The sequence below is a fragment of the Streptomyces sp. NPDC099050 genome (assembly GCF_044759865.1).
Classification (GTDB): domain Bacteria; phylum Actinomycetota; class Actinomycetes; order Streptomycetales; family Streptomycetaceae; genus Streptomyces.
Map to the genome: position 1 here is coordinate 57448 of NZ_JBIWAE010000028.1, position 54246 is coordinate 111693.

Consider the following 54246-nt stretch of genomic DNA (forward strand, 5'->3'; position numbering starts at 1 on the left):
GCCTTCCGGCCATCTGGACCGAGGCGAAGAAGCGCGGGCGCACCCTCGAGGACGTGGTCCGCTGGATGTCCGCCGCCCCGGCCGCACTCGCCGGTCTGGCGAGCAAGGGCGCGATCGAGGCCGGCCGCGACGCCGACTTCGCCGTCCTGGCCCCCGAAGAGACCTTCACCGTGGACCCCGCGGAACTGCACCACCGCAACCAGGTCACGGCGTACGCGGGCAAGACCCTGCACGGTGTCGTGAAGTCCACCTGGCTGCGCGGCGCGCAGATCGCCGACCACGGCACCCCGTCCGAGCCCACCGGCCGACTCCTTGAAAGGCAGAACTGACAGTGGCGATTGAATCCTTCACCGGCAACGCGAACCCGTACGGAGGCGGCGACCCGTACGCGGACTACCGCAGCGCGGACTTCCCGTTCACCCAGTACGCGAACCTCGCCGCCCGTGAGCTCGGCGCCGGTGTCATCGAGGCCAACGACGAGTTCTTCGCCCAGCGCGAGAACCTGCTGATCTCCGAGGCCGCGCACTTCGACCCCGAGGACTTCGGCCACAAGGGCAAGGTCATGGACGGCTGGGAGACCCGCCGCCGCCGCGGCATCTCCGCCACCCAGCCCTGGCCGACCCCGGAGGACCACGACTGGGCGCTCGTCCGCCTGGGCGCCCCCGGCGTCATCCGCGGCATCGTCGTCGACACCGCCCACTTCCGCGGCAACATGCCGCAGGCCGTCTCCGTAGAGGCCACCAACTGGGAGGGCGCCCTCGCGCCGACCCCGGCGGAGCTCCAGGGCGACGACATCAAGTGGACGACCATCGTCGCCCGCACCCCGGTCGGCGGCCACGCGGCCAACGGCTTCGAGATCGACGTCGAGCAGCGCTTCACGCACCTGCGCGTCAACCAGCACCCCGACGGCGGCATCGCCCGCCTGCGCGTCTACGGCGAGGTCGTGCCCGACCCCAAGTGGCTCGCGGCGCTCGGCTCCTTCGACGTGGTGGCCCTGGAGAACGGCGGCTCCGTCCAGGACGCCTCCAACCGCTTCTACTCCCCGCCGACCAACACCATCAACCCGGGCCGCTCCCGCAAGATGGACGACGGCTGGGAGACCGCCCGTCGCCGTGACAACGGCAACGACTGGATCCGCTACCAGCTCGTCGCCGAGTCCGAGATCCGTGCCGTCGAGATCGACACCGCGTACCTCAAGGGCAACTCGGCCGGCTGGGCCTCGCTGTCGATCAAGACCGGCGAGGAGGGCGAGTGGACGGAGTTCCTGCCGCGCACCCGCCTGCAGCCCGACACCAACCACCGCTTCGTGCTCGACGCCCCGGCGGTCGGCACGCACGTGCGCATCGACATCTTCCCGGACGGCGGCTTCTCCCGTCTGCGCCTCTTCGGCGCGCTGACGGAGGCCGGCACCGCCGCGCACACCGCCCGCCACCAGGAGCTGGGCGGCTGACGCCAGCCTCGTCACCGCCCCGGGGGCCGACACCCCCGGGGCATGCGCGAACACCCCGCAGGGGCGCACCGTTTCGACGGCGCGCCCCTGCGGGGTTCGTGCCGCACCCGCGGTCCTCGCGCCCCAAGGTCCTTGTGCGCATGCGTTGTTGCCCCCGCGGGGCGTGCGGCCGCCGGGACCGCTAGCCTGCCGCTACAGCGGACGGCACACACCCGGGGGCCACGATGACGCAGAGCACGCCACGCACGACGGAGCAGCGCCGCGAGGACGCGCTGGCCCGGTTCGAGAGCGACGTCGACGTCTGGGTCGCCACCGCGGACGCCGCGGGCGTCGCCTGCCTCGTGCCCCTCTCCTTCCGGTGGGACGGAGCGAGCTTCCTGCTGTCCACCGGGCGCACCCTGCCCACGGGACGCAACCTCGCGGCGAGCGGCCGTGCGCGGCTGGCCTTCGGAGCGACCCGCGACGTGGTCCTCGTCGAGGGCGCTGTGACCAGGCTGGAGGCGGCTGAGCTCGCGCCCGGTGAGATCGAGGCCTTCGCGGCGCACTCCGGCTTCGACCCGAGCAGCCTGGAGACGCCCTACCCGTACTTCCGGGTCGAGCCCGTGTGGATCCAGGCCTGGCGCGAGGCCGACGAGATCGCGGGCCGCGACCTGATGAAGGACGGCCGCTGGCTGCCCTGACGGCCTCGCCGGGCCTGCACGGCCCACAGGCTCGCGACGGCCGGCGACGGCACGCGACGGCCGGACGGCGGCAGGCGACGGGCTGCAACGGCACGCGACGGCCGGCGACGGCACGCGACGGCCGGACGGCGGCCTACGCCGCGTGGCCGCCGTCCACCGAGAACTCGGCGCCCGTGACGTACGCGGAGTCCGGGCCCGCCAGGAAGGACACCATGGCGGCCACCTCCTCCGGCGCGGCGAAGCGGCCCAGGGCCGTCAAGGCCGACTGCGAGGCGGCGTAGGGGCCGTCCGCCGGGTTCATGTCGGTGTCCACGGGGCCCGGATGGACCAGGTTGGCGGTGATCCCGCGCTCGCCGAGCTCCCGCGAGAGGGCCTTGGTGAGGCCGGTCAGCGCCGCCTTGCTCATCGCGTACAGGGTGGCGCCCGGCCCCGGCACGCGCTGGGTCATGCAGCTGCCGATGGTGATGATCCGCCCGCCCCGGCCCATCCGGCCGGCCGCGGCGCGGGAGGTCAGGAAGGTGCCCCGGACGTTGACCGCGAGGACCCGGTCCACGTCCGCGGGCGTGAGCCCCTCCAGCGGTCCGAGCAGGCCCACGCCGGCGTTGTTCACCAGGACGTCGAGCCGGCCCAGGCCCCGTACCGTCTCCTCGACCGCTCCGGCGGCGCGCTCCGCGTCCCCCGCGTCGGCTTGCAGGGCCAGGCCGCGCCGGCCGAGCGCCTCGATCTTGCCGACTACCCCGGCCGCCGCGGCCCTGTCGTTGACGTAGGTGATCGCGACGTCGGCCCCGTCCTGCGCCAGCCGCAGCGCGGTCGCCGCGCCGATTCCCCTGCTGCCACCTGTCACCAGGGCCACTGCGTTGCCGTTCATGGTGTTCCTCCCGTGTCGGTTGGTTGCGAGTTCAATGAAATCGCCCCTGGATCAGCCGTGCTGGCGGGAAACGGACGTCGCGTTCGCGCGCGCCGGAGCGATGAGTCCGGGGCGGCCCGGGAGTCTGAACCCGTGACAGTGGACGTACCGGAGCCAAGGAGCGCAGTGCCATGGGAAAGCTGACCCTCACCACCTTCCTGACCCTCGACGGCGTGATGCAGGCACCGGGGGGCCCGCAGGAGGACCCCAGCGGCGGGTTCGCGTACGGCGGGTGGCTCGTGCCCTTCGCCGACGAGGGCATGGGGGAGTTCGTCACCGAGGTCTTCGACCGGGCCGGGGCCTTCCTCCTCGGGCGCCGGACCTACGAGATCTTCGCCTCGTACTGGCCCCAGCACGACGACCCCGCGGACCCGGTCGCGAGCAGGCTGAACCGGCTGCCCAAGTACGTGGCTTCGACCACGCTCAAGGAGCCCGCCTGGGGCCCCGCCACCGCGATCGACGGGGAGCAGCTGCAGAGCGAGGTCGTACGGATCAAGGACGCGACCGAGGGGGAGGTACAGGTGCACGGCAGCGGCGCGCTCGCCCAGTGGCTGCTGGCACGGGACCTGGTGGACGAGCTGAACCTGCTGGTCTTCCCCGTCTTCCTGGGCGGCGGACGCCGGCTGTTCCCGACGGGCGCGCTGCCGACGGCCTTCGAGCTGACGGGCTCCCGCACCACCGCGGCCGGCACGGCCATCCACAGCTACCGGCCGAAGGGGCGTGCCGTGTTCGGCACCTTCGAGTGACCCCGGGGATCAAAGGGCTCGACCGGCCGATCATGCTCGGGTAGCTTGGGCGCTTCCCCCGTGCGAGCCACCGAAGTCTCCACCTGCCTTCTGCCGTTGGAGAACCGGTGTCCACCCTCGCCGCCCCCGCCCCCGCCCCCGTCGCCGCCCCCCGCCGGGCCTGGCTCGCCGATCTGCCGGTCCTGCTGGTCGCCGTCGTCTGGGGCGGCAGCTACCTCGCCGCCAAGGGCGTCACCACCACGCACACCGTGATCGCGGTGCTCGTCCTGCGCTTCGCGCTGGTCCTGCCCGTCCTCGCCCTCGCCGGCCGGCGAAAGCTGCGCGCGCTGACTCCCGCGCAGCTGCGCGGCGCCGGAGTGCTGGGACTCGTACTCGGTGGGATCTTCCTGCTGGAGACCTACGGGGTCGTCCACACCTCCGCCACCAACGCCGGGCTCATCATCAGCCTGACCATGATCTTCACCCCGCTCGCCGAGTCGGCCGTCCGGCGCGAAGCCCCCTCGCCCGCCTTCCTCGGCGCCGCGGCCGTCTCCGTCTGCGGAGTCGTGCTCCTCACCCAGGGGGCGGGATTCACCACCCCGAGCCTCGGCGACCTCCTGATCCTCGGCGCCGCGCTCGCGCGGACGGTGCACGTCCTGCTCATGGCCCGGATCAAGGCCGTGCAGGAAGCCGACTCGCTCTCCCTGACCACCGTCCAGCTCGGGACGGCGGTCGCCGTGTTCGCCGTACTGGCCCTGATGCCCGGAACCGGCGCGAGCCCCTGGGCGGCCGCCGCCGACTTCGGCCCGGCCGAGTGGGCCGGGCTCGCCTTCCTCTCCGTCTTCTGCACCCTGTTCGCCTTCTTCGTGCAGATGTGGGCCGTCCGCCGCACCTCCCCCTCCCGCGTCAGCCTGCTCCTGGGAACCGAACCCCTCTGGGCCGCCGCGGCGGGCATCGCACTGGGCGGCGAGCGGCTCGGCGCGGCCGGGTTCGCCGGGGTCGCGCTCGTACTCGCGGGTACCGCCTGGGGACGGCGCGCGGCTGGCTGAACGAATGTCCGAAAGCCGCTCGGGAGAGGTCAACTCCCGGTCTAGGGTGGCGATATGCCGGTCCTGGACCTCAGTTCGATCGCTGAAGACTTCAACGAGAACCCGTACCCCCATTACGCGCGCCTGCGTGCGGAAGGGCCCCTCCACCGCGTGAAGGCGGCGGACGGCCAGGAGGTGTGGCTGATCGTCGGTCACCAGGAGGCCCGCCAGGCCCTCACGCACCCCGCGGTGTCCAAGAACTGGCTGACCTCCGGGCTCTACACCGACCGGGAGCGGACCGAGGCCAGCGCCAACATGATGCGCGCCGACCCGCCCGACCACACCCGGCTGCGCCGGCTGGTCTCCCGCTCCTTCGCCCCGGGCCGGATCGAGGGGCTGCGCCCGCGCATCCAGGAGATCGTCGACGGGCTGCTCGACGCGATGGAGGCCCTTCCCGAGCGCCGCGCCGACCTGATCGAGACCTTCGCGCAGCCGCTCCCCATGACCGTGATCTGCGAGCTCCTCGGGGTTCCCGAGGAGGACCGCGAAGCGTTCCACGGCTGGATCACCGAAATGGTCTCGCCCACCGGGGTCGCGTCGGAGAACGCGGCCGTGCGCGCCATGACCGCCTACACGGCCGAGCTCGTCGACGCCAGGATCGCCGATCCGGGCGAGGACCTGCTCAGCGACTGGGTGACCAGCCGGGGCGACGGGGGAGACCGGCTCTCGCGGCGGGAGCTGGTCGCCATGGCCGCCCTGATGATGGTCGGCGGGCACGAGACCACGGTGCACCTGGTCTCCAACGGGATGCGGGCGCTCCTGACCCACCCCGACGAGCTCGCCGCCCTGCGCGCCGACCCCGGCGGGCTGATCGACGGCGCCGTCGAAGAGATCCTGCGCTACGACGGCCCGGTCGAGACGGCCACGTTCCGCTTCGCCGGCACGGATCTGGAGATCGGCGGCACCTTCATCGAGGCGGGCTCCGCCATCCTGGTCTGCCTCGCCGCGGCGGACCGGGACCCCGCCCGCTTCGACCGCCCCGACACCTTCGACATCCGCCGCCCCGGCCGCGGCGGCCACATCGCCTTCGGGCACGGCATCCACCACTGCGTCGCCGCCCCGCTCGGCCGGCTGGAGGGCCGGATCGCGATCCGGTCCCTGGTGGAGCGCTTCCCGGACCTCCGGGAGGAGCCGGCCGTCCTCGAATGGGCGCCCGGGACCCTGGTCCGGGGCACGACCCGCCACCCGGTGCGCTGGTAGCCGCCGTGCACGGGACGGGCGGGAGCGGCGCCTCAGAGATCCGGGAGCTCCTCCAGCGCCACCCCGCGCCGCTCCCGACGCGAGAGCTCGCACGCCTCCGCCACCCGGAACGCGGCGAGCGCCTCGACCCCGTCGCACGGATTGGGTCCCTCGCCCCGCACCAGCCGGACGAAGGCCGCCAGCTCGGCCTCGTAGGCGGGAGCGAAGCGTTCCAGGAACCCGGGCCACGGCTTGGTGGCCGGGGGCGGGCCCTGGGGTTCGGTCGAGGCGATCGGCGTACGGTCGTCCAGCCCCGTGGAGACCTGGTCCAGCTCCCCGGCCAGCTCCATCCGCACGTCGTACCCGGCGCCGTTGCACCGCGTACCGGTACTGGAGACCAGCGTCCCGTCGTCCAGGGTCAGGACGGCGGCGGCGGTGTCGACGTCCCCGGCCTCCCGGAACCGCGCCGGCCCCGCGTCCGACCCGGTCGCGTACACCTCGCGCACCTCGTGCCCGGTCACCCAGCGGACCATGTCGAAGTCGTGCACCAGGCAGTCCCGGTACAGCCCGCCGGAGGTCCGCAGGTACGCGGCGTCCGGCGGCGAGGGATCCGCGGTCGTGGTCCGTACGGTGTGCAGCCGGCCCAGGGCTCCGGAGCGGACCAGCTCGCGCGCCGTCGTGTAGCCCGCGTCGAAGCGGCGCATGAACCCGAGCTGGAGCACCCCGCCGACCGCCGCCACCTCGCGCAGCAGCGCCAGGGTGCGGTCCAGGTCGGGGGCGAGCGGCTTCTCGCAGAACACCGGCAGCCCGCCGCGGACGGCCCGTACGACCAGGTCAGCGTGGCCTTCGGTGGCGCAGGAGATCACCACCGCGTCCACGCCCCAGGTGAAGATCTGCTCGACGGTGGGCGCGGCGGTGGCCCCGAGCCGGTCGGCGAGGCGCACCGCCCGCGCGGGGTCGGCGTCGGCGAGCAGCAGCGAACTCGCGTCCGCCTGCCGGGCCAGTGCCGCCGCGTGGAAGGAACCGATCCGGCCCGTTCCGATGAGCCCGATGCGCATGCACTCAACCTGACCCCGTCCGGGGGAGCTGTCAATCTGTCCCGCTGTGTCCGGCACGGTCCGCAATGGCCCCGATGACTGACCTTGCATGGTGCACTTTGAATCCTCCCCGCCTTAAAGGGCGGGGATTCCTGGCTCACGTTGGCTGGGGACCTGCGGTCCGTCAGCTCTTACACGATCGGCACCAGCCGGGTTGAGACCAGCCCGGACCAGCATGACGTGTGCGGAGTTCTTGTCCCTGGGGGACACGGTGCCGCACGCGGTGCAGGTGTAGGTACGTTCTGAGAGAGGTAGTGCGTGCTTGGTTCTCGCTCCGCACTGTGCGCAGTCCATGGTGGTGTGCGCGGGGTGGACAAGGTGGACGATGCGCCCGTGCTTGCGGGCCATGGCGATCAGCTCACGCTTGGTCGCGCCGATCGCCGCGTCGGCGGCCTTCCTCGCCATGGTGGACTTGGCGAGGAACTTCGGGCGGAAGTCCTCCACGGCCAGGGCGTCGTGGTCGCGGACCACGGCCTTGGCCCACTTGCGGGCGGTGTCCTGGCGTTGGCGGGCCACCTTCTTGTGGAGCTTCGCCGTCAGCCTTTTCGCGGCTCGGTAGCTCCTCGAACCGGTTTTGCCCTTCGCTGGTTTCCGGCGGGCCATCATCCGCTGGTAGCGGGCGAGCCTGGCGGCGGCCTTCCGCCCGTGCTCGGCGTGTGGGAGGTCGTGGGCGTCGCTGGTGGTGGTCGCGGTCTCCTTCACCCCCCAGTCGATCCCGATCACCGCCCCCGCCTCCGGAAGCGGCTCCACTGCGGCGGGAACGACGAAGGAGGCGTACCAGTGGCCGAGGCTGTCGCGGTAGATCCGCACCGAGGACGGGTCCGCCGGGAGGTCGCGGGACCAGACCACGGCCAGGTTGATGCCGCCCGCGAGGTGCAGGCGGCCGTTCTTGATCCGGAAACCGCGCCGGGTGTAGTTGAGGCTCGGGTCGGCCGCGTGCTTCTTCTTGTACTTGGGCATCCCAGCCCGCTGCCGCATCGGCAGCCGGGCCTTGATGTCCTTCACGGCTTTGGCGCGGGACTTCCCGAAGTCTCGAATCAGCTGCTGCTGCGGAACCGAGGAACCCTCCCGCAGCCACGCATTCGAGGTGCGCGCGCCGGTCAGCATGCTGTCCAGCCGGGCGGGCCCGCACTTCTCATCCTCGGCGTGGGCCTTCTTCGACCGGGCGCAGCATTCGTTCCAGATCCACCGGCACCGGCCCCACTCACCCATCAGTTTGGCGAGCGCGATGGACGACACACGCACGCGGTAGGTGAACCGGGCATGCCCGACCTCCCCCGTTTCCTGTGGTGTCATCACGAGATCAACCTAACCGAGCCCACTGACAACGCCAGAAAGCGCAGGTCACAACGAATGCGAAGAGAACTCCGGCGCTCCGCGCATACGACGGTGGGACCCATTCCTCCCCGGGCTGAAGCCCTGGGCGTCGTGGTGGAGATCCGGTGACGGATACTGGGCGGCTGCGGCTGAAACATATGACCGTTTCGGCGACCGGTTACCGCGGCGGGACAGCGCTCGCGGGACGGCCCGACAAGCGAAAGGCACGGGCAGACGTGGCTAGGGTTCGGACAGGGGTACGCCTCGTGGGCGCGGTGCTCGCGGCGGTACTGGGTGCCTCCCTCGTGGGCTGCAGCAGTACGGGCGGCAAGCGCGCCGAGGACCGCGCGAAGGCCGAGGCGGCGGGCCGGCCCGCCGTTTCCACCCCGCGCTGGACCTTCGCGATGGTCACCCACGCGGGCGACGGCGACACCTTCTGGGACATCGTGCAGAAGGGGGCCAAGGAGGCCGCGGCGAAGGACAACATCAACTTCGTCTACGCCCACGACGACCAGGCACAGCAGCAGGCCCAGTTCGTCCAGAACGCCATCGACCAGAAGGTCGACGGGCTGATCGTCTCCCTGGCCAAACCCGAGGCCCTCAAGGACGTCCTCGCCAAGGCCGTCAAGGCCGGCATCCCGGTGATCACGGTCAACTCCGGATCCGCCCAGTCCGCCGAGTACGGGGCGCTCACCCACATCGGCCAGGACGAGGAGATCGCCGGCGAGGCGGTCGGCACCGAGCTGGGCAAGCGCGGCCGCAAGAAGGCCGTCTGCGTCCTGCACGAGCAGGGCAACGTGGGCCACGAGCAGCGCTGCGCCGGAGCGAAGAAGACCTTCGGCGAGTCCGGCGGAACCCTGGAGAACCTGTACGTCGAGGGCACCAACATGCCCTCCGTCCAGGCGGCCCTGCAGGCCAAGCTCCAGGCCGACCCCTCCGTCGACGCGATCGTCACCCTCGGCGCGCCCTTCGCCCCCACGGCCGTCAAGGCCAAGGACGCGGCGGGCAGCAAGGCCGAGGTGGACACCTTCGACCTGAACGCCTCGGTGGCCCGCGACCTGAAGTCCGGCGCCCTCGGATTCGCCGTCGACCAGCAGCCCTACCTCCAGGGCTACGAGGCCGTCGACCTGCTCTGGCTCTACCGCTACAACGCCGACGTGCTCGGCGGCGGCAGGCCGGTGCTCACCGGGCCGCAGATCGTCACGGGGGCCGAGGCGGCCACTCTGGAGAAGTTCATCAACCGGGGCAGCCGATGAGCACCGCCACCAAGGCCCCCGCTCCCGCCCCCGCCCCGCGCGACGAGCGGCTCGCGCCCACCTCGCTGCTGCGCCGCCTGCTCGGCCGGCCCGAGCTCGGCGCGGTGGTCGGCGCGGTGGCCGTCTTCGTCTTCTTCTCCTTCGCGGCCGACAGCTTCCTGCGGGCCTCCAGCCTGAGCACGATCCTGTACTCGGCCTCCACCATCGGCATCATGGCCGTCCCGGTGGCCCTGCTCATGATCGGCGGAGAGTTCGACCTGTCCGCCGGGGTCATGGTCACCTCGTCGGCGCTGCTCAGCTCGATGTTCAGCTACCAGATGACCGCCAACGTCTGGGTGGGCGTCCTCGTATCGCTGCTCGTCACCCTGGGGATCGGGTTCTTCAACGGGTTCATGCTGACCCGCACGAAACTGCCCAGCTTCATCATCACGCTCGGCACCTTCCTGATGCTGACCGGCCTGAACCTCGGCTTCACCAAGCTGATCAGCGGCTCGGTCTCCACCAAGACCATCGCCGACATGGAGGGCTTCTCCTCCGCCCGCGCGCTCTTCGCCTCCCAGTGGACCTTCGGATCGGTCACCCTCAAGGTCACCATCCTGTGGTGGCTGGTCCTGGTCGCCGTGGCCACCTGGATCCTGCTGCGCACCCGCGCCGGGAACTGGATCTTCGCCGTCGGCGGCGGCGCGGACGCGGCCCGCGCGACCGGCGTACCCGTCGTGAAGACCCGCATCGGCCTGTACATGGGCGTCGCGCTGTGCGCCTGGATCTCCGGGCAGCACATCCTCTTCTCGTTCGACGTGGTCCAGTCGGGCGAGGGCGTCGGCAACGAGTTCCTCTACATCATCGCGGCCGTCATCGGCGGCTGTCTGATGACCGGCGGCTACGGCTCGGCCATCGGCTCCGCCGTGGGCGCCTTCATCTTCGGCATGACCAGCAACGGCATCGTGTACGCCCAGTGGAACCCGGACTGGTTCAAGTTCTTCCTCGGGGCGATGCTGCTGCTGGCCACGCTGCTCAACGCATGGGTCCGCAAGCGGGCGGAGGCGAAGTGACGATGACCGACATCGAGCTCGAAAACGAAGCGGCTTCCCCGGACCCGTCCGCGCCCGCCCTGGTGAAGCTGACCGACGTCAGCAAGTACTACGGCAACATCCGCGCCCTCCAGGGCGTCTCCCTGGAGGTCTCCGCCGGCGAGATCACCTGCGTCCTCGGCGACAACGGCGCCGGCAAGTCCACCCTCATCAAGATCATCGCGGGGCTGCACCGGCACGACGCCGGCACCTTCGAGATCGAGGGCGAGGAGACCGTGCTCGCCAACCCGCGCGCCGCCCTCGACCACGGCATCGCCACCGTTTACCAGGACCTCGCCGTGGTCCCGCTCATGCCCGTCTGGCGCAACTTCTTCCTCGGCTCCGAGCCCACCAAGGGCCGCGGCCCCTTCCGCCGCCTCGACGTGGAGCTCATGCGCGAGACCACCCGCGCCGAGCTGCTGCGCATGGGCATCGACCTGCGGGACGTGGACCAGCCCATCGGCACCCTGTCCGGCGGCGAGCGGCAGTGCGTGGCCATCGCCCGCGCGGTCCACTTCGGCGCCAAGGTCCTCGTGCTCGACGAGCCCACGGCCGCCCTCGGCGTGAAGCAGTCCGGGGTGGTCCTCAAGTACGTGGCCGCCGCCCGTGACGCGGGTCTCGGCGTGGTCCTGATCACCCACAATCCGCACCACGCCCACCTGGTCGGGAACCGCTTCGTGCTGCTCAAGCGCGGCACCATGGCGGGCAGCCACACCCGCGAGTCGATCACCCTGGACGAGCTCACCCGGCAGATGGCGGGCGGCTCCGAGCTCGACGAACTGAGCCACGAACTCGAGCGAGTGGCAGAATCAGGTCCTGACCGCACGCCCCGACCTGAAAACACGGCCGGCCCCACTCCGGGCACCACCGCACCCTGAGGGACGACACGACTCGATGAGCACGTACCGGGACTTCACGCTCGCCCACCGGGGGGCGGCGCGGGGCACCGTCCTGCGGACCATCGGTACCCGTGAGCGCAGGTCGCACCTGACCGCACCGCGCGTTCCGACCGTCGGCATCGACATCGGCGGCACCAAGGTGATGGCCGGGGTCGTCGACGCCGACGGGGTCATCCTGGAGAAGATCCGGACCGAGACCCCGGACAAGTCCAAGAGCCCCAAGGTGGTCGAGGACACCATCGTCGAGCTGGTCCTGGACCTCTCCGACCGGCACGACGTGCACGCGGTGGGCATCGGCGCCGCCGGCTGGGTCGACGCCGACCGCTCCCGCGTGCTGTTCGCCCCGCACCTGGCCTGGCGCGACGAACCGCTGCGCGACGCGCTCCAGTCCCGGCTCGCGGTCCCGGTCATGGTGGACAACGATGCCAACACCGCAGCCTGGGCCGAATGGCGCTTCGGCGCCGGCCGGGGCGAGGACCACCTGGTCATGATCACCCTGGGCACCGGGATCGGCGGGGCCATCCTCGAAGGCGGCCAGGTCAAGCGCGGCCGCTACGGGGTCGCCGGCGAGTTCGGCCACATGCAGGTGGTCCCCGGGGGCCACCGCTGCCCCTGCGGCAACCGCGGCTGCTGGGAGCAGTACAGCTCCGGGAACGCCCTGGTCCGCGAGGCCCGCGAGCTGGCCGCCGCCGACTCCCCGGTGGCGCACAACCTCATCGCCCGCGTCGGAGGCAACGTCTCGGAGATCACCGGGCCGCTCATCACCGAGCTGGCCCGCGAGGGCGACGCCATGTGCGTCGAGCTGCTCCAGGACATCGGCCAGTGGCTCGGCGTCGGCATCGCCAACCTCGCGGCCGCCCTCGACCCCTCCTGCTTCGTCATCGGCGGCGGCGTCAGCGCCGCCGACGACCTGCTGATCGGCCCGGCCCGCGAGGCCTTCCGCCGCCACCTCACCGGCCGCGGCTACCGCCCCGAGGCCCGCATCGCCAAGGCCCAGCTCGGCCCGGAGGCCGGCATGGTCGGTGCCGCCGACCTCTCCCGGCTCGTCGCCCGCCGCTTCCGCCGGGCCACGCGCCGGCGCGTCGAGCGGTACGAGCGCTACGCGCAGTTCGGCCGCCGCGACACCACCACCGGCCCCGAGGACCAGGAAAAGCAGTGACACCGCCCTCCCTGCCCCGCCAGGCCCCGTCCCCCGACGAGCGGTCCGGCGGGCCGATCCCCGCCGAGGACCGCAAGCACGTGGTGCGGCGCCGCTGGATCACGGCGATCATCATCCTGCTGCTGATCGGCGTCCCGGCGGGCTACCTCGCCGTCTCCGCCCAGCAGAGCCGCCAGAGCGGCCGCGACAAGGCCTCCAAGGTCGGCGCCGCCCAGGTCCGCACCGGCTGGCCCTCCAAGGTCCAGCGCAGCATCTACGAGGTCCCGATCCCGGCTACGGCCTCGCGGGTCGGCTACCTGGAGACCAACAACTGGCACACCAGCCGGCTGTACGTCCAGTTCGGGGTCACCCCGGAGGAGCTCGACACCTTCCTGGCCGGCGTCGGCACGAGCCGGGAGGCGCTGACCGCCGGGGTGTCGATCTCCCCCGCGCACACCGAGATCGCGGGCTGGCACTGGGGCCCGACCGGCAGCTGGTACGGGATCACCCTGGACGCCCCGGACCCCCGGCCGACCCGTGACATCACCGTCGACCTCAGCCACCCCGGGTACCCCAAGGTCTACGTGGTCTCCACGGCAGTGCCCTAGGGGGTGTCTGCCCCGCGGGTACAGTGCGTCCCGGGGCGGAGCCGTAGCGCAGAGGTCGTCGCGCGCGGTCTCCAACATCGCGAGGACGCCGGTTCGAATCCGGTCGGCTCCGCCTTCCCGGGGTGCACAGGCCCTAGCCTTGGATCATGAAGCTCACCAAGCGGCTGCACTCCTGCGTCCAGCTGGAGAAGGACGGGCTCGTGCTCGTCATCGACCCGGGCGCCTTCAGCGAACCGGACGCCGGCCTCGGCGCCGACGCCCTGCTCGTCACCCACGAGCACCCCGACCACTTCGAGGAGGGCAGGCTGCGCGCCGCCCTCGACGCGAACCCGGCGGCGCGGCTGTGGACCCTGCGCAGCGTCGCGGAGAAGCTCGCCCCCGCCTATCCGGGCCGCGTCCACACCGTGGGCCACGGGGACGCCTTCACCGCGGCCGGATTCGACGTCCAGGTGCACGGCGAGCTGCACGCCGTGATCCACCCGGACATCCCGCGGATCACCAACGTCGGCTACCTGGTGGACGGTTCCGTCTTCCATCCGGGGGACGCGCTGACCGTGCCCGCGACCCCCGTCGAGACCCTCATGCTCCCGGTGCACGCGCCCTGGAACAAGATCGCCGAGGTGATCGACTACGTCCGCGAGGTCAAGCCGCGCCAGACCCTCGCCATCCACGACGCCGGTCTGACCGACCTGGTGCTGCCGGTCTACGCCACCCAGATCGGCAACCTCGGCGGCGCCGAGTACGGCCGGCTCACCCCGGGGCACGCGGCCGAACTGTGACTGTCGGTGCCGGGCGGTAGGTTGGACGGCATGCGTATCGCCACGTTCAACGTCAACTCGATCACCGCCCGGCTGCCGCGCCTGCTGGCCTGGCTGGAGAGCTCCGGTACGGATGTCGTGTGCATCCAGGAGACCAAGTGCTCCGCCGAGCAGTTCCCGTACGAGGAGCTCCGCGCGCTGGGCTACGAGTCGGCCGTCAACGCCACCGGCCGGTGGAACGGCGTGGCCCTGCTCTCCAAGGTCGGCCTGGAGGACGTGGTCGTGGGGCTGCCCGACGGCCCCGACTACGAGGGCGTCCAGGAGCCCCGCGCCATCTCCGCGACCTGCGGCGGCGTGCGCGTCTGGTCGGTGTACGTGCCCAACGGGCGCGAGGTCGAGCACGACCACTACGGCTACAAGCTGGACTGGTTCCGGGCCCTGTCCACCGCCATCGCCGAGGACGCGGCGGGGGAGCGCCCCTTCGCGGTGCTCGGCGACTTCAACGTGGCCCCGACGGACGAGGACGTCTACGACCCGGCGGTCTTCGCGGGCCTGACCCACGTGACCCCGGCCGAACGGGCCGCCCTGGAGGCGCTGCGCGCCGCCGGACTCTCCGACGTCTTCCCGCGCGCGCTCAAGTACGACCGGCCGTACACCTTCTGGGACTACCGGATGCTGGCCTTCCCCAAGAACCGGGGCATGCGCATCGACCTGGTCTACGGCAACGCGCCCTTCGTCAAGGCCGTCACCGACTCCTACGTGGACCGCGAGGAGCGCAAGGGCAAGGGCGCCTCCGACCACGCGCCGGTCGTCGTCGACCTGGCGCTCTAGACCCGCTCCTGCGCCCGGCGCGAGCCCCGAACCGGGCGGGGCGGGGCGATCGCCGGACGACAGCCCGGCCCGTGATCCTCAGGCGCGCCCTATGGCCGGTCGCGGATCCTGGTGTCAGGCTGACCCCATGAAGATCCCTTTTCTGGCCAACTGGATCAACCGACATGAAACGGACCGGGGCGCGGGACTCGCCGCGGCCCTCGCGGACGACCCCGAGGGCATCAACGAGTTGTTCGCGGAATGCGAGATGCTGCGCGCCCACGCGCGCCAGGCCGGGCTCGAACTGGACGAGACCCCGGGCTCGTTGGAGGAGATCGACCAGCTGATGCCGCGCTGGCGCCGGGACCCGGAGATCACCCCCTGGCTCGGCAACGACGCGGGCTTCTACCTCGGGACCGTGATCATCCGCTCCGTTCCGGGGGCCGCGTGGCAGGTGTGGCCCAACGGGCAGCCGATGATCCGGCTGGCTTCGGGCCGCGAGCTGAACGTGGTCGAGTCGGGGGTGTCCTGGGCGATGACGGGATCCCCCGAGCTCAGCCAGGCGTACGCCGAGGCCTCGGAGGGCTGAGCCGCCTCCGGGAGCCGACCCGCCTCCGGGAGCCGACCCGCCTCCGGAAGGCCGATCTCCACGGAAGGCTGACCTCGCGGGCCTTTATGCGGCTTTTAGGCGTGTCGCGGTGAAGTGCCCTTCCGCAGCTGGATAGTTTGCGCTGACCTCGACACACCGACAAGTGGGCAGGGCAGCGTATGGCCGTCGATCCGTTGATCGAGCTGCGGGACGTCAACAAGCACTTCGGACAACTGCACGTCCTCCAGGACATCAACCTCACCGTCGGCCGCGGGGAGGTGGTGGTGGTCATCGGCCCCTCCGGCTCCGGGAAATCGACCCTGTGCCGGGCGATCAACCGACTGGAGACCATCGAGTCGGGCACGATCACGCTCGACGGGAAGCCGCTGCCGGCCGAGGGCAAGGAGCTCGCCGCCCTCCGGGCGGACGTGGGGATGGTCTTCCAGTCCTTCAACCTCTTCGCGCACAAGACGGTCCTCGCCAACGTCTCCCTCGCCCAGATCAAGGTCAGGAAGCGCAAGAAGGAGGAGGCGGACAAGCGCTCCCGCGAGCTGCTGGAGCGGGTCGGCCTCGCCAACCAGGCCGAGAAGTTCCCGGCCCAGCTCTCCGGAGGCCAGCAGCAGCGCGTGGCCATCGCCCGTGCGCTCGCCATGAACCCCAAGGCCCTCCTCTTCGACGAGCCCACCTCCGCGCTCGACCCGGAGATGATCAACGAGGTGCTGGAGGTCATGCAGCAGCTCGCCGCGGAGGGCATGACCATGGTCGTGGTCACCCACGAGATGGGCTTCGCCCGCTCCGCCGCCAACCGCGTCGTGTTCATGGCCGACGGGAAGATCGTCGAGGACCGGACCCCGGAGGCCTTCTTCACCGCCCCCGAGAGCGACCGGGCCAAGGACTTCCTCTCCAAGATCCTCAAGCACTGAGGGGCGGCCCGATGAGCCACCACCCCATGAGCCACCATCCGATGAGCCACCACCCCATGAGCCACCTGATCAGACGGAACCCGACGAGCCGCCGTCCGGCAGGGCGCCTGCGCGCCTGCGCCGCCGCCCTCGCCCTGACCCTCGTCCTCGCGGGAGCCCTCGCCGGCTGCGGAAAGTCCGGCAGTCCGCCGGTCAAGGGCCCGCAGCCCGAGGACCTGCCCGTCTACCAGGTGGCGACCGGCTTCCGGCTGCCGGACTCCCCGACCTGGACGAAGGCCAAGAAGCGCGGCCACCTCGTGGTCGGTGCCAAGGAGGACCAGCCGTACATGGGGGAGAAGGACCCAGCGAGCGGCCGCTACTCCGGCTTCGACATCGAGATCGCCAAGATGATGTCGGCCTCGCTCGGCTTCGACCCCAAGACGATCGAGTTCAAGACCATCGCCTCCGCCAACCGCGAGACGGCCCTGCAGAACGGCCAGATCGACTACTACGTGGGCACTTACACGATCAACGAAAACCGCAAGAAGCAGGTCGGCTTCGCGGGCCCCTACTTCCTCGCCGGGCAGTCCCTGCTCGTACGGAAGGGCGAGACGGAGATCGAGGGCCCCGAGGACCTCGACGGCAAGAAGGTCTGCTCGGCCGCCGGCTCCACCCCCTACCAGCGGCTCCAGAAGGAGTTCCCGCGGGCCGTCCTCGTCGCCTACGACACGTACTCGGTCTGCGTGGACAACCTGCTGACCTACCAGGTCGACGCCGTCTCCACCGACGACTCCATCCTCCTCGGCTACGCGGCCAAGGTCCCCGAGGAGCTGAAGGTGGTCGGCAAGCCCTTCTCCGAGGAGCCCTACGGCATCGGCGTCCCGCGCTCGGACAACGCGCTGCGGCTCGCCCTCGACGACGCCCTCGCCGCCAACGAGAAGAACGGCAACTGGAAGAAGGCCTACGAGGCCACCCTCGGCCTCTCCGGCCAGCCCGCGCCCGCGCCGCCCGCCATCGACCGCTACCCGGCGAGCTGAGGGGAGAGCGCACCGCCATGGACGTACTCACCGAAAACTTCTCGCTCTACGGGAAGGGATTCCTCGGCACCGTGGAACTCACGGTCTACGCCTCCCTCCTGGCCCTGGTCCTCGGTTTCCTGATGGCCTCCTTCCGCGTCGCCCCCGTCGGCTCCTTCCGGGTCTTCGGCACCGTCTGGGTGACCATCCTGCGCAACACCCCGCTCACCCTGCTCTTCTTCGCCGTCCTGCTGGGCCTGCCGCGCTTCGGCCTGGTCCTGCCCTTCGAACTCTTCGCGGTGCTGGCCCTGGGCTGCTACACCTCGGCCTTCATCTGCGAGGCCCTGCGCTCCGGCATCAACACCGTGCCCAAGGGCCAGGGCGAGGCGGCCCGCAGCCTCGGCATGTCCTTCGGCCAGACCCTGGGCACGGTCGTCCTGCCCCAGGCCTTCCGGTCCGTCATCCCGCCCATCGGCTCCACGCTGATCGCGCTCGCCAAGAACTCGGCGATCGCGGGGGCGTTCAGCGTCACCGAGCTGCTGGGCACGTACAAGACCCTCAACGAGCTGGGCTACAGCATCATCTGGACCTTCGTCTGGATCGCGGTGGGCTACCTGATCATCACCCTGTCCATCAGCGCGCTGTTCAACGTGCTCGAAAAGCGCTTCGGAGTCGCCCGATGACCGCGCACGCGCTCCACGGTGACCTGGAGTCCACCGCCCTCTACGACCTGCCGGGCCCGCGCGCCCAGCGCCGCCACTTCTTCTACGGGATCGCCTCGACGGCCGTCATCCTCGCGCTGCTCGGCTGGCTGCTGTACCTGCTCTTCGACACCAACCAGTTCACCGCCGCCAAGTGGAGCCCCTTCGCCTACAAGGGCATTCAGGAGCTGCTGCTCAAGGGCCTGTGGAACACCCTCAAGGCCTTCGCCTACGCCTCGGTGCTCTCGCTGCTGCTCGGCGCGGTGCTCGCCACGGGCCGGCTCTCGGTCCACCGGCCGGTGCGCTGGCTGTCCACGCTGTGCGTGGAGTTCTTCCGGGCCATGCCGGTGCTGGTGATGATCTTCTTCATCTTCGTCGCGCTCAAGGTCCAGCCGTTGCCCGCGCTGGTCGCCGGACTGACCCTGTACAACGGATCGGTGCTGGCCGAGGTGTTCCGTACGGGCATCAACTCGGTGGAGAAGGGCCAGCGCGAGGCCGCGTACGCCCTGGGCATGCGCAAGACCCAGGTGATGACCTACATCCTGGCCCCGCAGGGGGTCCGGGCGATGCTGCCCACGATCATCAGCCAGCTCGTGGTCGCGCTGAAGGACACCTCGCTCGGCTACCTGATCACCTACGAGGAGTTCCTGCACGCGGGCAAGCTGATCGCCTCCAACCTCGACTACGACCTGCCCTTCATCCCCGTCGTGATGATCATCTCCCCGATCTACATCGGGATGTGCATGCTCCTGTCCTGGTTCGCCACCTGGGTGGCCCGGCGCGAGCGCCGCAACCCCAAGACGAAGGCGGTCGACATCGACATCGACACGGCCGACCCCTCAGCGGCGCTGCCGGGCCGGATCTGACCCGGAGGGCACGCCCCCAGAGCCACACCCGGCCCGGCTGCAGCCGTGGATCACTGCTCGCGCAGCGGCACCGAGACGTACGAGGGATCGGTGCGCGGCGAGGAGAAGGTCAGCTGCCCGCCGGTCGGGTTGTGCTCGATGTACAGCGGGTCGACGGTGTCGACGACCACCGCGAGGCGGTGCCCGGCCGGGACGTCGTAGGCCGTGGAGAAGAGCTCCAGGTCCACGCCGAAGGACTGGCCGGCCTGCTTGCCGTGGAAGGTGTACGGGGCGTTGCTGATCAGCTTCCCGATGCCGAGCGGGCCCACGTCGTAGAGGTACGCGACGAAGGTGCCGTCCGACTTCGAGGGCGTGACGGTGGTGTGCACCTTGACCGTGCCCCGGACGCGGCGCTCCTCCTCGTAGCGCGGGGACTGCCAGACGGCGGCGAAGGCGCGGGGGAGCAGCGGGATGGAGGCGGTGGGGGGCGCCTGGGCGATCTGGTCGAGCAGGCTGGAGAGCATGACGATCCCGCCGTTGGCGCCGGAGTCGACGCCGGTGAAGAGGTGCTCGCTGTCGGAGAGCATCAGCTTCTCGGCGCCGCCGGAGCCGACCGACTTCCAGTCGGCGTACCCCTCGTACCCGCCGTCGCTGCGGGGCTTGATCTGGACCGGGGCCTCGGCGTCGATGCCGTTGGCCGCGCCCTTGAGGTAGCGGTCGAACCAGCGGTGGGCGTTGGTCCAGGTGTCGTTGGGCAGCCCGAGGAGCCCGGTCAGCTCGGCGGTGGCGTGGTCGCCGGGACGGAACTCCAGGCGCTTGGGTCCGGTCAGCTTCTCGAAGAACTTCGCGTACTGGTTGGGCGGGAAGATGGTGTCGCCCCAGGCGTTGCCGAGCATGATGGCGGCGCCGTTGGCATTGATGGCGTCCACCTTCTCGGCGGCGGAGCGCTTCTTGCCCCACTCGATCATCTGCGGTTCCCGGTCCAGCTTCGAGCCGAGGAAGTCGCCGAGGATCTGCTGGAGTTCGGGGCCGGGGCGCCCGGTGAGGAAGCCGGCGCCGCCGAGCAGGGCGGCGGCCTGGAGGTGCTGGGTGCGGCCGGAGTAGATGGATTCGATGAGATCGGCCCAGCCGCTGAGCGCGACCACGGCCTTGATGCGCGGATCGCTCGCGGAGGCCAGCAGGCTGATGCCCGCGCCGTAGGAGACCCCGCCCGTGCCGATGCGGGCGGCGTCGGCCGGGGTGTTGGCGAGGGCCCAGTCGATGACGGCGGAGACGTCGGCGATGTCCTTCGGCCCGGCGGTCTCGATCTCGCCGCCGGAGAGCCAGAAGCCGCGGGAGGTGTAACTGACCACGATGTAACCGGAGTCGGCGAGCTTCTTGGCCTGGGCGATGTATTCGATCTGCGGCATGCCCCAGCTGGTCGGCAGCACGATCAGCGGATACTTCGAGCCGGCGGCGCCGGCGCCGGCCGGGGTGAAGACGTTGCCCTTGAGGGTGATGCCGCCGGAGCCGGGGATGTCGTGGAAGGTGACCGCCGGTGCGGCTGCCGCGGCTTCCGAGAAGGCGGCGATCGTGCGGGCGGGAGCCGCCTGGGCCTGATGGGGGGCCAGGCCCAGGGCGGCTGCTGCCAGTACGGCTGCCATGACAGTCGCGGTGCTGGTGGTGCGGACCGTGCGGACCATCGATCGCTCCTCGCGTGTGCCGGGTGTCAAAGTGACCCGACGGTAACGGGAGGGGCTTACCGGTGGTAACCCGTGAGTAAGTTACGTGCCGGTAACGATTGAATGATGGTCAACTTCGCATGAGGGGAGCTGGTGTCGCCCGCCGGGCTCAGCCGACCTGCGGGGCACCCGCCAGGGCGCTCTTGCCCTGCCACTGCTCCCAGCTCAGGTTCCACTCGCCGTAGCCGTTGCCGAGGTCCGGCTTGCCCTTGGAGCCCTGGCCCACGACCTCGAACGGGTCGCCCGCCTGGGCCGCCGCGAAGAACGCCTTGGCGTTCTCGTCGCTCATGCCCACGCAGCCGGAACTGGTGTTGGCGCGGCCGAAGTTGGCGGTGTTCCACGGCGCCGCGTGCACGTACATGCCCGACCAGGTCAGCCGGATCGAGTAGTCGACCATCTTGTCGTAGGAGTCGCCCAGGCCCACCGTCTGGGAGTCCATCCGGATGGTGCCCTCCTTCGACATCATCACCATCTTCCCGTCCCAGGAGGCCTTCTTGCCGCCGGGGGTGCCCGCCGAGACCGGGATGGTGCTGACGGCCTCGCCGTTCTCGGTGACCGTCGCCTTCTTGGTGTCGAGGTTCACCTTCACCTCGCGGTCCTTGCCGATCTTGAACTCGGTGTTGTAGTCCTTGACGAACATCCCGCCGCCGGAGCCGGAGTCGACCCCGTTCAGGTTCATCGCGACCTTCACGTCGGTGCCGGACTTCCAGTACTCCCTGGGCCGCCAGTCGATGCGGTCCTTGCCCGAGTAGTCCCTGATCCAGCCCCACGAGCCCTCGGTGTTGTTCGAGGTGGTGACCTTCAGCGCCTTCTCCACCTCGGCCTTGTTCTTCACCGGGTTGTCGAAGGCGATCGAGACGGGCATGGCCACGCCCACGGTGCTGCCCTTGGGGATGTTGATCACGACCTTGTTCACCTTGTCGGGGGCCGAGGTCTTGAAGGTCGTGGTCGCGGTCTGGCTGTCCGTGTTCTGGGCCTCGACCTTGTACTCGGAGGAGGGCAGGGCGTTGCCCTGCGAGACCCAGGTCCTCCCGTCGGCGGATATCTGCCCGGCCAGTTCACCGCCCTTGGCGTCCGTCACCTTCACCGTCGCGAGCTTGCCCTCGGCGATCGTCACGGTCACCGGCGCCCCCGCCTTCACCTGGTCCCCGGTGAGGTTCACCGAGACCGCCATGGCCGGCTTCTCCTTCATCTCCGCCTTGGCTCCGCCGCCCGCCGTGGCGCCACCACCGCCGCAGGCCGCCAGCGAGGCGGCCAGCAGGGCGGTGCCGGCCGCCAGGGCGGTGCGGCTGCGTACAGAGAAGACCCGGCGTGTGCGGCTCAACGAAAACCCCTCCGAAGTAATGATCGTCCGCAAAAGAAGATGCGAACGGAACAACTCTAGGTTGCGGGAGATCAGGAAAACTTCAGGATTTCTTATGTGACATGGACCGCAGCGATACGGTCATCGTCCGGTCACAATCGCCGGACACCGCGGTCACGGGCGCCTGTGAGAGTCCTGTACATCCACCGATTTGGACGTACAGGACGTACAGGAAGGCCGGTCAGCCGTGTGTGCACTGCTCGTGACCCCCACCCAGCAGCACCAGACCCGAAGCCGGGACAGGGAGCTCACCGTGCGCTCGCTGTCCGTTCAGGAATATCAGGCATTTCTGTCCCGGCACGGCCGGGCCAGCTTTCTCCAGTACCCGTCCTGGGGCAGCGTAAAGGACCTTTGGCGATCGGAAAGGGTCGGATGGCACTACCCCGGCGGTGAAATAGAGGGGGCCGGACTCGTTCTCTACCGTCAATTCCCGGGCACCCGGAAATACTTCGCCTACCTCCCCGAAGGGCCCGTCGCAGACTGGGCCGACCCCGACATCGACCGCTGGCTGACCCCCCTCAAGAACCACCTCAGGGCCTCCGGCGCCTTCGCCGTCCGCATCGGCCCGACCCCCGCCTACCGCCGCTGGGACGCGGCCGCCGCCAAGGCGGGCACCGGACCGGGCCGGCAGATCTCCGACGTCCTCGCCACCGAGGTCGACCCGGTCGGCGCCGCTCTCGCCGACCGGCTGCGCACCCGCGGCTGGAAGCGCTGCGGCGGCGAGGACGACGGCGACGCCCAGCCCCGCCACGTCTTCCGCGTCCCGCTCGCCGGGCGCACCCTCGACGACCTGTGGTCGGGCCTGAGCCAGGAATGGCGGCGCAATGTGCGCAAGGCCACGAAGGCCGGGGTCGAGACGGTCGTCGGCAGCGCCGCCGAGCTGCCCGAGTTCTACCGGCTGTTGCGCGTCACCGAGGAGCGCGACGGCTTCCGCCTCGGCCGCTCGCTCGCGTACTACCAGCAGCAGTACGAGGTCCTCAACGCCGAGGAACCCGGCCGCATGCGCCTCTACCTGGGCGTTCACGAGGGGGAGATCCTCGCCGCGCACACCATGATCGTGGCCGGCGGCCGGGTCTGGTACCAGACCGGCGCCTCCGCGGACCACCGCCGCGAGGTCCGCCCCAGCAACGCCCTGCAGTGGCGCATGATGTGTGACGCACATGCCCTCGGAGCGGACGAATACGACATGCGCGGGGTACCCTCCACCCTCGACCCCGAGACACGGTCCTTCGGGCTGCTGCGCTGGAAGCTCGGCACCGGCGGGCAGGTCGTGGAAACCCTCGGCGAGTGGGAGACCTCCATGGACGGATGCGCCAACACGGCCCTCTACAAGGCGTTCCAGGCGTACATGGCCCGCCGGTGACCCTCGCAGACCCCAGAGCGGCCGGCACCCCGGCCGCGACAGAGCCCCCCACCGACCGCGCGGCACCGAAGAAGACCTCGGTGCTGCGCAGCGGCGCGCTCATGGCCGCCGGCTCGATCGTCTCGCGGGCCACCGGCTTCGTCCGCTCCGCCGTGATCGGCGCCGCCCTGGGCACCACGCTGCTCGGCGACGGCTACGCGGTCGCCAACACCGTCCCGAACATCCTGTACATCCTGCTCATCGGCGGCGCCCTCAACGCCGTCTTCGTGCCCGAGCTGGTCCGCGCCGCCAAGGAGCACGCCGACGGCGGCGCCGCCTACACCGACCGGCTGCTCACCGCCTGTACGGCCGCGCTGGTGGTCCTCACCGCCGCCGCCGTCCTGGCCGCCCCGCTCATCGTCTCGGCGTACACCGGCTACAGCGGCGGCCAGGAGTCCACCACCGTGGCCCTGGCCCGGTACTGCCTCCCGCAGATCCTGTTCTACGGGCTGTTCACGCTGCTCGGGCAGGTGCTGGGCGCCCGCGGCCGGTTCGGCGCCATGATGTGGACCCCGGTCCTCAACAACCTCGTCGTCATCGCCGTCTTCGCGCTCTTCCTCACGGTCTCGCACGGTTCGGGAGGGACGCTGAGCGCCTCCGACACGCGGCTGCTGGGCATCGGCACCACCGCCGGCATCGTCGTCCAGGCCCTCGGCCTGATCCCCTCGCTGCGCGCCGCCCGCTTCCGCTGGCGCCCCCGCTTCGACTGGCGCGGCAGCGGACTGGCCCGCCCGCTGCGCAACGCGGGCTGGCTCGTCATGCTCGTCCTGACCAACCAGATCGCGTACTGGGTCGTGACCCGGCTCTCCACCGCCACCGGCGAGCGCGCCGTCGCCGAGGGCCTCGCGGGCGGCGCCGGCTACCTCGCCTACAGCAACGCCTACCTGCTGTGGATGGTCCCGCAGGGCATCGTCACCGTCTCCCTGGTCACCGCCCTCATGCCCCGGATGAGCGCCGCCGCCACCGACGGCGACCTCGCGGCCGTGCGCAAGGACGTCTCCTACGCGCTGCGCTCCACCGCGGCCCTGGTCGTCCCCGCCGCCGCGCTCTACGCAGCCCTCGCCCCCTGGGTGATCGGCGCCGTCTTCGAGCACGGCCGCACCGGCGCCGCCGACGTGGCCGTCATGGCCGGCATGCTCGCCGCCTTCGCACCGGGCCTCATCGCCTACTCCGCGCAGTACGTGCTCTCCCGCGGCTTCTACGCCCTCTCCGACACCCGGACCCCCTTCTTCCTCAACCTCACCATCGCCGCCCTCAACGCCGGGCTCTCGGCCGCCGCGTACCTCCTGCTGCCGCCGCGCTGGGCGGTCACCGGCATGGCCGCCGCCTGCTCGGTCGCCTTCGGCGTGGGCGCGGCCGTCACCGCGTACGTCCTGTCCCGGCGGCTCGGCCCGCGCGCGGGGACCCGTACGGAACGCCGCAACACCGCCCTGCGGACCCACCTGAGGCTCCTCGCCGCCTGCGCCCCGGCGGCCGTCGCCGGGTACGCGGCCGCGCACGCCGCCGACCGGTTCGCGGACCTCCCCGGGATCCTCGGGAACATCACCGGGGCCGCGGCGGGAACCGTGGTCATCGTCCTCGTCGTCGTACTCCTCGCCCGCCCCCTGCGGATCACGGAGATCACCGACCTGCTGGCCTCCGTAAGGCGCAGAACCGGTCGCTGACCGGACCGGCTTTCGGCCGCCCATATCGGCCGAAAGCGGGAGGGGACCGATCCGCGACCCTGGAATACTGACCCGATGCCACGCGTACTGCTGATCGAGGACGACCCTTCCATCAGGGAGGGCGTGGGTCTCGGCCTGCGCCGCAGGGGCCACGACGTGAGCGCGGCGGAGACCGGCGAGGCCGGACTCGACCTCATGGCGAGCTTCCACCCCGAGCTCGTCCTGCTCGACCTCATGCTGCCCGGCATCAACGGCGTCCAGGTCTGCCGCCGGATCCGCGAGACCAGCCAGGTCCCGATCATCATGCTCACCGCGCGCGGGGACGACTTCGACATAGTCGTCGGCCTGGAGGCCGGCGCCGACGACTACATCGTCAAACCCGCCCGCACCGAGGTCATCGAAGCCCGCATCAAGGCCGTGCTGCGCCGCCTCAGCGAGCCCGCGGGCGGCCGCCCCGACGTGGAGTTCCACGGAGAGCTGGCCGTAGACCGGGCCGGACTCACCGTCGCCAGGAACGGCGAGCGCCTCCCCCTGGCCCCCAGCGAGATCAAGCTCCTGCTGCACCTGTCGGCCTCGCCCGAGCAGGTCTTCTCCCGCCAGCAGCTCCTCGAATACGTGTGGGAGCACAGCTACCACGCCGACGCCCGGCTGGTGGACGCCTGCGTGCGCCGCCTGCGCCACAAGATCGAGGACCCCGACGGCGCCCCCCGCTACATACAGACCGTGCGCGGCTTCGGCTACCGCTTCGGCCCGCTGTAAGCCGCGCGCATGAGACGTTTCGCACCGCTGGGCCTGCGCACCCGGCTGATCGCCGCCTTCCTGCTGGTCGCCGCCATCTGCGCGGTGAGCACGGCCGCGCTCACCTACCAGCAGGCCCGCAACGCGATCCTCAAGCAGAGCCAGGACACCGCCGTCAGCACCCTGCGCGACCTGGTCGACTCCCAGTACACCCAACTGCCCATGGGGCAGGCCGAACTCCAGCGGCTCGTCGGGGAACTGGGCAAGCGCGGCCAGCCGCACCCCTGGATCGTCTACGGGGAGTACGGAAAGCTCCGCGCCACCTCCAACCAGGGCGGCGCGACCACCTCGGCCGCCGTCACCGACCGGCTCCGCGGCGAGGTGGGCGCCCATCCGCACGGAGCCTTCCAGCGCACGAGGGACCGGGGCGGCAACCTCTCCCTCGTCGTCGGCATGCCGGCCGTCTTCAAGTACGGAGAGGCCTACGAGACCACCGGCGCCGTCTTCTACGCGGTCGTGCCCCTGGACAGCGAACAGACCACCGTCGACGCCCTGGTCGCCGCCGCCCGCATGGGCGCCGTACCCGGCCTGGCGATCGCCCTGATCCCCGCCCTGCTCGCGGCCCGCAGCGTCCTGAGGCCCGTACGGGACATGCGCAAGGCCGCGCAGCGGCTGGGACGCGGCCGGCTCGACACCCGGATCGAGGTGCGCGGGGCCGACGAACTCGCCGGGCTCGCCCGCACCTTCAACGAGACGGCCCGCGCCCTCGAACACTCGGTCAGCGAACTCCGCGAGGCCGAGGCCCGCGCCCGCCGCTTCGCCGCCGACGTCTCCCACGAACTGCGCACCCCGCTCGCCGGGATGCTCGCCGTCACCGAGGTCCTCGACGAGGGCGCCGAGGACCTCGACGCCGACACCGCCAAGGCGCTGCGCCTGATCAGCGCCGAGACCGGGAAACTGGCCGTGCTCGTCGAGGACCTCATGGAGATCTCCCGCTTCGACGCCCGCGCCGCCGAGCTCAACCTCGACGAGGTCGACGTCGCCGAGATCGTCACCAAGACCCTGGAACGCCGCCACTGGACCGACGGGCGGGTCACCACCGACCTGCCCCCGGACGTCCGCGCCCGGCTCGACCCGCGCCGCTTCGACGTGGTCCTCGCCAACCTCGTGGGCAACGCCCTCAAGCACGGCGGGACCCCGGTCCGTGTCGCGGTCCGCACCGAGAACCGGCCCGAGGGCGGGCGGCTGCTCGTCGAGGTCGCCGACAGCGGGCCCGGCATCGCCCCCGAGGTGCTGCCGCACATCTTCGACCGGTTCTTCAAGGCCGACGCCGCCCGCACCCGCTCCACGGGCAGCGGTCTGGGCCTGGCCATCACCCTGGAGAACGTCCGCCTGCACGGCGGCACCCTGCGCGCGGCCAACGGCCCCGGCGGCGGTGCGCTCTTCACCCTCGACATGCCGCTGGAGGCCCGCGTATGACCCGGGTGCGCAGGGCCGCGGCCGCGCTGACCCTCCCGCTGCTGCTCGCCACCGGCTGCGGCATCGCCACCACCGGGGTCGTCGAGAGCGGCCGCGCCGGGACCGTGAAACTGGCCACCGCACCCGACCCGGGCCTGCTCTACTTCATCGCGCCCGACGGCGCGCTGGTCCCGGTCCCGGTCTCCGACCGGATGCAGCGGCCCGACATCGGCTTCACGATCGGGGTGCTGCTCCAGGGGCCGGGCGAGGCCGCGAGGGAAGCCGGTCTGACCACCGAGCTCCCGGAGGCGCAGCGGAGCACGGGCGGCACGGACCACGTCCGGGCGGCCGTCAAGGCCGACGGCGACGGGAAGACCCTGCGCGTCGTCCTGCCCATCCCGGTCGAGCCGCTGTCCGGAGCGGCCCTGCGCCAGCTGGCGTGCACGGCCCTCGCGGCGGCGCACGGCAGCCCGGCCCCCGAGATTCTCCTCATCGGCACCGAGTCGAAGGAACGGCGGGCCGAGTGCGTCACTCGGCCGGGGCCGACCGCGGACCGGGAGGGCTGACGCCGGACACGGCCCGCGCCCCCTTGCGGGCCGGGCCGCCCGCCGCCACCGTGTGGCGCATGGACCAAGGACCGGCCCCCGACGTCTTCGACCCGCGGCTCTACGCCGAAGGCGTCCCGTACGACCGCTACCGCCTGCTGCGCGACCACCGCCCTGTGGCCTGGCAGGACGAGCCGGAGGTGCTCGGCTGGCCCGCCGGCCCCGGTTTCTGGGCCGTCACCCGGCACGCCGACGTGGTCCGCGTGCTGCGCGACCACCGCACGTACTCCTCGCACCTGGGCGCCACCCAGATCCGCGACCCCGACCCGGCCGACCTGCCGTTCCTGCGGCGCACCATGCTCAACCAGGATCCCCCCGAGCACGGGACCCTGCGCCGGACCGTGTCCCGCGCCTTCACCCCGGCCCGCGTCGACGCCTTCGCCGCCCGGGTCCGCGGCCGCGCCCGTACGCTGCTGCGCGCCGCCCGCGACGGCGCCGAGGACGGGGCCGCCGACCTGGTGCGCACCGTCACCGACGAGTACGCCCTGCTGAACCTCACCGACCTGCTGGGCGTCCCGGCCGCCGACCGGGGGCTGCTGCTGGAGTGGACCGTACGGATCATCGGGTACCAGGACCCCGAGGCCGCGGACGCCGCCCCGGCGCCGCCGCGCGGCCCGGACGGGAAGCCGCTGAATCCGCGCTCGCCGGCGCTGCTGGGGGAGATGTTCGCCTACGCCCGCGAGCTGGCCGCGTACAAACGGGCCCACCCCGGCGACGACGTGATGACCGCCCTGGCGCTCGCCGGACTTCAGGACGCGGAGCTGGAGATGTTCTTCTTCCTGCTCACCGTCGCGGGCAACGACACCGTGCGCAGTGCGGCGCCCGGCGGCCTGCTCGCCCTGGCCCGCGACCCGGACGCCTACGCCGGACTCAGCGGCGGACGGGTCCCGCCGGACCGGGCCGTCGAGGAACTCCTGCGCGTGCACCCGCCGGTGCTGAGCTTCCGCCGCACCGCCGCCGCCGACACCGAGCTCGCCGGACGGCGGATCCGGGCCGGTGACAAGGTGGTGGTCTTCCACGCCTCCGCCAACCACGACGAGCGCGTCTTCACCGACCCCGGCCGCCTCGACCTGGGCCGCGCACCGAACCCGCACGTCTCCTTCGGGGACGGCCCGCACGTGTGCCTGGGCGCCCATTTCGCGCGGCTCCAGCTGCGCGTCCTCTACGAGGAGTGGATCGCCTCCATGCCGGCACCGGAACTGGCGGGACCACCTCGCCGGTTGGTGTCGAACTTCATCAACGGGATCACACGGCTGCCGCTGCGGGTGTCCGGGCCGGGCCGGTGACATCGGCGACCAGCTCCGTCACATCGGGGCCGTAGGCATCGGAGTTGACCACCTTGAGCAGGAGGCAGAAGGAGTCGCCGCCGTAGGAGTCGGTCAACTTCCGCTGGTTGCGGGCCAGGTAGCGGGCCGCGGCCTGGTTGCTGATGGCGGTCTGCCCGCACAGCAGGAACACCGGCCGGGACCCCTGCCCGGTCGTCAGCCGCGCCAGCAGCACGTGCTCGACGAGGCCCTTGACCCAGCGGTAGGTCTCCCCGCCGACGGTGATGGCCCCGCGGTCCGGTACCGGCTCGCTGGAGACGATGATCCGCACCCCGGGGAGCATGGAGGCCAGGTGGGCCGTGGTCCGGGCGTTGGAGGAGGGCCCGCCCACGCAGAACTCGGCCCGCTCGCCGAAGCCCTGACGGGCTCCGTCGTGGGTGACGATCTGCACGTTCGCCCCGCAGTCCTTGATCAGGGCGGATATCTCCAGCAGCGCGAAGGCGTCGTTGCGGTGCAGGGAGGAATCGGTGCCGCCCATCTGCCGGTTGACCACGAACAGGCAGTCCGAGCCGGTCGGCAGCCCGAAGAAGGCCTGCTTGCGGCGCAGCGCACGGCGCCAGACATAGGTCCGGGTGAACCAGCCGAACCCGCCGCTGCATGCGGTGGCGATCACCCCGAGCACGATGTTGCGGACGTCCTCATTCATGCGGCGGATCGTAGCCGTCACGCCGCCTTCATGACGTGGTGGGTGCGGGGAAGTTACGCTGCCGCTCCAAGGTCTGACAGGCAGTCGACTGGAGGAACCGAATGCGTGGTCCCGCCGCACGTAACCTAGCGCTCCTCGCGCTCGCCGGGGCGCTCGTCTCGACCGGGGCGGATGCCCCGACGTCGAAGAGCGCCACCCCGCAGAAGGTCCCGGTGGCCGCCGGCTACGGCGGGGCCGTCGCCAGCGTCGACGCCGATGCCAGCGCGGTCGGCATCGCCGTCCTGCGCAACGGCGGCAACGCCGTGGACGCCGCCGTCGCGACGGCCGCCGCGCTCGGGGTCACCGAGCCGTACTCCGCCGGGATCGGCGGGGGCGGGTACTTCGTGTACTACGACGCCCGGTCCCGCCGGGTCAGCACCATCGACGGCCGCGAGACCGCCCCGGCGACGGCCACCCCCGGGCTGTTCCAGGCGAACGGCCTGCCGATCCCCTTCGCCGAGGCCCAGACCAGCGGCCTCGGCGTCGGAGTCCCCGGTACGCCGGCGACCTGGCAGAGCGCGCTGGAGACCTGGGGCACCCGTTCACTGGGGCAACTCCTCAAGCCCGCCGAGAAGCTGGCCCGCGAGGGGTTCACCGTGGACTCCACCTTCCGGGCCCAGACCGAGCTGAACCAGGCCCGCTTCCGGGACTTCCCCGACACGAGCGAGCTCTTCCTGCCCGGCGGCGCCCTTCCGGTGGTCGGCTCCACCTTCAAGAACCCCGACCTGGCGGCCACGTACGCGGAGCTGCGGCGCAAGGGCGCGGGCGCGCTCTACCGGGGCCGGCTGGCCGAGGACATCGTCCGGACCGTGCGCACGCCCCCGGTGGACCCGGACGCCACCCGTGTGGTCCGCTCCGGCGATCTGACCACCGGGGACCTGCGCGCGTACGAGACCAAGCGGCAGGAGCCGACCCGGGTCAAGTACCGGGACCTGGACGTGTACAGCATGGCCCCGTCGTCCTCCGGCGGGACCACGGTCGGCGAGGCGCTGAACATCCTGGAGCGCACCGACCTCGGCAAGCTCAGCGAAGCCCAGTACCTGCACCGCTTCATCGAGGCCTCCCGGATCTCCTTCGCCGACCGGGGCCGCTGGGTCGGCGACCCGGCCTTCGAGGAGGTGCCCACGAAGGAGCTGCTCTCGCAGGCTTACGCGGACACGCGCGGCTGCCTCATCGACCCGGCCAAGGCGCTGACCAGCCCGCTGGCTCCGGGGGATCCCCGTAACCCGGTCGCCTGCGGCGGCTCCGGCCAGGCCGCCCCGACCACGTACGAGGGGGAGAACACCACGCACCTGACGGTCGCCGACCGCTGGGGCAACGTGGTCTCCTACACGCTGACCATCGAGTCGACCGGCGGCAGCGCCATCACCGTCCCGGGGCGCGGCTTCCTGCTCAACAACGAGCTGACCGACTTCTCCTTCGCCCCGGCGGCGCCCGGCGTCCCCGACCCCAACCTGCCGGGCCCGGGCAAGCGGCCGCGCTCGTCGATGTCGCCGACCATCGTGCTGGAGGACGGGCGTCCGGTGCTGGCGCTGGGTTCCCCGGGCGGGGCGACCATCATCACCACGGTGCTCCAGACCCTGACCGGGCACCTGGACCGCGGGCTGCCGCTGGTCGATGCCATCGCGGCGCCGCGGGCCAGCCAGCGCAACCAGACCACCACTGAGCTGGAGCCGGGCCTGTGGAACAGCCCGGTCCGGGCGGAGCTGGCGGCCCTCGGCCAGGGCTTCCGGCAGAACCCGGAGATCGGTGCGGCCACCGGGGTCCAGCGGCTGCCCGACGGACGGTGGCTGGCCGCGGCCGAGACGAGCCGGCGGGGCGGAGGCTCGGCGATGGTGGTGCACCCGTACGGGAGGCAGTAGGGCTTGCGGAGCAGTAGGCCTTACCGAGAAGTAGGGCTTGCGGAGCCGTAGGCCTTGCGGAGCAGTGGCCCTTACAGGGCGGTGAGGATCCTCGGACCGGCGGCGGTGATCGCGACCGTGTGCTCGGCGTGCGCGGCGCGGCTGCCGTCGACGGTCCGCAGGGTCCAGCCGTCCGGGTCGCAGGCGTAGTCGTCCGTACCGCCCGCGACGAGCATGGGCTCGATCGCGATGACCATGCCGGCGCGCAGCTTCGTACCCTGACCCGCCGGGCCCTCGTTGGGCACGCCCGGCTCCTCGTGCATGGAGCGCCCGACGCCGTGGCCGCCGAAGCCGTCGGGGATGCCGTACCCGGCGGTGCGGCAGACGGTGCCGATGGCGTGGGCGATATCGCCGACGCGGTTGCCGGGCCGGGCGGCGGCGATGCCCGCGGCGAGCGCGGCCTCGGCGGTCGAGATGAGCCGCAGGTCGGCGGGGCGGGCCCGGCCGACCGTGAAGCTGACGGCGGCGTCGCCGACCCAGCCGTCCAGTTTCGCGCCGCAGTCGATGCTGACCAGGTCGCCGTCGCGGAGCCGGTAGTCGTCGGGGATGCCGTGCACGATCGCGTCGTTGACGGAGGCGCAGATCACGGCGGGGAAGGGCACCGGGGCGAACCGCGGCCGGTAGCCGAGGAAGGGCGAGCTCGCGCCGGCCTCGCGGAGCACCTCGCGCGCGGCCAGGTCGAGCTCCAGCAGGGAGACCCCTACGGCGGCCCGGTCCCGGACGGCGGCGAGGGCGTGGGCGACGACGCGCCCGGCGGCGCGCATCCGGTCGATCGATCGGTCTGTCTTCAGTTCCACCATGCCAATAACTATACCGGTATAACTATAACGGGATACTTATTGGGCTCCGGGGTAGGGTGAAGGCATGGTCCGTACCCCCCTCACACCCGAAGAGCGCGAGCGCGGCGAGCGGCTCGGCGCCCTGTTGCGCACGGCCCGCGGCGGCCGCAGCATGGTCGAGATCGCGGCCAGCGCCGGGCTCTCCGCCGAGACCCTCCGCAAGATCGAGACCGGCCGGGCCCCGACCCCGGCCTTCTTCACCGTCGCCGCCCTGGCGGGCGCCCTGGGGCTCTCGCTGGACGAGGTGATGCGGCGCTGCGCCCTCGTGCCCGTCTGAGGTACGGGGCGGTGGGCGGGCCACGGCCGTTCGGCCGCCGGGCCCTCCCTCCGGCGTGGCGTTAGAGCGGGCCCGGCGGGCCGAACGGCTCAATCGGCGGTGGGAGGACCGGGGCGCGGGGCAAGCGTGAAGGCGTGTCAGACATGAACGCATCCACATCCAAGCGACTCGGCCTCGGACTCGTGGGCGCCCTCCTCGCGGGCGGCCTGCTGCTCGCGGCATGCGCCGTCCCCGAGGGACGGGCCCACTCCGGGGACCCGGGCGACGTGGTCTTCCGCCACCCGGGCGTCGTCGTCAGCCACACCCGGCTCCAGCGCGCGAAGCAGATGGTCGCGGCCGGCGAGGAGCCGTGGAACTCCGCGTACCAGGCGCTCCTGAAGAGCCGTTACGCCTCCCTCGACTACCAGGCCCACCCGGCCGACGTGGTGCCCTGCCCCTTCGACTCGGGGCCGCAATCCTGCCTCGACGAACGGCAGGACGCGATCGCCGCGTACACCCACGCCCTGCTGTGGTCGGTGAACGGCGAGGCCGCCCACGCCCGCAAGGCCGTGCAGATCATGGACGGCTGGTCCGCCGTGAGGAAACGTCGCTCCGATGACAACGCCGACAACGCCGGCCTCCAGGCCGCCTGGTCCGGCTCCACCTGGGCGCGCGCCGCCGAGATCGTCCACGCCGACTACCCGAGCTGGGGGGACGGGCGGGTCGCCCGCTTCAAGGAGATGCTGCGCACGGCCTACCTCCCGGCCGTCCGCGCGCAGGTGCCGGCGTACAACGGCAACTGGGAGCTGGCCATGACCGACGCCGCTCTGAGCATCTCCGTGTTCCTGGAGGACCGGGCCGTCTTCCGGGAGTCCCTGGAGCGGTTCCGCGCACGCGTCCCGGCGTACTTCTACCTCAAGCACGACGGCGCGCACCCGCTGCCCCCGCCGCGCACCGCCATCGACTCGCCGGAGAAGGTGGCGGCGTACTGGTTCGGTCAGGAGACGTACGTCGACGGCGTCGCCCAGGTGACCTGCCGCAACCTGATGCACGTCGGCTACGCGCTCGCGGCGTCGGCGCACATCGCGGAGACGGCCTGGCACCAGGGCGTCGACCTGTACGGGGAGCAGGGCGAGCGGCTCCGGGCGGCACTGGAGTTCCACGCGAAGTACCAGCTGGGGGCCGAGGCCCCCGGGTGGCTGTGCGGCGGCAAGCTGGAGCGCACGATGGGACCCGACCTGGAAGTCGCCCTCCAGCACTACGCGGTGCGGACGGGCGCGAAACTCCCGTACACCCGCGAGCTGGTCGAGAAGACCCGGCCGGCCGGGACGGACGACCTGTTCGTGGCGTGGGAGACCCTCACCCACGGGGAGGCGGTGCGGGGATAGCCGACCGGGCCACGCGTCGACGGGCTCCTGATCGAGCGGCACCCGCACCCGCACCCGCACCCCACCGACCGCCGTGCCGAGCAGCTCGACCTCACGCCCGAGGGCGCCGCCCTGCGCACCCGGCTCCTCGGCCTCCCCTCCGTGGACTCGCCGGTGTCCGGGCTCGCCCCGGAGGAGCGGGGCCCGGAGGAGCAGGGCCCGCTGAAGGACCTGCTGGAACGGGCCGTCACCTCCCGTTGACCGGCTCCCGCCGGCCGGGCCGCGTAGGGTCGGGCGCATGACGATCGAGGAGCTGGGCAGAGCGAGGTACGTCAGTCTCACCACCTTCCGCAAGAACGGCACGGCGGTGGCCACGCCGGTGTGGGCGGTGGCGGACGGCGACGAGCTGTACGTGTGGACGCGCGACGACGCGTGGAAGGTGAAGCGGATCCGCAACGACGGGCGGGTCACGGTCGTGGCCTGCGACGTACGCGGGCGGGTGGCCGAAGGCGCCGCGGCCGCCGAGGGCGAGGCGCGGCTGCTGGACGCGGCCGGGCTGAAGCGGGTGCGGAAGCTGATGGGCCGCAAGTACACGTGGCAGTTCTGGCTGCTGGACGTGCCGGCCGCCATCGTCCGGCGCGGTCGGCCGCACATCGCGATCGCGATCAGGCTTGCCCCGCCCGCCGTCAAGCTTTGAGACTCCTGTAGCCCGCCCGTAACACGGGTGGGATCCAATGCGGGGATGGAGACCGCGACTTCGCAGGTGATCGGACAACTCTCCGGATACATGCGGGGGTTGACGCAGCGACTGGATCCCGGGGCGGGCTGGTACGGGGAGTTCCTGCGGCGGGACCCGCAGGGGATGCGGGCCTGTCTGGACGGGGCCGCGATGCCGCCCTGGGACGTACTGGAGTCGCTGCTCGGCGACTTGGCGGCATCGACGGGCGCGACGGCGCTCGCGCGGGAGACGCAGTACGCGGCCGGTCTGCGGGCCGCCGCGGTCGGGGTCTGGGACCGGCTGCCGGGCGGGGTGGAGGAACTGCGCACGCTGCTCGCCTCGACCGCGGAACAGCGGGCCCGGGCCCGGGAGGGCCTGCGCGTGCTGTCGGCGCGGCTCACGGAAACGGCGGACCCGACGCAAGCGCGGGCCCTGTCCCGGGAACTCTCCTGGACCCGCGACGACGCCGCCCGCGCGGCGGCCCGCCACGACGACCTGACGGCCCGCCTGGAGGCGGTGGCCCCGGGGACCGCCGTCCGCCCGGAGGACGACTGGCCCGGACACCCGGCGCAGGCGCGGCCGGAACCCCTCAACGCGGTGCCCGCGCAGCGCGCCGCGATGTCCCCGGGCGGGGTGCCCGCCGGGGCGTGGCCGGGTCCGCGGGAAGGCGGCGTGCGGGGCGACACGGGGCCGCGGGACGCGGAGTGGGCGGGGCCGCCGGCGGATGCGCGGGACGCGGCTTCGGGCGCGGCGTGGAGTGTGGGGCCGGGCTCGGCGCAGGGCGCGGCATCGAGTGCGGGGCCGGGCCGCTTGTCGGGTGAGGCTTCGGGCGTTGGGCCGGGCTGGGCGCAGGGCGTGGCGTCGAGTGTTGAGCCGGGCTGGCTGTCGGGCGAGGCCTCGGACGTGGCATCGCGCAGGGTGCCGGGCGCGGCGTCCGCCCCGGCAGCGGGCCCGGCAGCGGGCCCGGCGTCGACAGTGGCGGGGGAGCCGGTCGGGCGGGCCGAGGGGCGGTGGCTGCGCGGTGCGCGGCGCAGCGGCGGGGCTCGGTACGCGGGGGCGGCGGAGCCCGAGGCCGCAGCCGTCACCGTGCCCCCGGGGCAGCCTTCGTCCACCCCGCCCCTGCGCGGCGCCCGCTTCGGGCGGCCCGCCCGCGCGGCGGCTGAGCCGGCCTCGACGGGGGAACCGGGGTCCGGGCACGCCGCCCCGGCAGGCGGCGCCTCGCATGAGCCCGCCCGAGCGGGCGCCGAAGGGCCGCACTCCGGACAACCGTCCGCCGGCGCGGCCGAGGGCGGTCCCGTCGGCCCCCACGGCATGTCCGGTGGCTCCGCCCCGGCCGGCAGCCCGCACGGCGCGCCTGCCCAGTGGCAGGACCCGGGGTCCACCATCGGCCCCCACGGCATGTCCGGTGGCTCCGCCCGGGGCCGCAACGCGCAAGGGGATCCCGCCCAGTGGCACGCTTCGGCCGCCGGCGCCGCCGGCGCCGCCGGCCCCCACGGCATGTCCGGTGGCTCCGCCCCGGACGGCAGCCCGGACGGCAGCCCCCACGGCGCGTCCAGCCCGCGGGACGGAGCCTTCCGTGGCTTCGTGGAGGGGCTCGTGGCCCTGCGGAGTCAGGGGCGGAGCGGGGAGGCGCACGTGCTGCTCTGCGAGGCCGCCGCCGGGCCCGCCGAGCAGCTGGTGCGGCTGGGGGAGGAGCTGGGGCGGGCCGGGCTGGCCGCGGACTGGGCCACCCTGCTATGGGAGGCGGCCTCCCTGCCGCCCGCCCGCTTCGCCGCGGCCGCCGCCGTACTCGGGCCGGCCGACCGCGAGGCCCTGCTGCGCCAGGGTGCCGCCCGTCCGGCCGCCGAGATCGCCGAGGCGGCCCTCGTGCTCGCGGAGGCCGGCCACACCCCGGAGGCCGACGCCCTGCTCGCCGCCTTCGTCCGGGTCCGCACCGCCGAGGAGTCGGCCCGGCTCGCGCGCCGGGATCCCCACTGGTTCGTGCCCCGGCTGCTCCGCGCCGCCGAAGCCCTCTCGGGGGCTCAGCACCGCGACCTGTTGCACGCCCTTCGAGTCGCGAATCTGCCCGTCGCCTGACCGGAAACGACCACGTGTCGACGTAACTCCTGCGTTTGGTGATCCACTACTCCAACCGCGCAACGCGGTCTTGCCCCGGGCCTGGCCGAGGCCTACCTTCAACTCCCTACGCGCAGCCGTCGTACACCCTCTACGTGCGTAGAAGCCGGCGTACCCCGTCGCGAGGAGCAGCTCATGGCCCAAGTCGTCCGCGCCGCACTCGTCCAGGCCACCTGGACCGGAGACACCGAGTCGATGATCGCCAAACACGAGGAGCACGCCCGCCGGGCGGCCGCCCAGGGCGCGAAGATCATCGGCTTCCAGGAAGTCTTCAACGCCCCTTACTTCTGCCAGGTCCAGGAGCCCGAGCACTACCGCTGGGCCGAGGCCGTCCCCGACGGCCCCACCGTCCAGCGGATGCGGGCACTCGCCCGCGAGACCGGCATGGTGATCGTCGTACCGGTCTTCGAGCTGGAGTCCGAGGGCTTCTACTACAACACCGCCGCGGTCATCGACGCCGACGGCAGCTACCTCGGCAAGTACCGCAAGCACCACATCCCCCAGGTCAGGGGCTTCTGGGAGAAGTACTACTTCCGCCCGGGCAACCTCGGCTTCCCCGTCTTCGACACCGCCGTCGGCCGGGTCGGCGTCTACATCTGCTACGACCGTCACTTCCCGGAAGGCTGGCGTGAACTGGGCCTGAACGGCGCTCAGTTGGTCTACAACCCCTCCGCCACCTCCCGAGGCCTCTCCGGGTACCTGTGGCAGTTGGAGCAGCCCGCCTCGGCCGTCGCCAACGAGTACTTCGTCGCCGCCATCAACCGCGTCGGCCAGGAGGAGTACGGCGACAACGACTTCTACGGCACCAGCTACTTCGTCGACCCGCGCGGCCAGTTCGTCGGGGAGGTCGCCAGCGACAAGGAAGAGGAACTCCTCGTCCGCGACCTCGACTTCGACCTCATCAAGGAGGTCCGCGACCAGTGGGCCTTCTACCGCGACCGCCGCCCCGACGCCTACGGAGGACTCGTACAGCCGTGACCAACCCGATCCCCCTGCACAGCCGGCACCGCTCCGTCCTGCCCGACTGGCTCGCGCTCTACTACGACCGCCCCATCGAACTCACCCACGGAGAGGGCCGCCACGTCTGGGACGCGGACGGCAACCGCTACCTCGACTTCTTCGGCGGCATCCTCACCACCATGACCGCCCACGCCCTGCCCGAGGTCACCAAGGCCGTCTCCGAACAGGCCGGGCGGATCATCCACTCCTCCACCCTCTACCTCAACCGCCCGATGATCGAACTGGCCGAGCGCGTCTCGGCGTTGTCGGGAATCCCCGACGCCCGGGTCTTCTTCACGACCTCCGGCACCGAGGCCAACGACACCGCCCTGCTGCTCGCGACGACGTACCGCCGCTCCAACCAGATCCTGGCGATGCGCAACAGCTACCACGGCCGGTCCTTCTCCACCGTCTCCATCACCGGCAACCGCGGCTGGTCCCCGACCAGCCTCTCGCCGCTCCAGACGTACTACGTCCACGGCGCGGTCCGCACCCGGGGCCCCTTCGCCCACCTCGACGACACCGCCTTCACCGCCGCGGCCGTCGCCGACCTGGAAGACGTACTGGGCCAGGCCCGGGGCGGGCTCGCGGCGCTCATCGCCGAGCCGATCCAGGGCGTGGGCGGCTTCACCTCCCCTCCCGACGGGCTCTACGGGGCCTTCCGCGAGGTGCTCGACCGGCACGGCATCCTCTGGATCAGCGACGAGGTGCAGACTGGGTGGGGCCGGACCGGAGAGCACTTCTGGGGCTGGCAGGCCCACGCCCAGAACGGCCCGCCGGACATCATCACCTTCGCCAAGGGCATCGGCAACGGCATGTCCATCGGCGGAGTCGTGGCCCGCGCCGAGGTGATGAACTGCCTCGACTCCAACTCCATCTCCACCTTCGGCGGTTCACCGGTCACCATGGCGGCGGGCGTGGCCAATCTCGCCTACCTCCTCGAGCACGACCTCCAGGGCAATGCCCGCCGTGTCGGCGGTCTGCTGCTGGAGCGGCTGCGGGCCGTCGCCGCGACGGTGCCCGCCGTGCGCGAGGTGCGCGGCCGGGGCCTGATGGCCGGACTGGAACTGACGAAACCCGGCACCGACCAGGCGGACCCGGACGCGGCCGCCGCCGTACTGGAGGCCGCCCGGGCCGGCGGCCTGCTGCTCGGCAAGGGCGGCGGCCACAACACCAGCGTGCTGCGCATCGCGCCGCCGCTCTCCCTCACCGTCGCCGAGGCGGAAGAGGGCGCCGAAATCCTCGCCGAGGCCCTCCGCATCCTCAACTAGCACCGGGGGAGACGTACATGAGCAGCATCCGCACCCTGATCCGCGGCGGCCTCGTCATCACCGCGTCCGACGAGCTGCACGCCGACGTGCTGATCGAGGACGGCCGCGTCGCCGCCCTCGCGGCGCACGGCACGGCGGCCGCCGAGACCTGGACGGCCGACGCCGACGGCAAATGCGCCGTCGACTACGCCTTCCACGTGATCCTCTCGGACGTCAACGAGCGGACCCTGAAGGAGATGGACCACCTGGTGGGGGAGGGGATCACCTCCTTCAAGAGTTTCGTTGGCTCGCGTGACCAGGAATCTTCACGGAGGCTCGGCGACGTAGTGGGTGCGGGCGCCTCGTGCTGAACGACGCGGGGCCCAGCGGCGTGGGCTGCCGGCGTCGCAACGGCTTGTACCGCCGACCGGACCATCGCATTCCTTGCGGAGTTCCGGTCGGCACCCCTCTTGGTTCGGAATTGCAAGGCGAAGGGAATTCTCGGGTATGACCAGAACTCTCATTACCGGTGGCCTTGTAATCACGGCTTCCGACGAGTTGCACGCGGATGTTCTGATCGAGGACGGCCGTGTCGTGGCGATGGCGACAGCGGGCAGCCAGCAGTGGACTGCGGACCGGGTGATCGACGCCTCGCGGAAGTACGTGATCCCGGGCGGGGTCGATGCGCACACGCATATGGAACTGCCGTTCGGCGGCACCTTCGCGTCGGACACGTTCGAGACCGGGACCCGAGCTGCCGCCTGGGGCGGGACGACGACGATCGTCGACTTCGCGGTGCAAACACCCGGGCACTCCCTCCGAGAGGGCTTGGACACCTGGTATGCGAAAGCCGACGGACAATGCGCGATCGACTACGCCTTCCACATGATCGTGTCCGACGTCAATGAACACTCCCTCAAGGAAATGGACGGACTAGTCGAAGAAGGCGTAAGTTCGTTCAAATTGTTTATGGCATACCCCGGCGTGTTCTATTCGGATGACGGGCAGATCCTGCGGGCGATGCAGCGGGCCTCGGGCAACGGCGGGCTGATCATGATGCACGCCGAGAACGGCATCGCGATCGACGTCCTGGTCGAACAGGCCCTGGCCCGTGGGGAGACGGACCCGCGCCACCACGGCGAGGTCCGCAAGGTCCTCCTCGAAGCCGAAGCCACTCACCGCGCCATCCAGCTCGCCCGGGTGGCCGGCTCCCCCCTCTACGTCGTCCACGTCTCGGCGGAGGAGGCGGTCGCGGAGCTGGCGGCGGCCCGGGACAAGGGCCTGCCGGTCTTCGGCGAGACCTGCCCGCAGTACCTGTTCCTCTCCACGGACAACCTGGAGGAGCCGGACTTCCAGGGCGCCAAGTACGTCTGCTCCACCCCTCTCCGTCCGCGCGAGCACCAGGCGGCCCTGTGGCGCGGCCTGCGGACGAACGATCTTCAGGTGGTGTCCACCGACCACTGCCCGTTCTGTTTCCGGGGGCAGAAGGAGCTGGGGCGGGGGGACTTCTCGAAGATCCCGAACGGGCTGCCGGGGGTGGAGAACCGCATGGACCTCCTCCACCAGGCCGTCCTGGACGGGCACATCAGCCGCCGCCGCTGGATCGAGATCGCGTGCGCGAGCCCGGCCCGGATGTTCGGTCTCTATCCGCAGAAGGGCACCATCGCGCCGGGTTCCGACGCCGACATCGTCCTCTACGATCCGCACGCCGAGCAGGTCATCTCCGCCGAGACGCACCACATGAACGTGGACTACTCGGCGTACGAGGGCAGGCGGATCACCGGACGCGTCGACACGGTCCTCTCGCGCGGCGAGGTCGTTATCGACCGCCGGGAGTTCACCGGGCGGGCCGGTCACGGGGCCTTCGTTCACCGCTCCACCTGCCAGTACCTGTAAGCCGCACCCACGCCCGAACGCAGTAGCAAGGAGCCATGCATGGACTTCGGCCTCGTCCTGCAAACTGACCCGCCGGCCTCCCAGGTCGTCAGCCTCATGAAGCGCGGCGAGCGCAATGGCTTCCGCTACGGCTGGACCTTCGACTCGGCCGTGCTGTGGCAGGAGCCGTTCGTCATCTACAGCCAGATCCTGGCCAACACGCAGCGCATGCACGTCGGTCCGATGGTCACCAACCCCGGCACCCGCACCTGGGAGGTGACCGCCTCCACCTTCGCCACGCTCAATGACATGTACGGCAACCGCACGGTGTGCGGGATCGGGCGCGGGGACTCGGCCATGCGGGTCGCCGGGCGGGCGCCCAACACCCTGGCCCGCCTCGGCGAGGCCATCGACGTCATCCGCGACCTCGCGGAGGGGCGCGAGGCGGTGGTGGACGGCAACCCGATCCGGATCCCCTGGATCACGGACGGGAAGCTGCCCGTGTGGATGGCGGCGTACGGGCCGAAGGCCCTCGCGCTGGCCGGGCAGAAGGCGGACGGGTTCATCCTGCAGCTCGCCGACCTCTACCTCACGGAGTGGATGATCAAGGCAGTCCGGCAGGCGGCGGTCGAGGCCGGCCGGGATCCGTCCGCGATCACCATCTGCGTGGCGGCCCCGGCGTACGTCACGGCTGACGACTCGGCACAGGCACTGGCCCACGCCCGCGACCAGTGCCGCTGGTTCGGCGGCATGGTCGGCAACCACGTAGCCGACCTGGTCTCCCGCTACGGCGAGCACTCCTCGATGGTCCCGGACGAGCTGACCGAATACGTCAAGTCCCGCCAGGGCTACGACTACAGCCACCACGGCCGTACCGGGAACCCGTCGGCCGACTTCGTCCCCGACGAGATTGTCGACCGCTTCTGCCTCCTGGGCCCCGTCGAGGCCCACGTCGAGAAGCTGCGCGCCCTGCGGGATCTCGGCGTTGACCAGTTCGCTGTCTACGACATGCATGACGCCCGGGAAGCGACCATCGACGCGTACGGCTCCGACGTCATTCCGATGTTCGCCTGACTCTCGCGAGCGCTGTGGGGCCGACCAGATGGTCGGAGATGGTCGGTCCCACAGCGGGTTGCCGGTTGTTCGGGGCGTACAACGCGCAAAAGGATCCCGGGGTCGATCATTCATCCCGGTTTCGATGCTGCGGTTTCCCGCCGTGAGTTGGCCACTGTTGGCGACGCTGCAGCCGTCGAGGGTGAAGCTCCCACAACTCCGTTGGCCCGAGGCTAGGCATCTGAGCAGTCACATTGCGCGGGGGGCCACCGCACCCTGCCGACGTCGTGCGCTGTTGTTGTGTCATGGCGCCAGTCTCTCTGTGGGGGCTTCCCCACCCCGTGCGGGCGGACACGGGTTCAGGCGGAGGGCACCGAGGAGAAGGGGCTGTCGGCCAGGCGGGCCAGCAGATCAGCCGGATCCTGGTAGGCGGCGGTCGCTCCCGCCTCTTCCAGGTCGCCGCGCGGGATACCACCGCACAGCAGTCCGACGCCCGCCACGCCGGCCCGCACCGCGGCCTTCATGTCCCACACCGTGTCGCCGACGAAGACGGCACGCTCGGGCGTCGCCCCGGCCAGTTCGAGTGCGTGCTGCAGGGGTTCGGGGGAGGGCTTGCCTTCCTCGACGTCGTCGGAGGTCGCCGTGTCGGTGATGGCGTCGTCGGCGTCGATGGCTCGGCGCAACGCGGTCAGTTCCCGGTCTTTCGCGGAGGTGACCAGCACGACCTTCCAGCCAGCCGCGGAGAGAGTCCGCAGGAGGTCGGCCGCTGAGGCCAGTGCGGGGAGGCGGTCGAAGTATGTGGCGTAGAGGGCGTCGTGGACGCTGCTGATCAGCTCGTCGTCGCCGCGGTCACGGTCGTCCGCGAGGAGGTGGTCGAGGAGGTCTTCGCCCGGCAGGCCGACGGCGCGGTGGATCGCGTGCATGGGTATGCGGTGTCCGTGCTGGTGCAGAGCTTCCCACCAGCAGACGACGTGCAGATGATTGGTGTCCGCGAGGGTGCCGTCCACGTCGAAGAGGGCGGCGCGGTTCTGGGGCATGACGGGTGCCTCCTCACCTCGTAAGGCCGGCCCGAAGCCGAGACCAGCGAGCCCAGGCCAGGTCTGCCTGCTCATCGTGCGCCTGCCCCGTTCGACTCGCTTCATCCCGGCGACCGACACAGGGGCCGGTCTCCGAGGCAGGCCAGGGAGCAGCCGGTGTCGAGGCCGTGTGCACGGCGGCGATGACCGGTGGTCGTATCGCCTGATCCGCGCCAGCAGGAGAGCGTGGTTGAGGAGCTCCATGGCCCGGCGGCCTTCTGCGGACCGGCGGCCTTCTGCGGAACGGACTCCGGCGCCCGCGTGAGTGGGCTTGTCGCCGGGCGGCAGGGGGCTCGTGGTGTCAGGGGCGGTTGTGGTGGTCGGGTGCGTCGTCGGGGTTGTGCCAGGAATCCTGTCGGGCTCTGGCCTGCGGGTTCTGCCCGGTGGTGGCACCAGGGTCGAGGTTGCGGGCCCTGCGGCGGGCGCCGTACCAGAACGCGCCGATCAGCAGGGCGACGACGACCACGCCCGCGAGCAGGAGGAACAGGGACGGGGAGGTTTCAGCCGCGAGTGGCATTGTCGGGATCATGTGTGTGCGCGTACCCCCTGGTGGCCCCTGCACCGCAAAACGAGAGAGCACCTCACCCAGACGGCCCCGGCCCCCGTGCGTCGCGCCTCTTGAGCGGCAGGGCCATGCCGAAGTGCGTCGGACGGGGTCGAGGGGGCAGGATTTCGTTCAGGCACCCGCCTGGGGAGCCCTGGTTGGTAGGCGGTGATCTTCATGGAGGTTCGTCCGGCGGGGGGCCGGCTGCTGGCCGATTCGACGGTCGCGCAGGCGGTGGGGATGCTGATGGCGGCCATTCCCGGGCCGGCCCGGCTTGCGGCAGAGGTTTTGTCGGCCGCCGCGGCGCGTGCCGGGGTAAGCGCCGATGAGCTTGCGAGGGCGATGGTGACGAGCCCGGCAGGCACCCCCCTGCCGACCGGTATCGACCGGGCGGTCCGGGGCGCGGTAGAGACGGCGCGCGAACCCGTGACGGAGGCTGCCGGCGCGTCGGAGGGATCTTGGCCGAGGCTGATGCCGAGCCGTGCCCAGGTCGAGCAGGCGCTGGGCCGGTTCACCGAAGCGCGGATCCGTCTGACCGCAAGCCCGGCCGACGATGAGGCACGGCGGGCGGTGGAGGACGCGGTCTTCACACTGTGCGTGCTGATGGGAAGGCCATCCGCGTACGCCGCGCTTCAAGACGCCACCCAGTACATCGCCGACTGAGTGCCGGGCGTCGAGGCCAGAACCGAGGTCGGTGCGCCGACGCCGCACAAGGTCTGTCAGCCGCCGGAGACGAACTCGATCTCGGGGAAGACATCCCGGAACGGCCTAGCGATCCGGGTCCCCTGTGGCGGGTCGGCCCATCCGCTGTTTGCCTGGAAGGGAGACCCCACACCGACCCGAGGACTGACCATGACCGGTAACAGCCAGCCGAGCGAGCGATCCCAGCAGATGCGCGACAAGGCTCAGGAGCTGGAGCAGGCGGCACAGCATGCCACCGATCCGGTGGAGCGGCAGCGCTTGAAGGACAAGGCCATGCGCATCCGGGAGAGGAGTGAGCAGGAGAACGGCAGGGGCAGCGGGACCATGGACCCCATGTAGACCGGCCCGGCACGTGTCCGCGTCGGTCCCACCGGGTCGACGTACGAGCCCGGCAGAGCGGCATCTGGGGCGCTGACCGGCCTCGCGCCCGACGGAGCGGTCGGACTGCCCCCACGGCGCGCCAAGCCACGCTAAATCCGCCGGCGGAAGGACCTACCTCATGGCTGTCCGGAACCAGCTGGTGCATCGGCCGCCGACAGCGGTTTGGGCGGTGCTCGCCGATCCGACCCTGTACGGGGAGTGGGTGGTGGGCCCGTCCGAGTCCACGCCGCTCGATCAGACCTGGCCGCAGGTGGGCTCCCGGCTCCGCTACACGGTGCGGCTGGGCCCTTGGTCGACCGAAGGGGTAACGACCGTGCGTCACCAAGAACCGGGCAGGGAGCTGGAACTGGAAGCGTCGTTCAAGGCGCTGGGCACTGCACGGATCTTCCTCCAGCTCCGGCCGTGGGGCGAGGAGACGCTAGTCGTATGCGACGAGCACCCCTTGCGTGGCCTGGGCGGCACCTTGCACAACCCCGCCGTCGAAGCCCTGCTCCAGCTCCGCCACCGGGGAATGCTGGCCCGCCTGGCCACGACCGTGGAACACGAGCGCGCAGGGGCCCGCCATGCCTGACGCAGTGGTGATCGGTGCGGGCCCGAACGGGCTGGTGGCCGCGAACCTTCTGGTCGACGCGGGCTGGAGCGTGGAGGTCCTGGAGGCACAGCCGGAGCCCGGCGGCGCGGTCCGCAGTGACCGGGGCGTCCATCCGGACTACGTCTCGGACGTCTTCAGCGCCTTCTACCCTCTGGCCGCGGCCTCCCCGGTCCTGACCCGCCTCGACCTCGCAGCCGAGGGCCTGCGGTGGAGCCACGCCCCGTCCGTCCTGGCCCACCCGCTGAAGGACGGCAGGTGCGCGGTACTGGAGCGCGACGTGGGAGCGACCTCGGACGGCCTCGCAGGATTCGCGGCGCCCGACGGGGGCGCCTGGCGGGACATGTACGAGGTGTGGAGCCGCATCGGTCCCGACTTGGTCGAAGCCCTGTTCACACCCTTCCCTCCGGTCCGCCCCGGCCTCCGGCTCGCTGCGAAGCTGCGGACCTCCGGCGGACTCCGGCTGGCCCGGAACCTCGCTCTGCCGGTGCGCCGCCTCGGCGAGGAGGAGTTCGCCGGAGAAGGCGGGCGGCTCCTGCTGGCCGGGAACGCCCTGCATGCCGACCTGGCTCCCGAGGCTGTCGGCAGCGGGGGATTCGGCTGGCTGATGTCGATGCTCGGACAGAGCCACGGCTTCCCGGTCCCCGTCGGGGGGTCGGGCGCCCTGACCGCGGCGCTCGTAAGCCGCCTCCGGCGCCGCGGAGGCGTCCTGCGCTGTGGAGAACGCGTAGCGTCAGTCGTCGTACGCGGTCGTACAGCGATCGGGGTCAGGACCGAGGGCGGGGAGACGGTCGACGCCCGCCGGGCCGTACTGGCCGATACATCGGCGCCGGCCCTGTACCGCGACCTCGTCGGGGAGGCGCACCTCCCGTCCCGACTCATACGGGACCTGGAACGATTCCAGTGGGATTTCGCGACCTTCAAGGTCGACTGGGCCCTGAACGGCCCGGTGCCGTGGAGCGCGGCGCAAGCCGCCGGGGCCGGTACGGTCCACGTAGCCGATGGTGTCGACGGCCTCACCCGCTTCGCCTCCCAGATCGCCATGGGCCAGGTCCCCGACGAGCCATTCGCCCTCTTCGGTCAGATGACCACGGCGGACCCCAGCCGCTCACCGGCCGGCACGGAATCAGCCTGGGCCTACACGCACCTCCCGCAGCACATCACCTCTGACGCCGGCCCCGACCGCATCACCGGCCGCTGGGACGCGCGTGAGCAGGAAGCGATGGCCGACCGCATCGAAGCACAGGTGGAACGGTTCGCACCCGGGTTCCGCGCCCGGATCCTCGCCCGCCGCATTCTTGCCCCCACCACGCTCCAGGCCATGAACGAGAACCTCCACAAAGGGGCCATCAACAACGGCACGACAGCACTCCACCAACAGGCGATATTCCGCCCCACCCCTGGGACCGGCAGGCCCGAGACACCCGTCAAGGGTCTCTACCTCGCCTCAGCGGCTGCCCACCCCGGCGGCGGAGTGCACGGTGCCCCGGGCGCAAACGCAGCTCGGGCCGCCCTACGGCACCACGGACTCCACCCCCTCCTCCACCGAGCCCAGCGCGTCTGACCCGGCGTGCGGTGCAGGCGATCAAGTGGCCTGGGCGGGACCAGGCGGTAGTGCGGCCCCAGCTCACCGGGTTCTACCCGATCGTCTTCCCCAGCGCCGGGACCGGGCAGTGAGATGGCCACACCGGCGCAACAGCCGCTTCGCGACCTGATACCTACCCGGAATCGGGTAGGCCGACGGATATCTTGGCCGCCCCGAACGGATCGGGCATGCTGACCGCATGGATGCCGACGCTCAACTGCCGCCCACCCTGCAGGCCGCTGACGTGGTGATCGCCTGCGGGGACATGGACCTCGACACCACCGGTTCCTTCGCCGACACCCTCCTTGTCGCTGTACAAACCCACCCTGTCGTCATACTGGACACCGGCGGCGTCACCTTCGCGGACTCCACCTTCCTCAACCTTCTCCTGCGCGCCCACGCGGCCACGGACCTTCGCGTGGCCGCGACCCCGCACCAGCTTCAGCGCCTGCTGGAAATGACCGGCGCCGACACGGTCCTGAACCTTTACCGCACCGTTGAGGAGGCCGCGCGCAGCCCGTACGTGCCGCCGCGCGCGGCCGGGTGACTCAGCCGCCGTTCCGGCGGAGCGGGGAGCGCACATGGGCGTTACCCGGTCGGCTGCGGCTGCGGACCATGAACCGGTCGAAGGCGCCGGTACTTGAGGCATTGGCGGCCTATCACGCCGACGGGCAGACGCCGTTCACACCTCCGGGTCACAAGCAGGGGAGGGGTGCGGATCCACGTGTCCGCGCCGTGCTCGGCGACGCGGTGTTCCGCTCCGACGTGCTGGCCTGGCCACGAGCGGGCTGGACGACCGTACGTCCTCCCACGCCGTGGTGGCGGCTGGCGCACCCGCCCTCCGCCGAGTCCTTCGAGGCGGCCTTCGCCGAGCACCCCGATGCCCGCGGAGCACTGGTCACCACGCCGACCCCGTACGGCACCTGCCCGACTGCGTGTGCAGTGGTCACGGCCCTCGTACGGCACGTGTGAGATGCGAGGCGTTTCGGGCAGACGCACCATGACCGAGACACGTCCAACTCCGACGAAAGGCCTCCTCACCGACGCGGACCCAATCGGCGTGGACGGCTTCGCCACCCACCGCCTGCCGCTCGCCGAGGCCCCCCAGGCTTACGAGAGGTTCCAGAAGAAGCGGGACGGAGCCGTCAAGGTCCTCTTCACCCAGCGATAGCAGGGGTAGCGGGGTACGGGCCCATCGTCGGTGCCGCGCGCCCCGAGGTGCTGGCTCTTCGGGGCCGTGGGGCGCGGCTCGTCCGAGCTTGCGGGGGTCGGGGTCAGTGCTTGGCGCTGGGGACGGCGAGCGGCTCGGCGGGGGCCTTCTTCTTCGCCTTCTCCATCTCTTCGCCGAGTTCGATCAGGCGGTTGCGGCCCATGGCCTTGCGGACGTCGGGGAACCACTCCTTCTCCTCCTCCTCGACGTGGTGGCGGACGTTCTCCATGAGGACGGTCATCTTGGCGTCGAACCGTTCGTCCTTCGGGCCGAGGTCCTTGAGCTCGGACAGCATCCACAGCACCACGTGGTGCTCCTCGACGCTTTCGAGGACGTGGTCCTTGGTGTCGGGCGCGGCCTCCCGAGCGGCCGGGTAGAAGATCTTCTCTTCGATCCAGGTGTGCGTGGTCAGCTCGTCGATCACCTGGTCGGCGATCTTCCGCTTCTCCGCGTGTGCGTCGTCGCCGGCCTTCTCGAACTGCTTGAACAGCTTCTCCACCGTCTTGTGGTCTTCCTTGAGCAGCACGATTCCGTCCACCAGGTGCCTCCTAGGCTTCGCCGTTACGGGCGGCGCGGACGGCCACCCTGACGGCGTTTACCCGGTGCGCAGTCGCGTGGACCGTCCAGGCCGCAGGTTTGGCCCGGACGGGCGACCCGTCGGCGCCGTACGCTCCCCGCACACCACCAGTCGGCCTACTGAGGGAGCCCGTCCGGGTGCAGCGCGAGACGGACGGCGGCGGCGCGGCGGGTCCTCGTCGACCGGGAACAGGGAGAGGGCGCCGGATCGATGTCGATCTCTCCGGTGGACCGCACCGCGACAGCGTGGTCCAGGACTTCGACGGCCGTGTCGCTGCCGCCGGAATCTCGGGGAAGGTGTTCGACCATGACGGTTCACTCCTTGGTTCTGTAGGTGTGCTCGCACCCCCCCGCCCTCCGCACCCCTTTGGACCCTTGGCCCCTTCTCGGAGGTGTCGTGATGTCGCCTACGCCCTGATCCTCCTCAACCCCCTCCAGGCCACCGAGCCCCTCTCGCCCGAACGGTTTGTCCGCGCGACCGCGGCCTGGATCGAGGGCGCCACCGAGAAGACAGCCCTGTGGGACATCGGAGCCGTCCTGTCCACCGCGGCAGCTGCCGCCGGCGACGTCCTCACCCGCGAGGTACTGCTCCAGCTCCCCCCCGGCTACGACCTGCTCTCGACCAGACGCGACCAGAACGCTCTATCGCGGCGGCCATGACGTACGACCAGCTGCTCGAACGCGTCCGTTACGAGGGCGCGTACCCCACCCGCCAACACGCCCAGCCCATCCGAATCGTTCTCGCCGCTCTCGGACGGCAAATGACCGGAGGGGAACGCGTCGACCTCGTACACCGCCTGCCCGTCGAAGCCGCGCTCACCCTGACCGCCCAGATCCCCGACACTCAACAGCTCACCGGCTGGGGGTTCATCAAGGACCTGGCCGCCCGCACCGGCGCGACACCGGCCACCATCCGCTGGGACACCGGCGCCGAACTCGCCCCCGTCTCCGCCCTCGCCGGCCCCGACCTCCTCGCCCGCGTCCTGCGTCGGCTCCCCGACGGCTACGCCCTCCTCTTCGGCCAGCCGCAACTGCACCGGCCCCAGCCCGCAACCGCCTGAAGCCCACTCTCCGTCGTGCAGCAGGCGTTGAGAGCCGGACACGTACCGGCCGCCGGGCCAGCATCCGTGTGAAGGCGGCCCTGCTGTCTTACCTGGGAGCCCGTTGGGCAGTTGAGGCCGAGGTCCTTCGCTTCGCAGCCATACGACGGGGTGTCTCGCGCGCGACCGCTGTCCCCCGTTCCTGTCGGGGCTATTACGGCCGAGCCAGTGTTGAAGGCCGTAAGGAAGCCGGTGGAGCCAAGGCACTTGCCCGAAAGCAGTCCGCGAGGAAGAGAGCGAGTCCGAAAGTCACGCAGCGCCTGAGGAGTCGGGTTTCCCTGCGAGGTTGCTGGACGGGGCGACGCTCTCTTGTCCACTGGTCACGGTCGGATTCTGGGGCGAGCGGGAGCCGGCAGTGCGGTGCAGGGCATGACAGAACCCGGCCGGTGTGATGGTGACTAGGCCTCCGGCCGGGTCCTGCGTGTGTGGCGCGAGGGCTCTGCGGTCAGAGCTCGCCGTCGCGGATCTGGTCCTCGTCGCGCTCGCGCTTCATGTCGTCCTGGCCGCGGCGCTTGAGTTCCTCGGGGCTCTTGCCTCGGGCGCCTTCCGTTCCGGTACCGGGGTGGACGGGGTCCTGGCCGGAGCGCAGGCGCTCCTGCTCCTCACGACTCTTGCCCGGCTCCTGGCGCTTGTCCTGCTTACCGCCCATGACGGCGACTCCTCTGATGCGGGGTGGAGGTTCCTCCCCTCAACCTGCCACGCAAAGTGACAGGTCGCATCATTTAGTAACTGGGTGGAACGGCCCCTGCCACCGTGCCTGACCGCAGGGGCCGTCGTCACCCGCGGCCCCGTACTCAGGAGGCCGCGGCTGTGAACGTCAGAGGCCGCGGCCGTAGTACTGGCCGAGCTGGTTGCGGTAGGCGGCGTCACCGCGGTGCTTGTCCTTGTCGTACTCGGGGGAGTCCTTGATCTGGTCCTTCGTCAGGCTGACCTGGATCTCCTTCTCCTCCACATCGACGCGCACCACGGTCCCGGCGGGGATGAGGACCTCCTTGCCAAAGATCCACGGTCCGGTGTCGACGACGATGTACGAGGCGCCGACCTCGTCGGTGTCCTCGTCGACCTTGCCGATGTGTCCGTCGGTGGCTTCCACCTTGAAGCCGACCAGGCTGGTGCCCGGCGTGTAGTGCGACTCGGGGTTATAGCTCCACATGTCAGCCATGTGAGTTCTCCTTCTGGGGAAGTGCCCGCTCTCGTAGGCGGGTCAGGTGTGCAGGAGGCAGGTGCGGCCGTCGTGGCCATCTGCCTCGTCCTCGTCGAGCCAGTGCCCGCCGTCGGCGAGGTAGCGGAACCCGTGGCGCTGGTTCACCGGGAAGGCGATCGTGGCCGCGCGACTGCCGTCCGGGCGCCCGACGGGCAGTACGAACGTGATCTCGGTCCGCTTCCTGCTCCGCGTGCGGTCCACCATGGACGGTCAGCTCCTCACCTGCGGGGGAGATGGCTTGGCCATCTCTGCCCACCGAGCCGATGTCTGTAGCGGATGATTACGCCACCTGATCCCGCTGTCCCCCGCTCGGCCGCACACTTCGGCTTCACTGGCGACCCGTCTCGGAAGCGGGGACGCCAAGGTCGGCCGCCCCGCCGGTGCCTGGCTGCCGGGGCCGTTGATCACCGACGGCACGACTCTTGCAGTGGGCCGGCGGGTACGCCTGACCGGGATCGCTTGGTCCCGCCGCCTTCGGGTAGACGCTGTCTGGATCGGCGGGCTTCCGCCGGCCGCAGCTCATTCACACATGGCAGTGCGGAGCAGGGAGTAACCCATGATCCTCATTCTCGGCCTCATCCTGTTGATCGCTGCGCTGATTCTCGCCGTGGCAGGGGTCATGGCGAATCTCGGCAGTGCTCACGAGCTCACCAACGACTTCTCCGTCTTCGGCTACCACGTCACCAGCTCTACCGGTGCCCTGTTCCTCTATGGCATCGCTGTCGGCGCGGTGGCCGTCCTGGGCCTTGCTCTCATCCTGGCGGCGGCCCGCCGGGCCTCCCGCCGAAATCGCCTCGCCCGCCACGAGGCTTCCCTCACCTCGCAGCGGGAGAGTGCGGTTGTGGACCGCGAACGCCAGGACCTCATCGAGCAGCGCGATGCGGCCCGCGCGCAAGCCGCCCAGGCCCTCGGCGACGACCAACCCACCACCCCCGCGCCCCCGACCACGGGTCACCGGGGCGCCAAATGGCTCGGCAAGCACAGCGATCCTCGTTGACCACCCTCAGCGGCTCCCGAGCAGACCAACGACAGCGTCAAGTCCGGCCTGGCCGAGATCGAGGAGAAAGCACACCGATGAACGATCACGCCCGAACCAACATCGGCACGCCCGTCCCCGAACAGGCCGCCCGGTTGGTGAGGGACAAGACGCCCGAGCCCGTCCTGGAGAAGACCGCGCGGGCCGTGGCACAGGTACGGAAGCAGATCCTGCTCGCCGCGGCCATCCAAGGTGCGATGTTCGCCGTGGTCAAAGCCTCGGTCGACCGGTCGGGAGCCGTGGCCATACGACGCATGACGGGTACCTGGCCGGGCTGACCGGAGCGGTGCCGGCCACCTTCCCCGAGCCGGCCGGCACCACCGGCGCCCTCATGGCCAGTGCCGCGCGGACAGCACCCGCGCTCAGCGGGGTCGGTGCGGTCACGACCGCGTGGGCAGCCTGCACGCTGCCTTCCCCGATCGGCTCCGCCGCTCCGCGTCCAGCTGCATCGGCCCGGCCGAACGCGGCGGCGACCCACGGCGGAGGGGGATCATCCCGCCCCTGGGCGCGCCGCACCCGGAATCGCGCCCAGTCACGCAGAGCGATCCTGGTCGGCGGGGCGTTGTTCTCCTGGTCCGTCCGGGGCGGAGCGGTCGAGTCGAGTGGTGACGGGTGTGGCTGTGACGCCGTGCAGGAGTACGGACAGCAGCACGGTGAAGGTCACCACCGCCCACAACTCGCGTGCGGGGGCGGCGAACTGTGCTGCGCCCAAGGCGTAGGCGAGGTAGAAGAACGAACCGATGCCCCGGATGCCGAAGAACGCAATGGCCGCCCTTTCCTTGCCCGCGGCCTTGCCGCCGATCTGGACTGCCCAGCCGACGGCCGGGCGGATCAGCAGGAAGAGCGCGAGCCCGAGAACGGCTCCGCGCCAGGTCAGTGCCGCGAGGCCGCCGTCGGCGATGAAGCCGCCGACGAGGAAGAGGATGACGGCGGTGAGGAGCCTTTCGATCTGATCGGTGAAGGCGTGCATGACACGGTGGTACCGGTGGCCGCGTTCGGCGTTGCGGATCGTGCAGGCGGCGACGAAGACGGCGATGAAGCCGTAGCCGTGAAGGAGCTCGGTCAGCCCGTACGCCGTCAAGGTCGCGGCCAGCGCGACGAAGCCCTCGCGGTGCTCGGCGAGCCGCAGAGCCGTCCAGGAGGCCTGGAAGAACATCCGGCCGAGGAGCCGTCCCACACCGAGCCCGACCGCCAAGCCCACCACGCTGCGCACCAGGATGTCGCTCCACACCCAGTGCCACAGCCCATCGGTGGACCATCCTGTCGCCGAAGCCGTGGTCAGGGCGATGGCAGCCAGGACGAACGGGAAGGCCAGACCGTCGTTGAGACCGGCCTCGCTGGTCAGCGCGAAGCGGACCTCGTCCTCGTCGTCCTCCTCGTCGGTCGGCTCTCCCACGCGGACTTCCGCCGCCAGGACCGGGTCCGTGGGAGCGAGGGCGGCCGCCACCAGCAGGGCCACGGCCGGAGGCCACCCCACCAGCCACCCCGCCACGGCCGCGGTGAGCAGGATCGTCAGGGGCATGGCCAAGCCCAGCAGCCGCCACGTCGTCGACCAGGTGTGATAGCCCGGCGGCCGGTTGATGGCCAGACCCGCGCCCATCAACGCGACCACGACGCACACCTCCGTGAGGTGCTCCACGGCGCTTCGGTGCCGGATGGGGTCGAGGGTCGGGAGCGCGTCCAGCGGCAGCAGGAACACCAGGAATCCCGCTGCCAGGAACACCATGGGCAGGGACAGGGGCCGTTTCGCGAGGGCGGTGGGAAGAATCGCCGCGCCCAGGGCTCCCAGCCCCGCGCAGGCGTACACCACGTCTGTCCCTGTCGAACCCAGCAAGCAGATCACCATTCCCCTGCGGAACCCTCGTCGGGCTCCG

Annotated in this window: 56 protein-coding genes, 1 tRNA gene and 4 pseudogenes (1 of these 61 only partly in view); 46 read left to right on the plus strand and 15 right to left on the minus strand. The window is 71.3% G+C overall.

Going from position 1 to position 54246, the window contains the following annotated elements:
- From allB to ACIQV3_RS34240, 3 genes are all read left to right on the plus strand, one after another.
- Positions 1 to 329: the end of an allantoinase AllB gene (allB, locus tag ACIQV3_RS34230; RefSeq protein ID WP_403719553.1), read on the plus strand. 1006 nt of this gene lie to the left of the window's left edge; 329 of the gene's 1335 nt are visible here — the last part of the coding sequence; its start codon lies beyond the left edge, outside the window; its stop codon occupies positions 327 to 329.
- A gap of 2 nt (positions 330 to 331) precedes the next feature.
- On the plus strand, positions 332 to 1450 hold the full coding sequence (alc, locus tag ACIQV3_RS34235) for an allantoicase (RefSeq protein WP_327303516.1): 1119 nt from the start codon (positions 332 to 334) through the stop codon (positions 1448 to 1450).
- Between the two features lie 224 nt (positions 1451 to 1674).
- Positions 1675 to 2130, plus strand: a complete 456-nt coding sequence (locus tag ACIQV3_RS34240) for a pyridoxamine 5'-phosphate oxidase family protein (RefSeq protein ID WP_403719408.1) — start codon at positions 1675 to 1677, stop codon at positions 2128 to 2130.
- A gap of 133 nt (positions 2131 to 2263) precedes the next feature.
- Here ACIQV3_RS34240 and ACIQV3_RS34245 read toward each other — a convergent pair whose 3' ends face one another.
- On the minus strand, positions 2264 to 2998 hold the full coding sequence (locus ACIQV3_RS34245; protein ID WP_403719410.1) for an SDR family oxidoreductase: 735 nt from the start codon (positions 2996 to 2998) through the stop codon (positions 2264 to 2266).
- Between the two features lie 170 nt (positions 2999 to 3168).
- Here ACIQV3_RS34245 and ACIQV3_RS34250 point away from each other — a divergent pair, with 170 nt between their 5' ends.
- The 3 genes from ACIQV3_RS34250 to ACIQV3_RS34260 all read left to right on the plus strand — a co-directional run bounded on the left by ACIQV3_RS34250 (position 3169) and on the right by ACIQV3_RS34260 (position 6050).
- On the plus strand, positions 3169 to 3783 hold the full coding sequence (locus ACIQV3_RS34250) for a dihydrofolate reductase family protein (RefSeq protein ID WP_403719412.1): 615 nt from the start codon (positions 3169 to 3171) through the stop codon (positions 3781 to 3783).
- Positions 3784 to 3890: 107 nt separating this feature from the next.
- Entirely contained in the window at positions 3891 to 4811 is a 921-nt protein-coding gene (locus ACIQV3_RS34255) for a DMT family transporter (RefSeq protein ID WP_403719416.1), read from the plus strand.
- 54 nt (positions 4812 to 4865) lie between these two features.
- Positions 4866 to 6050 carry a cytochrome P450 gene (locus tag ACIQV3_RS34260; RefSeq protein WP_403719420.1) on the plus strand — a complete coding sequence of 395 codons (1185 nt, stop codon included), beginning with the start codon at positions 4866 to 4868 and terminating at the stop codon, positions 6048 to 6050.
- 32 nt (positions 6051 to 6082) lie between these two features.
- Here ACIQV3_RS34260 and ACIQV3_RS34265 read toward each other — a convergent pair whose 3' ends face one another.
- A complete protein-coding gene (locus ACIQV3_RS34265) occupies positions 6083 to 7087 on the minus strand; it encodes a Gfo/Idh/MocA family oxidoreductase (protein ID WP_403719422.1) in 1005 nt (334 codons plus the stop codon).
- Positions 7088 to 7201: 114 nt separating this feature from the next.
- Entirely contained in the window at positions 7202 to 8422 is a 1221-nt protein-coding gene (locus tag ACIQV3_RS34270) for an RNA-guided endonuclease InsQ/TnpB family protein (protein WP_403719554.1), read from the minus strand.
- Between the two features lie 287 nt (positions 8423 to 8709).
- Here ACIQV3_RS34270 and ACIQV3_RS34275 point away from each other — a divergent pair, with 287 nt between their 5' ends.
- The 13 genes from ACIQV3_RS34275 to ACIQV3_RS34335 all read left to right on the plus strand — a co-directional run bounded on the left by ACIQV3_RS34275 (position 8710) and on the right by ACIQV3_RS34335 (position 19056).
- Positions 8710 to 9699, plus strand: coding sequence for a sugar ABC transporter substrate-binding protein (locus ACIQV3_RS34275; protein WP_385367548.1), 990 nt, complete (start codon positions 8710 to 8712; stop codon positions 9697 to 9699).
- On the plus strand, positions 9696 to 10751 hold the full coding sequence (locus ACIQV3_RS34280) for an ABC transporter permease (RefSeq protein ID WP_327303508.1): 1056 nt from the start codon (positions 9696 to 9698) through the stop codon (positions 10749 to 10751). Before ACIQV3_RS34275 ends, ACIQV3_RS34280 begins: the two co-directional genes overlap by 4 nt.
- A 2-nt stretch (positions 10752 to 10753) precedes the next feature.
- Positions 10754 to 11647 (plus strand): ATP-binding cassette domain-containing protein, encoded by an 894-nt coding sequence (locus tag ACIQV3_RS34285; protein WP_403719426.1) that lies wholly within the window; start codon positions 10754 to 10756, stop codon positions 11645 to 11647.
- Between the two features lie 16 nt (positions 11648 to 11663).
- Positions 11664 to 12827: an ROK family glucokinase gene (locus tag ACIQV3_RS34290; protein WP_403719430.1), complete on the plus strand. Its 1164-nt coding sequence runs from the start codon at positions 11664 to 11666 to the stop codon at positions 12825 to 12827.
- Positions 12824 to 13414, plus strand: coding sequence for a hypothetical protein (locus ACIQV3_RS34295; protein WP_403719432.1), 591 nt, complete (start codon positions 12824 to 12826; stop codon positions 13412 to 13414). The genes ACIQV3_RS34290 and ACIQV3_RS34295 overlap by 4 nt, the downstream gene beginning before the upstream one ends.
- A gap of 37 nt (positions 13415 to 13451) precedes the next feature.
- Positions 13452 to 13526, plus strand: a tRNA-Trp gene (locus ACIQV3_RS34300).
- A 34-nt stretch (positions 13527 to 13560) separates the two neighbouring features.
- Positions 13561 to 14193 carry an MBL fold metallo-hydrolase gene (locus ACIQV3_RS34305; RefSeq protein WP_403719434.1) on the plus strand — a complete coding sequence of 211 codons (633 nt, stop codon included), beginning with the start codon at positions 13561 to 13563 and terminating at the stop codon, positions 14191 to 14193.
- A 30-nt stretch (positions 14194 to 14223) separates the two neighbouring features.
- On the plus strand, positions 14224 to 15003 hold the full coding sequence (locus tag ACIQV3_RS34310) for an exodeoxyribonuclease III (protein ID WP_403719435.1): 780 nt from the start codon (positions 14224 to 14226) through the stop codon (positions 15001 to 15003).
- A gap of 127 nt (positions 15004 to 15130) precedes the next feature.
- Entirely contained in the window at positions 15131 to 15571 is a 441-nt protein-coding gene (locus tag ACIQV3_RS34315; protein ID WP_403719437.1) for a DUF6278 family protein, read from the plus strand.
- A gap of 179 nt (positions 15572 to 15750) precedes the next feature.
- Positions 15751 to 16494, plus strand: a complete 744-nt coding sequence (locus ACIQV3_RS34320; protein ID WP_250740493.1) for an amino acid ABC transporter ATP-binding protein — start codon at positions 15751 to 15753, stop codon at positions 16492 to 16494.
- Positions 16495 to 16505: 11 nt separating this feature from the next.
- The gene (locus ACIQV3_RS34325; RefSeq protein ID WP_403719443.1) at positions 16506 to 17510 is read left to right on the plus strand and encodes a glutamate ABC transporter substrate-binding protein; all 1005 of its coding nucleotides are present in this window, start codon (positions 16506 to 16508) and stop codon (positions 17508 to 17510) included.
- A 17-nt stretch (positions 17511 to 17527) separates the two neighbouring features.
- Positions 17528 to 18172 carry an amino acid ABC transporter permease gene (locus tag ACIQV3_RS34330; RefSeq protein WP_403719446.1) on the plus strand — a complete coding sequence of 215 codons (645 nt, stop codon included), beginning with the start codon at positions 17528 to 17530 and terminating at the stop codon, positions 18170 to 18172.
- Positions 18169 to 19056, plus strand: a complete 888-nt coding sequence (locus ACIQV3_RS34335) for an amino acid ABC transporter permease (protein ID WP_403719448.1) — start codon at positions 18169 to 18171, stop codon at positions 19054 to 19056. The genes ACIQV3_RS34330 and ACIQV3_RS34335 overlap by 4 nt, the downstream gene beginning before the upstream one ends.
- Before the next feature lie 50 nt (positions 19057 to 19106).
- Here ACIQV3_RS34335 and ACIQV3_RS34340 read toward each other — a convergent pair whose 3' ends face one another.
- Together ACIQV3_RS34340 and ACIQV3_RS34345 are read right to left on the minus strand one after the other, a co-directional pair.
- Positions 19107 to 20717, minus strand: a complete 1611-nt coding sequence (locus ACIQV3_RS34340; protein ID WP_403719451.1) for a CocE/NonD family hydrolase — start codon at positions 20715 to 20717, stop codon at positions 19107 to 19109.
- 148 nt (positions 20718 to 20865) lie between these two features.
- Positions 20866 to 22080 (minus strand): Ig-like domain-containing protein, encoded by a 1215-nt coding sequence (locus ACIQV3_RS34345; RefSeq protein ID WP_403719453.1) that lies wholly within the window; start codon positions 22078 to 22080, stop codon positions 20866 to 20868.
- 226 nt (positions 22081 to 22306) lie between these two features.
- On the opposite strand from ACIQV3_RS34345, the gene ACIQV3_RS34350 reads away from it, so the two are divergent.
- From ACIQV3_RS34350 to ACIQV3_RS34375, 6 genes are all read left to right on the plus strand, one after another.
- A complete protein-coding gene (locus ACIQV3_RS34350; RefSeq protein ID WP_403719458.1) occupies positions 22307 to 23482 on the plus strand; it encodes a lipid II:glycine glycyltransferase FemX in 1176 nt (391 codons plus the stop codon).
- Complete coding sequence (gene murJ, locus ACIQV3_RS34355; protein ID WP_403719462.1) at positions 23428 to 25185, plus strand: murein biosynthesis integral membrane protein MurJ; 1758 nt, start codon at positions 23428 to 23430, stop codon at positions 25183 to 25185. Before ACIQV3_RS34350 ends, murJ begins: the two co-directional genes overlap by 55 nt.
- 75 nt (positions 25186 to 25260) lie before the next feature.
- Positions 25261 to 25944, plus strand: coding sequence for a response regulator (locus tag ACIQV3_RS34360; RefSeq protein WP_403719466.1), 684 nt, complete (start codon positions 25261 to 25263; stop codon positions 25942 to 25944).
- A 9-nt stretch (positions 25945 to 25953) separates the two neighbouring features.
- A complete protein-coding gene (locus ACIQV3_RS34365; protein ID WP_403719471.1) occupies positions 25954 to 27402 on the plus strand; it encodes an ATP-binding protein in 1449 nt (482 codons plus the stop codon).
- Positions 27399 to 27947 carry a hypothetical protein gene (locus tag ACIQV3_RS34370; protein ID WP_403719473.1) on the plus strand — a complete coding sequence of 183 codons (549 nt, stop codon included), beginning with the start codon at positions 27399 to 27401 and terminating at the stop codon, positions 27945 to 27947. The genes ACIQV3_RS34365 and ACIQV3_RS34370 overlap by 4 nt, the downstream gene beginning before the upstream one ends.
- Before the next feature lie 59 nt (positions 27948 to 28006).
- On the plus strand, positions 28007 to 29272 hold the full coding sequence (locus tag ACIQV3_RS34375; protein ID WP_403719475.1) for a cytochrome P450: 1266 nt from the start codon (positions 28007 to 28009) through the stop codon (positions 29270 to 29272).
- Here ACIQV3_RS34375 and ACIQV3_RS34380 read toward each other — a convergent pair.
- Positions 29232 to 29957, minus strand: a complete 726-nt coding sequence (locus tag ACIQV3_RS34380) for a hypothetical protein (RefSeq protein WP_403719477.1) — start codon at positions 29955 to 29957, stop codon at positions 29232 to 29234. The two genes, ACIQV3_RS34375 and ACIQV3_RS34380, sit on opposite strands and share 41 nt — an antisense overlap.
- A 101-nt stretch (positions 29958 to 30058) precedes the next feature.
- Here ACIQV3_RS34380 and ggt point away from each other — a divergent pair, with 101 nt between their 5' ends.
- On the plus strand, positions 30059 to 31858 hold the full coding sequence (gene ggt / locus ACIQV3_RS34385) for a gamma-glutamyltransferase (protein ID WP_403719479.1): 1800 nt from the start codon (positions 30059 to 30061) through the stop codon (positions 31856 to 31858).
- A 71-nt stretch (positions 31859 to 31929) separates the two neighbouring features.
- Here ggt and map read toward each other — a convergent pair whose 3' ends face one another.
- Complete coding sequence (gene map, locus ACIQV3_RS34390; RefSeq protein ID WP_403719481.1) at positions 31930 to 32697, minus strand: type I methionyl aminopeptidase; 768 nt, start codon at positions 32695 to 32697, stop codon at positions 31930 to 31932.
- A 64-nt stretch (positions 32698 to 32761) separates the two neighbouring features.
- Here map and ACIQV3_RS34395 point away from each other — a divergent pair, with 64 nt between their 5' ends.
- From ACIQV3_RS34395 to ACIQV3_RS34435, 9 genes and pseudogenes are all read left to right on the plus strand, one after another.
- Positions 32762 to 33013, plus strand: coding sequence for a helix-turn-helix domain-containing protein (locus ACIQV3_RS34395; protein ID WP_266885146.1), 252 nt, complete (start codon positions 32762 to 32764; stop codon positions 33011 to 33013).
- A gap of 143 nt (positions 33014 to 33156) precedes the next feature.
- Positions 33157 to 34380 (plus strand): alginate lyase family protein, encoded by a 1224-nt coding sequence (locus ACIQV3_RS34400; RefSeq protein WP_403719484.1) that lies wholly within the window; start codon positions 33157 to 33159, stop codon positions 34378 to 34380.
- A gap of 277 nt (positions 34381 to 34657) precedes the next feature.
- A complete protein-coding gene (locus tag ACIQV3_RS34405; RefSeq protein WP_403719486.1) occupies positions 34658 to 35056 on the plus strand; it encodes a PPOX class F420-dependent oxidoreductase in 399 nt (132 codons plus the stop codon).
- Positions 35057 to 35101: 45 nt separating this feature from the next.
- Positions 35102 to 37153: a hypothetical protein gene (locus ACIQV3_RS34410; RefSeq protein WP_403719488.1), complete on the plus strand. Its 2052-nt coding sequence runs from the start codon at positions 35102 to 35104 to the stop codon at positions 37151 to 37153.
- A gap of 174 nt (positions 37154 to 37327) precedes the next feature.
- Entirely contained in the window at positions 37328 to 38170 is an 843-nt protein-coding gene (locus ACIQV3_RS34415; protein WP_403719489.1) for a nitrilase-related carbon-nitrogen hydrolase, read from the plus strand.
- Positions 38167 to 39462, plus strand: coding sequence for an aspartate aminotransferase family protein (locus ACIQV3_RS34420; protein WP_403719492.1), 1296 nt, complete (start codon positions 38167 to 38169; stop codon positions 39460 to 39462). Before ACIQV3_RS34415 ends, ACIQV3_RS34420 begins: the two co-directional genes overlap by 4 nt.
- Before the next feature lie 17 nt (positions 39463 to 39479).
- Positions 39480 to 39746: pseudogene (locus ACIQV3_RS34425) on the plus strand (dihydropyrimidinase); the annotation flags it as partial.
- A 202-nt stretch (positions 39747 to 39948) separates the two neighbouring features.
- A complete protein-coding gene (gene hydA / locus ACIQV3_RS34430) occupies positions 39949 to 41337 on the plus strand; it encodes a dihydropyrimidinase (protein WP_403719495.1) in 1389 nt (462 codons plus the stop codon).
- 39 nt (positions 41338 to 41376) lie between these two features.
- Positions 41377 to 42390: a TIGR03842 family LLM class F420-dependent oxidoreductase gene (locus tag ACIQV3_RS34435; protein ID WP_403719497.1), complete on the plus strand. Its 1014-nt coding sequence runs from the start codon at positions 41377 to 41379 to the stop codon at positions 42388 to 42390.
- Positions 42391 to 42728: 338 nt separating this feature from the next.
- On the opposite strand, the gene ACIQV3_RS34440 is transcribed toward ACIQV3_RS34435, so the two are convergent.
- Positions 42729 to 43406, minus strand: a complete 678-nt coding sequence (locus tag ACIQV3_RS34440; RefSeq protein WP_403719501.1) for an HAD family hydrolase — start codon at positions 43404 to 43406, stop codon at positions 42729 to 42731.
- Positions 43407 to 43746: 340 nt separating this feature from the next.
- Positions 43747 to 43962, minus strand: a complete 216-nt coding sequence (locus ACIQV3_RS34445) for a DUF6479 family protein (RefSeq protein WP_403719503.1) — start codon at positions 43960 to 43962, stop codon at positions 43747 to 43749.
- Positions 43963 to 44166: 204 nt separating this feature from the next.
- Between ACIQV3_RS34445 and ACIQV3_RS34450 the strand changes: the two genes are divergently transcribed.
- The 7 genes and pseudogenes from ACIQV3_RS34450 to ACIQV3_RS34480 form a co-directional block, all read left to right on the plus strand.
- On the plus strand, positions 44167 to 44652 hold the full coding sequence (locus tag ACIQV3_RS34450) for a DUF5133 domain-containing protein (protein WP_403719556.1): 486 nt from the start codon (positions 44167 to 44169) through the stop codon (positions 44650 to 44652).
- 189 nt (positions 44653 to 44841) lie between these two features.
- Positions 44842 to 45030, plus strand: coding sequence for a DUF6381 family protein (locus ACIQV3_RS34455; protein WP_403719506.1), 189 nt, complete (start codon positions 44842 to 44844; stop codon positions 45028 to 45030).
- A gap of 160 nt (positions 45031 to 45190) precedes the next feature.
- On the plus strand, positions 45191 to 45643 hold the full coding sequence (locus ACIQV3_RS34460; RefSeq protein ID WP_403719509.1) for an SRPBCC family protein: 453 nt from the start codon (positions 45191 to 45193) through the stop codon (positions 45641 to 45643).
- Positions 45636 to 47225 carry a phytoene desaturase family protein gene (locus tag ACIQV3_RS34465; protein ID WP_403719512.1) on the plus strand — a complete coding sequence of 530 codons (1590 nt, stop codon included), beginning with the start codon at positions 45636 to 45638 and terminating at the stop codon, positions 47223 to 47225. The genes ACIQV3_RS34460 and ACIQV3_RS34465 overlap by 8 nt, the downstream gene beginning before the upstream one ends.
- Before the next feature lie 220 nt (positions 47226 to 47445).
- Complete coding sequence (locus tag ACIQV3_RS34470) at positions 47446 to 47793, plus strand: STAS domain-containing protein (RefSeq protein ID WP_403719513.1); 348 nt, start codon at positions 47446 to 47448, stop codon at positions 47791 to 47793.
- A gap of 68 nt (positions 47794 to 47861) precedes the next feature.
- Positions 47862 to 48191: pseudogene (locus ACIQV3_RS34475) on the plus strand (hypothetical protein); the annotation flags it as partial.
- A gap of 91 nt (positions 48192 to 48282) precedes the next feature.
- A pseudogene (locus ACIQV3_RS34480) lies at positions 48283 to 48417 on the plus strand (glutathione-dependent formaldehyde dehydrogenase); the annotation flags it as partial.
- Between the two features lie 103 nt (positions 48418 to 48520).
- Here the strand turns inward: ACIQV3_RS34480 and ACIQV3_RS34485 are convergent.
- The gene (locus tag ACIQV3_RS34485) at positions 48521 to 48994 is read right to left on the minus strand and encodes a hemerythrin domain-containing protein (protein WP_403719515.1); all 474 of its coding nucleotides are present in this window, start codon (positions 48992 to 48994) and stop codon (positions 48521 to 48523) included.
- 155 nt (positions 48995 to 49149) lie between these two features.
- The gene (locus tag ACIQV3_RS34490; protein WP_403719517.1) at positions 49150 to 49341 is read right to left on the minus strand and encodes a hypothetical protein; all 192 of its coding nucleotides are present in this window, start codon (positions 49339 to 49341) and stop codon (positions 49150 to 49152) included.
- Positions 49342 to 49440: 99 nt separating this feature from the next.
- On the opposite strand from ACIQV3_RS34490, the pseudogene ACIQV3_RS34495 reads away from it, so the two are divergent.
- A pseudogene (locus tag ACIQV3_RS34495) lies at positions 49441 to 49692 on the plus strand (DUF2267 domain-containing protein); the annotation flags it as partial.
- Positions 49689 to 50093 carry a DUF2267 domain-containing protein gene (locus ACIQV3_RS34500; RefSeq protein WP_403719519.1) on the plus strand — a complete coding sequence of 135 codons (405 nt, stop codon included), beginning with the start codon at positions 49689 to 49691 and terminating at the stop codon, positions 50091 to 50093. The pseudogene ACIQV3_RS34495 and the gene ACIQV3_RS34500, both read left to right, overlap by 4 nt.
- Before the next feature lie 484 nt (positions 50094 to 50577).
- Here the strand turns inward: ACIQV3_RS34500 and ACIQV3_RS34505 are convergent, their stop codons facing one another.
- From ACIQV3_RS34505 to ACIQV3_RS34515, 3 genes are all read right to left on the minus strand, one after another.
- Positions 50578 to 50781, minus strand: coding sequence for a hypothetical protein (locus tag ACIQV3_RS34505; RefSeq protein ID WP_403719521.1), 204 nt, complete (start codon positions 50779 to 50781; stop codon positions 50578 to 50580).
- A gap of 168 nt (positions 50782 to 50949) precedes the next feature.
- Positions 50950 to 51294 carry a PRC-barrel domain-containing protein gene (locus ACIQV3_RS34510; RefSeq protein WP_403719524.1) on the minus strand — a complete coding sequence of 115 codons (345 nt, stop codon included), beginning with the start codon at positions 51292 to 51294 and terminating at the stop codon, positions 50950 to 50952.
- Positions 51295 to 51336: 42 nt separating this feature from the next.
- Complete coding sequence (locus tag ACIQV3_RS34515; protein WP_403719525.1) at positions 51337 to 51540, minus strand: hypothetical protein; 204 nt, start codon at positions 51538 to 51540, stop codon at positions 51337 to 51339.
- A 352-nt stretch (positions 51541 to 51892) separates the two neighbouring features.
- Here ACIQV3_RS34515 and ACIQV3_RS34520 point away from each other — a divergent pair, with 352 nt between their 5' ends.
- On the plus strand, positions 51893 to 52333 hold the full coding sequence (locus ACIQV3_RS34520; protein WP_403719527.1) for a hypothetical protein: 441 nt from the start codon (positions 51893 to 51895) through the stop codon (positions 52331 to 52333).
- Positions 52334 to 52410: 77 nt separating this feature from the next.
- Positions 52411 to 52650 carry a DUF4235 domain-containing protein gene (locus tag ACIQV3_RS34525; RefSeq protein ID WP_403719529.1) on the plus strand — a complete coding sequence of 80 codons (240 nt, stop codon included), beginning with the start codon at positions 52411 to 52413 and terminating at the stop codon, positions 52648 to 52650.
- A gap of 254 nt (positions 52651 to 52904) precedes the next feature.
- On the opposite strand, the gene ACIQV3_RS34530 is transcribed toward ACIQV3_RS34525, so the two are convergent.
- The gene (locus tag ACIQV3_RS34530; protein ID WP_403719531.1) at positions 52905 to 54206 is read right to left on the minus strand and encodes a cation:proton antiporter; all 1302 of its coding nucleotides are present in this window, start codon (positions 54204 to 54206) and stop codon (positions 52905 to 52907) included.
- Between the last annotated feature and the right edge of the window lie 40 nt (positions 54207 to 54246).

What these genes read in the sequence shown, in the direction of transcription:
- ACIQV3_RS34240 (WP_403719408.1), top strand. Translation starts at nt 1,675, where the DNA reads ATGACGCAGAGCACGCCACGCACGACGGAGCAGCGCCGCGAGGACGCG.
- ACIQV3_RS34245 (WP_403719410.1), bottom strand. Translation starts at nt 2,998, where the DNA reads ATGAACGGCAACGCAGTGGCCCTGGTGACAGGTGGCAGCAGGGGAATC.
- ACIQV3_RS34250 (WP_403719412.1), top strand. Translation starts at nt 3,169, where the DNA reads ATGGGAAAGCTGACCCTCACCACCTTCCTGACCCTCGACGGCGTGATG.
- ACIQV3_RS34260 (WP_403719420.1), top strand. Translation starts at nt 4,866, where the DNA reads ATGCCGGTCCTGGACCTCAGTTCGATCGCTGAAGACTTCAACGAGAAC.
- ACIQV3_RS34265 (WP_403719422.1), bottom strand. Translation starts at nt 7,087, where the DNA reads ATGCGCATCGGGCTCATCGGAACGGGCCGGATCGGTTCCTTCCACGCG.
- ACIQV3_RS34270 (WP_403719554.1), bottom strand. Translation starts at nt 8,422, where the DNA reads ATGACACCACAGGAAACGGGGGAGGTCGGGCATGCCCGGTTCACCTAC.
- ACIQV3_RS34280 (WP_327303508.1), top strand. Translation starts at nt 9,696, where the DNA reads ATGAGCACCGCCACCAAGGCCCCCGCTCCCGCCCCCGCCCCGCGCGAC.
- ACIQV3_RS34285 (WP_403719426.1), top strand. Translation starts at nt 10,754, where the DNA reads ATGACCGACATCGAGCTCGAAAACGAAGCGGCTTCCCCGGACCCGTCC.
- ACIQV3_RS34290 (WP_403719430.1), top strand. Translation starts at nt 11,664, where the DNA reads ATGAGCACGTACCGGGACTTCACGCTCGCCCACCGGGGGGCGGCGCGG.
- ACIQV3_RS34305 (WP_403719434.1), top strand. Translation starts at nt 13,561, where the DNA reads ATGAAGCTCACCAAGCGGCTGCACTCCTGCGTCCAGCTGGAGAAGGAC.
- ACIQV3_RS34310 (WP_403719435.1), top strand. Translation starts at nt 14,224, where the DNA reads ATGCGTATCGCCACGTTCAACGTCAACTCGATCACCGCCCGGCTGCCG.
- ACIQV3_RS34315 (WP_403719437.1), top strand. Translation starts at nt 15,131, where the DNA reads ATGAAGATCCCTTTTCTGGCCAACTGGATCAACCGACATGAAACGGAC.
- ACIQV3_RS34320 (WP_250740493.1), top strand. Translation starts at nt 15,751, where the DNA reads ATGGCCGTCGATCCGTTGATCGAGCTGCGGGACGTCAACAAGCACTTC.
- ACIQV3_RS34325 (WP_403719443.1), top strand. Translation starts at nt 16,506, where the DNA reads ATGAGCCACCACCCCATGAGCCACCATCCGATGAGCCACCACCCCATG.
- ACIQV3_RS34330 (WP_403719446.1), top strand. Translation starts at nt 17,528, where the DNA reads ATGGACGTACTCACCGAAAACTTCTCGCTCTACGGGAAGGGATTCCTC.
- ACIQV3_RS34335 (WP_403719448.1), top strand. Translation starts at nt 18,169, where the DNA reads ATGACCGCGCACGCGCTCCACGGTGACCTGGAGTCCACCGCCCTCTAC.
- ACIQV3_RS34340 (WP_403719451.1), bottom strand. Translation starts at nt 20,717, where the DNA reads ATGGTCCGCACGGTCCGCACCACCAGCACCGCGACTGTCATGGCAGCC.
- murJ (WP_403719462.1), top strand. Translation starts at nt 23,428, where the DNA reads ATGCGCCAACACGGCCCTCTACAAGGCGTTCCAGGCGTACATGGCCCG.
- ACIQV3_RS34360 (WP_403719466.1), top strand. Translation starts at nt 25,261, where the DNA reads ATGCCACGCGTACTGCTGATCGAGGACGACCCTTCCATCAGGGAGGGC.
- ACIQV3_RS34365 (WP_403719471.1), top strand. Translation starts at nt 25,954, where the DNA reads ATGAGACGTTTCGCACCGCTGGGCCTGCGCACCCGGCTGATCGCCGCC.
- ACIQV3_RS34370 (WP_403719473.1), top strand. Translation starts at nt 27,399, where the DNA reads ATGACCCGGGTGCGCAGGGCCGCGGCCGCGCTGACCCTCCCGCTGCTG.
- ACIQV3_RS34375 (WP_403719475.1), top strand. Translation starts at nt 28,007, where the DNA reads ATGGACCAAGGACCGGCCCCCGACGTCTTCGACCCGCGGCTCTACGCC.
- ACIQV3_RS34380 (WP_403719477.1), bottom strand. Translation starts at nt 29,957, where the DNA reads ATGAATGAGGACGTCCGCAACATCGTGCTCGGGGTGATCGCCACCGCA.
- ggt (WP_403719479.1), top strand. Translation starts at nt 30,059, where the DNA reads ATGCGTGGTCCCGCCGCACGTAACCTAGCGCTCCTCGCGCTCGCCGGG.
- map (WP_403719481.1), bottom strand. Translation starts at nt 32,697, where the DNA reads ATGGTGGAACTGAAGACAGACCGATCGATCGACCGGATGCGCGCCGCC.
- ACIQV3_RS34395 (WP_266885146.1), top strand. Translation starts at nt 32,762, where the DNA reads ATGGTCCGTACCCCCCTCACACCCGAAGAGCGCGAGCGCGGCGAGCGG.
- ACIQV3_RS34400 (WP_403719484.1), top strand. Translation starts at nt 33,157, where the DNA reads ATGAACGCATCCACATCCAAGCGACTCGGCCTCGGACTCGTGGGCGCC.
- ACIQV3_RS34405 (WP_403719486.1), top strand. Translation starts at nt 34,658, where the DNA reads ATGACGATCGAGGAGCTGGGCAGAGCGAGGTACGTCAGTCTCACCACC.
- ACIQV3_RS34410 (WP_403719488.1), top strand. Translation starts at nt 35,102, where the DNA reads ATGGAGACCGCGACTTCGCAGGTGATCGGACAACTCTCCGGATACATG.
- ACIQV3_RS34415 (WP_403719489.1), top strand. Translation starts at nt 37,328, where the DNA reads ATGGCCCAAGTCGTCCGCGCCGCACTCGTCCAGGCCACCTGGACCGGA.
- hydA (WP_403719495.1), top strand. Translation starts at nt 39,949, where the DNA reads ATGACCAGAACTCTCATTACCGGTGGCCTTGTAATCACGGCTTCCGAC.
- ACIQV3_RS34435 (WP_403719497.1), top strand. Translation starts at nt 41,377, where the DNA reads ATGGACTTCGGCCTCGTCCTGCAAACTGACCCGCCGGCCTCCCAGGTC.
- ACIQV3_RS34440 (WP_403719501.1), bottom strand. Translation starts at nt 43,406, where the DNA reads ATGCCCCAGAACCGCGCCGCCCTCTTCGACGTGGACGGCACCCTCGCG.
- ACIQV3_RS34445 (WP_403719503.1), bottom strand. Translation starts at nt 43,962, where the DNA reads ATGCCACTCGCGGCTGAAACCTCCCCGTCCCTGTTCCTCCTGCTCGCG.
- ACIQV3_RS34450 (WP_403719556.1), top strand. Translation starts at nt 44,167, where the DNA reads ATGGAGGTTCGTCCGGCGGGGGGCCGGCTGCTGGCCGATTCGACGGTC.
- ACIQV3_RS34455 (WP_403719506.1), top strand. Translation starts at nt 44,842, where the DNA reads ATGACCGGTAACAGCCAGCCGAGCGAGCGATCCCAGCAGATGCGCGAC.
- ACIQV3_RS34460 (WP_403719509.1), top strand. Translation starts at nt 45,191, where the DNA reads ATGGCTGTCCGGAACCAGCTGGTGCATCGGCCGCCGACAGCGGTTTGG.
- ACIQV3_RS34465 (WP_403719512.1), top strand. Translation starts at nt 45,636, where the DNA reads ATGCCTGACGCAGTGGTGATCGGTGCGGGCCCGAACGGGCTGGTGGCC.
- ACIQV3_RS34470 (WP_403719513.1), top strand. Translation starts at nt 47,446, where the DNA reads ATGGATGCCGACGCTCAACTGCCGCCCACCCTGCAGGCCGCTGACGTG.
- ACIQV3_RS34490 (WP_403719517.1), bottom strand. Translation starts at nt 49,341, where the DNA reads ATGGTCGAACACCTTCCCCGAGATTCCGGCGGCAGCGACACGGCCGTC.
- ACIQV3_RS34500 (WP_403719519.1), top strand. Translation starts at nt 49,689, where the DNA reads ATGACGTACGACCAGCTGCTCGAACGCGTCCGTTACGAGGGCGCGTAC.
- ACIQV3_RS34505 (WP_403719521.1), bottom strand. Translation starts at nt 50,781, where the DNA reads ATGGGCGGTAAGCAGGACAAGCGCCAGGAGCCGGGCAAGAGTCGTGAG.
- ACIQV3_RS34510 (WP_403719524.1), bottom strand. Translation starts at nt 51,294, where the DNA reads ATGGCTGACATGTGGAGCTATAACCCCGAGTCGCACTACACGCCGGGC.
- ACIQV3_RS34515 (WP_403719525.1), bottom strand. Translation starts at nt 51,540, where the DNA reads ATGGTGGACCGCACGCGGAGCAGGAAGCGGACCGAGATCACGTTCGTA.
- ACIQV3_RS34520 (WP_403719527.1), top strand. Translation starts at nt 51,893, where the DNA reads ATGATCCTCATTCTCGGCCTCATCCTGTTGATCGCTGCGCTGATTCTC.
- ACIQV3_RS34525 (WP_403719529.1), top strand. Translation starts at nt 52,411, where the DNA reads ATGAACGATCACGCCCGAACCAACATCGGCACGCCCGTCCCCGAACAG.